The sequence below is a fragment of the Acutalibacter sp. 1XD8-36 genome (assembly GCF_009917525.1).
In the GTDB taxonomy this organism is placed as follows: domain Bacteria; phylum Bacillota; class Clostridia; order Oscillospirales; family Acutalibacteraceae; genus Acutalibacter.
Genome location: NZ_QZDU01000001.1, coordinates 505,256 through 562,136, shown reverse-complemented (window position 1 = coordinate 562,136; position 56,881 = coordinate 505,256). Strand labels below are relative to the sequence as shown.

Genomic DNA, 56,881 nt, shown 5'->3' with positions numbered 1-56,881 from the left:
AATACCGAAGAGAGCAGCCAGGCTGAGGAATCCTCTACTGCTGAGGAGAGCAGCGAGGGCGAGACTACGCCTACAAACCTGAAGGGCTCCGGCATCACCACCGAGGTGGGTACTGACCGCTCCGAGACCCTTATCGTCGAGTGCCAGAATAAGACTGACACTCCCGGCCAGTTCAACCCGTACATGAGCGGCACCGCCATGGGCTTCGGCATTCATCAGATGATAAGTGCCCACCTGTGGGAGATGAACACCGCCAAGGGCGAGCAGTACGGCGAGATTGCCGACGGCATGCCCGAGAGCAACGACGACTTCACCGAGTGGACCGTTAAAATCCGTCAGGGCATTAAGTGGTCCGACGGCGAGGACGTGACTGCTGACGACGTTGTGTTCACCTTCAACATGATTATGGACAACGACACCATCGGCAGCTCCGCCGCCACCAAGCTGTACATAAAGAGCGTTGAGAAGGTTGACGACTACACCGTCAAGTTCACCATGACCGAGTCCTTCCCCCGCTTTACACAGCGCTACGGTATCACCGTTTGGGGCACTGACTACCGCATTGTTCCCGAGCACATCTACTCTCAGCAGGCTGACGTCACTACCTTTAAGGACGAGAATCCTGTTTCCTGCGGCCCCTACACCGTGAAGGATTACGACCCGCTGGGCATGTGGGTGCTCTACGAGCTGCGCGAGGACTGGCAGGACAGCACTCTGGGCGTGGTCGGCAAGGCCGAGCACGGCTTCACCGGCAGCGAGAGCCCCGCTAAGTATGTCTGGTTCCGCGTCTTCAGCGACTCTACCACCAAGCAGATGGCTATGATTAGCAACGAGGTCGATATCCTCTGCGAGGTCACTCTTGAGGAGTTCGAGACCATGAACGCCTCTAACGACCAGATTAAGTGCTGGTACGACGAGTTCCCCTATGCCAACCCCGATGACCCGGGCGCGAAGGGCATAGTGTTCTCCCAGGGCAAGGGCGCTCCCTACAACAACAAGGATTTCCGCTGGGGCATCTGCCTGGCTCTGAACATCGACCAGATTTCCATGAACACCTTCTCCGGCGCTGGCCGTGCAGCCCCCATCCCGCTGCTGAACAACACCGAGTACCTGCAGGAGACCTACACCATCCCCATGCAGGATTGGCTGCTTGACTTCGAGCTGGACCTGGGCGATGGCACCACCATCAAGCCCTATGACACCGGCTATGCCAAGCGTATGGCTGACTCCCTGGGCATCACCGGTACCGACGAGGAGCTCATCACCATGTTCGGCGCAGGCTGGTGGAAGCAGGACAAGGAAGCTGCCGAGAAGCTGCTGAAGAAGGCCGGCCTCGAGAAGAAGGACGACGGCTGGTACTTTGATGGCAAGCCCTTCACCATCGAGCTGAGCTACCTTGCCGACGCTGAGTTCCAGGAGAGCCGCAGCGTGCAGGCTGTTTACAACCAGCTTCTCGAGTTTGGCCTCAACTGCAACATCGTCAGCAAGTCTCAGGCCACTTGGGACGTTGACGGCGGCCAGGGCAACTACGAAATCGCAGGTTACTGGCCTTCTACTGGTATCCTGAAGGACTTCTACACCGGCATTTCTGGCTGGGACCAGGCGTTCATCAAGCCTCTGGGCGAGACCGGTTCCGGTCAGGGCGCCCGCTGGAGCAACGACCGCGTTACTGAGATACTCCACGAGCTGGCTAACATTGACCCCAACAGCGATGAGAGCTATGAGCTGCATAAGGAGTTCCTGCAGATAGCTGTCGAGGAAATGCCCGACATCAACTTCCTCTCCGGCACTAAGTTCGTGCCCAGCAACAGCACCTACTGGGAGGGCTACCCCAACGCCGAGAACCCCTATGACGGTCCCTGGTGGTGGTGGAGCTGCTTCAAGTACATGCTGCCCCATATCAGCCCTGTTGCAGGCTAAGATTTAATAGGAAATTGAATACCCTGATATAAGTTTTATTAGATGAACGGAGGGCGGGGGACGCAAGCCGCGGCTTACGTCTCCTGCCTTTACGTTTTAATTACATGGATAAGGAAGTAATGTGAACAAATATTGAAGAAAGGAGCAGTACCATGCGCATAAGGGAGCTCCCTTGTGTAAATTTCGTGTTGCATGGCGAATAGCATGAAATTCAAAACATTCTTTTTGCAGCGCATACTGGCTTGGGCGCTGACAATATTGATTGGCGTGACCTTCATTTTCTTCATTCCCCGCATGTTCCCCTCTGACCCTGTTGAGAACATGATATCCCAGATGGAAACCCGCTCGGGCAATATGGCTCCTGAGGAGAAGGACGCGCTGCGCGCACAGCTGCGTATGCAGTTCGGTCTGGACGGCTCACTTTTAGAGCAGTACGGCTACTATCTGAGCCATGGCCTTCTGCGCTTCGACTTTGGCCCCTCACTGATGAGCTATCCCGAGAGCGTGGGCTCTATCATAGGGCGCAACCTGCCCTATACGCTCATGCTGTCTCTCACCTCAACTCTGCTGGCGTGGGTGATAGGCAACGTCATCGGCCTGTTAGCCGGATTCAGAAAAAACAAGCGCTCCTCAAAGATTCTTGAGGGCATAGCCATCTGTATCTACCCGATACCCTACTTCCTGGTGGCTCTGGTTTTGCAGATAGTCTTCGCCTTCGTGCTCAAGTGGTTCCCCCTGCAGGCGACCATACAGGCAAATGGCGGATTCGGCGCCTGGCTGGGCTCTGTTGTGCAGGCGTCCATCCTTCCCGCAGTCTCCATGCTGCTCCTGGGCACAGGCTGGTGGATTATCTCCATGAAGTCCCTGGCCGGCACAACCTCCGAGGAGGACTATGTGCGCTACGCCCGCTATAGGGGCCTTTCCGAGTTCACCATCGGCACCAGCTATGTGCTGCGCAACTCTATCCTGACCCAGGTGACCGCTCTTGCAATGAGCCTGGGCGGCGTCTTCGGCGGCTCCATCATGACCGAGATTATCTTCGGCTATCCCGGTGTGGGCACGCTGATACAGAAGGCTATACTGCAGTCCGACTATAATATGATACTTGGCTGTATCACTATTTCCATCGTAGCTATTTCCACCGCAACGCTGATCGTGGATCTTATCTACCCCTTCGTGGATCCGCGTATCCGCTACAGCTGATAAAAGGAGGGTGGCATTATGAAAAAGTTTTGGAAAGTCGCCAACTTCCGTCTTAAGACCGGTCTTATCGTCACCTTAATCTTTGTGATAATCGGCTTTGTGGTCTATTTCTTCCCACATAAGGACCCGTTTATCTCTAACTCCTACCCGAACAACCTGGGCGCTTCAGCAGAGCACCTTCTGGGGACCACCAGCCTTGGGCAGGACGTTGCCTGGCTCCTCGTTGAGGCCATACACAACTCCCTGATGATAGGCCTTATCGTCGCTACCATCGGCACGGTTGTGGGCGTTCTGGTAGGCCTGCTGGCAGGCTTTGCTGGCGGTGCGCTGGACCGCGTGCTTATGATAATCACCGATACCTTCGTGGTTATCCCTTCGCTGCCCATACTTATAATGATGACCTCTCTGATGAAGGGCAATTCAACGGTCGTCGTTATGGCGCTTGTCCTTGCCATGTTCGCCTGGGCCTGGCCCAGCCGTCAGATACGCTCCATGGCCCTTACCATCAAGGAGCGCGACTTCATCCACACTGCGCGGTTCTCCGGCGAGAGTACCATGCAGATAGTTGTCACTGAGATACTGCCTTTTGCCCTGAGCTGGTCCCTCTCTAACTTCATGAACGCTACTCTTTCCGCCATCGGCTCAGAGTCCAGCCTCGCGGTGCTGGGGCTTTCTCCCGGCAACCTGGTGTCACTGGGCAACATGATTCAGTGGGCGAGGAACTATAACGCGGTCCTTGCTCAGAGATGGCTGTGGATAGGCTCTCCTATTATCGCCACCGTGATACTGTTTATAGGCCTGTTCCTGCTGATAACGGGCTATAACGACTATCAATCCATGAAGAGAGGCAGGTAACGCATATGCTAAAAATTGAAAATCTGTCCACTTCTTATAAGACCATCGACGGCGATGTGCATGTTATCAACGACCTGGACTTCACCATCAACGACAACGAGATATTCGGTATTGCCGGCGAGTCCGGCTGCGGCAAGACCACCCTGCTGAACACACTCTACGACATTGTGGAGTTCCCCCTTGTCATCGACAAGGGCCGGGTAGTGCTGGAGGGTGAGAAGAACGGCAGTAAGTTCTCATACGAGTCCGGAGAGATTCGCAAGACCTGGTGGAACAATATCTCCTATGTGCCCCAGGCCGCCCAGAGCGTGCTGAATCCCATCGTCCGCCTGAAGAAGCAGTTTGTGGACTCCATCCCCAAGGAGGACCGGAAGAACGAGACCGAGGCCCAGACTCTGGAGCGCGTGGCAAGCTATCTTAAGGAGCTAAGCCTGTCTCCCGACGTGCTGGAGGCCTACCCCTTCCAGCTCTCCGGCGGCATGAGGCAGAGGGCCATTATAGCCCTTGCCACCTTCATGTCCCCCAATGTAGTGCTGGCCGACGAGCCCACCACCGCCCTGGACGTGGTGGTGCAGAAGGGCATACTTATGATGCTCATGCGCCTGCAGAAGCAGCTGAAGAACACGCTGATAATCGTGAGCCATGATATGGGCGTGCATTACCAGATAACCGACCGCATGGCTATCATGTACTCGGGCAGTGTCATAGAGCTGGGCAAGACCGAGGATATATTCAACGACCCCATCCACCCCTACACCACCATGCTGGTGGGCGCCCTGCCCAGAGTGGGCGAGGACATCCAGCGCGTGGGTATCCCGGGCCGTCCTCCGGCCCTGAAGAATCCCCCGCCGGGCTGCCGCTTCGCTCCCCGCTGCCCCCACGCCACGGACAAGTGCAGGCAAGAAGTGCCCAAGTTCCGGGAGATAAAGCCCGGACGCTTCGCCGCCTGCCATCTACTGAACGAGGAGGGGAAGATTGATGGCTAAGAAATTACTGGAAATAAACGGCGTCAGCAAGATTTTCCGCGTTGGCGGCATTCTGCGCGGCAAGAAGCTTGTGGCTGTTGACGACGTGACCCTGTCTATAGACAGCGATAAACCCGTGATACTCTCCGTTGTCGGTGAGTCCGGTTGCGGTAAGTCCACTCTCTGTAAGATGGTCCTGCGCTTGCATGACCCGGATATGGGCGAGATTATCCTTGACGGCAATAATTATGCTGACAAAAAGAGCTATGACCCCCATCAGTTCAAGTTGGACGTCCAGCCCATCTTCCAGAACCCCTACGAGTCTTTCTCCGCACGTAAGACTGTTGACACCTATCTGTACAACACGGCTCTGCGCCTTGGCATTGCCAAGAACAGGTCCGAGGCCGATAATCTGGTGGACGAGGCCCTGAAGAGCGTGGGTATGTCCCTGGAAGTGGTGAAGGGCAAGTACCCCACCCAGTTCTCCGGCGGCGAGCTCCAGCGTGTTTCCATCGCTCGGGCCCTTATCACCCGCCCGAAGCTGATAATTGCCGACGAGCCTGTGGCGGCTATAGACGCGTCCATGAAGATGAACATAGTAAACCTCTTCAAGGACCTGCGGGATAAGTATAAAATATCCTTCATCTATATCACCCACGACCTGTCTACGGCCTACTATGTGTCGGACTATATCGCCACACTGTACCGTGGCTGCCTCATAGAGTACGGCCCTGCGAAGGAGATAATGGACCAGCCTGCCCACCCCTACACTGAGCTGCTGATGAGCTCCGTGCCAAGGGTTGGCGATAAGTGGGACAAGGAGCTTGCCATGCCCGATATGGAGGGTAAGGAGTATTCCATTTCCTACTGTAAGTTTGCCCCGCGCTGTCCTTATGCCACGGACAAGTGCCGCCAGTCCCGCCCTGAGCCCACTAAGATGGGCGATGAGCGGATGGTGCTGTGCTATCACCCGCTGAATAGCAAAGAGGGTTAAAATCAGAGTACACCTAATATTCAAGCCTGCCATAAAGAGAGGGACCCGGGAGAAATCCCGGGTCCTTTTCTACACGTTTTTAGGCGAAAGCTGCCCAACTTGGCTTATTTTACGTCCAGCTTCATCACGAAACTTCCATCCTTTTTACAGGGCTCCCACTTATCCAGCCCATCGCCGTTGGGGTCGCCGGACTTCATGAATCCGCACCAGTAGTCGAGCATCCGGGCGGAGAGGGCGTAGTCCTCAGGAGTCCAGGGCCTCCAGCAGCGGGGGAGGGTGCCCATCATGTACCAGAGCTCGCTGGAATGCCATGCGCCCTTATCGTCTCCGGGCAGGTCCCGGGTGAAGTAATAGACATAGGCGGGGTTTCTCCCAAGCTCCTCCAGCTTGTGGCTGAAGCCGACGCAGCCCCTATAGAGCGGGTCGTCCATGGGGTCGTTCATATTCTCAGGAGTCATAATGTCATTTTTAGTGGAGCCTAGCATATAGGGGATATCCTTTATCCTGCCGCTGTCCACCAGTTCATAATAGCCGTCCGTGAGCAGTTTGCCGTCCAGGGTGGGGGTGAGGAAAAGCCCCTTCGCTATAGGCATAACTTTCTCAGTGAATGGGCCCATGGCGTCGTATATCTCCTTAGAGGACTTGGAGCGCATTTCTTCAAGGCTGTTCACGCCCAGCACCTGGGAGAAGACCTTCCCGTAGCTCTCCTGTTCAGAGAGTGGGATGTCCCGGTGCAGCCCGTTTCCATAGGAGCCGCCGCTCTGCATTATAGCTTTTGCAATCTTATTTTCAGTGATGGGAGAGGAGATAAGGGTCTGTACGCTCATGGCACCGGCGCTCTGCCCAAAGATGGTGATGTTACCGGGGTCGCCGCCAAAGGAAGCGATGTTCTCATGTACCCAGTCCAGCGCGGCAATCTGGTCCAGCATACCGTAGTTACCAGAAGTACCTGCCTCCTCTGTCAGCCAGGGATGGGCCAAAAAGCCGAATACATTACAGCGGTATTCCACGCTGACAAATATGACTCCCCTGCGGCAGAACTCAACTCCGTCAAACTCCTTCTCAAATGCCCAGCCGTGGAGGAAGGCCCCGCCGTGTATCCACAGGGCCACTGGGCAGTCCTTCGCGTCTTTCGGGGCCCAGATGTGCAGGTACAGGCAGTCCTCATCTGCCGGACGGTTAAAGACAGGGTCGTCGTAGAAGTCCTTGTCCCAGGGCGGCACAGACCCTTCGCCCTGCATGCATTTACTGTGGAAGTCCACCGCCTCATAGACGCTGTCAAAGGGCTCCGGCCTCTGGGGAGCCTTCCACCGCAGCTCATCCACCGGCGGCTTCGCATAGGGGATTCCCCGGAATTCCTCATACCAGCCCCGGTCCAGGCCGGATATTTTCCCATACTTTGTTTCGACCATTTGCGCTTCCTCCTTAGAACTCAGTTTCCTAAATTATACCATAAAAAGGGAGGGGTTTGCAAGAGTCAGACTTTCGGACGCTGCTGATTTTGCCTCCTCCTTTTATACTATGAAACTAATAAACAAACCCATCCGGCAGCCGGATAAATGCCCGGATATGCTCATCCCTCGCCCGCTCTACAAGCCCGGATATATTCTCGTCAAAAATATTCCCCTCTGCGGCCAGAATACTCTCCTCGCTGACCTTGAGAACTATGCCGATATGGTCGTGCTCGCGGTTAATAAAGACCCTGTCATAAATCACGATATCGCCGGCTTCCGGCACAAATCCGCTGCCGCGCCTATGGTACTCCACCCGGCTGTCACCCATGGCGAATTCCTCCCAGCTGCTGCAGCCTGCCAGGCTGCAGGTAACATATTTGTCCGGGCTATAGGGTATCTTAAAACCTGCCTCAATGCAGCAATAGTATACGAAAGCCGCGCACCACAGCCGGTCGGCCTCTTTAAGGCTCCACTTGGGGAAAAGACTTACTATAGGCTCAATATTTGGCTCCCTGCCCTCAAGATATCCGTGGAAGGGGAGAAGGGCTTTTTCCCTTGCAACCTGGGCGAGATACTGTCTTGTAGCTGTTTGCATAGGCTTATTTCACCCCCGCCCGCCGCATTAGCAGCCATGTCAGCCCCGAAAATACTACCGTGAGCAGCGTGCAGCTTATAATCATCCTGGGCAGGCTGGAAAAGAGGGCCCAGATAAGGCCTGTAAGGAAGGGTATTATTATGCCTGCTACGGATGGGTGCGCAGAGATATAGGAGGCTATGAGCACGACGGCTATGGGGGTGCCGGCCCAGAAGAGCACTTTGCCAATCTTGTTCAGGCGGTAGTTGAGCACTGTGAGCAGATAGCCGAGAGAGGAAACCGCTAGGAAGGAGAAGAAGCTGAATATTATATCAAAGACCGAGCCTTTGGGGGACATTCCGTCGTAGGAATAAATCATCTGGTACAGGGATTCCCCTGAAAAGACCGTGGGGAATAGGCGCCCCAGCCCTGTGAGCATTAGGGTATAGAGCTCGTCGCCCAGCGCCAAAACAGCGCAGACTGCTCCAAGGGTGCCCAGCCTTGCTATAAACTGGGTGCGCCTTGATACGCTGTGCTGGATGCTCAGGAAAAAGCTGTCCTTAAAGGCGCAGAGGGAGCATATAAAGGCAAATATTATAGTCACGGCGGTGACGCCGTTGGTGGTAACATGTACGTTGTCATCGGGGGTCATAAAGGGTATAAGTGCAAGGGACAGCAGGGCCATACTTATAAGCACTATATAATATATAATGACAGCCGGGATATGGTCCCGGAGCTGCAGCCGGAAGGACGGATAAATTTTCATTGGGTTACCTCTTTCTATGATTGCTTTAATGAGTTTAAGAATTGGTGAGCTGTATGAATAGCTTCTGCAGGTCCATGGGCCCAAACTCAAGGTCCATTGCGGACTGGGAATCCTTCTCAGGAACCCCAAGCACATATGCCGTGCGAAGCCCGCCCAGAGCGTCAATACCCAGCACATTTTTACCCTGGATATAGGTCTCAACTGCCGCGCTCCCACCTGAGACGGTGTACCCACCGGAAAGCAGTTCCTCCCGGGACTCCTGCCGCAGGACCTTGCCCTCCTTAATGATTATCACGTCCTCTATGAGGTTTGCCACCTCCTCAATAAGGTGGGTTGAGAGCACCACGGTGAAGGGCTTCTCGGTGTACTTTTCCAATAGGCGCCTATAAAACAGCTCCCTATGATTCGCGTCCAGGCCCAGCACGGGCTCGTCTAAAAGCACATATGGTACGTTTACGGACAGGGCCAGTATCAGCTTGAAGATGGACCTATAGCCGGTGGACAGCCCGGATATCTTTGCTTTAAGGCTGAGCCCGAATTCCTGGGCGAGCCCCTTGGCATAACTCTCGTCAAAACCCGGATAAAACATCCCGGCCCAGTGGAACGCCTTGTTTACCCGCATAAAGTCGGGGTGCAGGGTGGTCTCGCTCATTAGGAATATTTTGGACTGGGCGCTGTCGTTCTCTGTGCCGCGCTCATTGTCCACGGTAACTGTGCCGCTGTCGGGGAATATGCGCCCGGTGAGGATGTTCAGCAGCGTTGACTTCCCGGCGCCATTGCGTCCCAGCAGGCCGTATATCCGCTCCTCATGAAAGACGGCGCTGACCCCCTTTAAGGCCTGTACCTGCCCGAAGCTCTTTGTGATGTTAGCAAGTTCTATTGACATTTATTTACCTTCCTTTCCCGGCGCAGTCGTATTCCTGCGCCACCATGTCCAGCAGTTCCTGCCGGGCTATACCAAGCCGCGCGGCCTCAAGGACCATGGCAGCCACAAAGCGCTTGGAAAAATCCCCCTGGCGCTTCTTTTGCAGCAGGGCCCTCGCGCCCTTGGCCACAAACATACCCACGCCGCGCTTCTTATAGGCGACCCCCTGGTCTACCAAGAGATTTATACCCTTTAGCGCCGTGGCAGGGTTTATGGTGTACTGTACGGAGAGCTCGGTAATGGAGGGGAGCTGCTCTCCCTCTGTCAGCGCCCCGGAGAGCACTGCGTCCTCAAGACTTTCAGCTATCTGTAGAAAGATAGGCTTTTCTCCGCTTAGGTCAAGCTTTTGCATATTTGCCTCCTTCCTGGACTGGTTAGCTAGTTGAGTAACTAACTATGGTGGTAGTATAACACCCCCTGGCAGGTTTGTCAAGGGGTGTTATAGATATATTTCAAAAAATTTTGTCACCTAGAAGCAGATGCCGACACCCATGGCCCCGGGCCCGGTATGGCAGCCCACGCTTATGGGCAGGGGGTTATAGAGCACCTCATGGCCCGGGAACTCCTCAAGAAGGGCAGCTTTTAACATGTCAATCTCCTCCTGGGACAGGGCGGTGCCTGCGGCGCATACCCGCATGGACTCCGGGTCCAGAGAGGAGAAGCGGGTCTCGGCGTCCTTTTTCAGTGCCCGGACCATCAGCTCCAGGCTGTTCTTCCTGCCCCGGGATTTTGCGAATGCCTCCAGAACCCCGCCGCGTATGGAGAGCACCGGCTTTATCTGCATAACAGTCCCAAGCATTGCCGCCGCCGGGCTTATGCGCCCGCCTTTCTTCAGGTATTCTAGGGTGTCTACGGTGATGTAAATGCTGGCAAGATACGCCTCCCGCTCCAGCTGCTCCTTTATCCCGGCGGCTGAATGCCCCTCCTTGGCAAGGCTTACAGCCCGCAGCACAGACTCTCTCAGGGGCACGGATATCCTATGGTTGTCGGCTACCTGGACTTTGCCCTCGTAGGACGCCGCAAGCCCTATAGCCATCTCACAGGACTTACTAAGCCCGCTTGTCATTGGTATGTATACTATTTCGTCCCAGCCCTCTTTAAAGGCCAGATCCCACATTCCCAGCACCTCACCCGGCGAGGGCTGGGAGGTGCTCACCTCAGCGCCGGAGGACTGGGCGGCATAGAAGCCGGCCTCGTTGATGTTCTCGTCCTCATAATAGACGCTGCCATTTATTATCACCGGCATTGGCATTAGGTACAGCCCCAGCTCTCGGGCTTCCTTTTTGGTGATACCGCTGTTGGTATCGGTCATGACCGCTGTTTTCATAGTATCTCTCCTTTCAGGTAAGCTTACCACAGTTTAAACACACCTACAGCCCACTTTGCGGCCTTATAGCGCACTGTCTCCAGCTCCTTTGAGGCCTCCCGCAGCCGGTCGGGTATGGGGATACCCTGTGGGCAGTGGGCGGCGCATTTGCCGCAGGATATGCACTGGGAGGCGCTTGAGGGGTCCTTGCGCATGACCGTACACTGCAAATAATCCCTGCGCCCGGAGGCCTTGCCCTCTGAATACATGGCGTTATAGCAGCGGAAGGTGCCGGGGATGTCCACGCCCTTGGGGCAGGGCATACAGTAGCCGCAGCCTGTGCAGCCTATTTTCACCGAGCGGCGTATCTCCTCCTGGACCCGGCCCAGTAGCTCATGGTCGGAATCGGTCATGCAGCCGGCGCCGCAGCGCTCGGCAAGCCTGATGTTTTCCTCTACCATCTCAATAGAGTTCATCCCCGAGAGCACGCAGGTCACCTCCGGCTGGTCATACAGCCACTTAAAGGCGAGCTCTGCCGGGGTACGCCCCTCAGGGTCCCGCTCAAAGAGCTCCTTTGCGGACTTTGGCAACAGGTCAACAAGCCTGCCGCCCCGGAGCGGCTCCATTATTATCACCGGCAGCCCGCGCTCATGGGCAAAGCGCAGCCCCTCCACACCGGCCTGGGAGTGTTCGTCCATGTAGTTGTACTGTATCTGGCAGAAATCCCAGTCGTAGGCCTCCGCCAGCTTGCAGAACATGCCAGAGCTGCCGTGATACGAGAAGCCGATATTTCGTATCTGCCCGCTCTCAAGCTTCCCCTTTATCCAGCTGTCCAGCCCCATATCCAACAGCTTCTGCCAGGTGGCGGTATCGGTGAGCATGTGCATAAGGTAGTAGTCGATATGGTCCGTCCGAAGGCGCTTCAGCTCCTCCTGGAACAGCCGCTCGGCCCCCTGTACGGACTTCATCATATAGTGTGGGAGCTTGCTGGCGATATACACTCTGTCCCGACAGTTCAGGCGCTGTAAAAGCTCACCAACTGCAGCCTCGTTGCCGGGGTAAATATAGGCCGTGTCCAGATAGTTTACGCCCGCCTCTATAGCCGCCCCCAGCTCCTTCTCGGCCTTGTCCAGGTCCACGCTGCCGCCCTTCTTTGTGAAGCGCATACAGCCGTAGCCCAGAAGGGAGATATCATTGCCCTTTTTGTCCTTGCGGTACTGCATATTATGCCACCTTTCAATAGTAATATATATTCAAATAGAGCCCCCTGGAATGTCCGGGAGGCTCTTGGTTTTGATGCTGCTTACTTTGCCGCGTCTGTATCAAAGATTTCCTTCACCGAGGTGGCAAGCCCCGCAAGGCCCTGAATGCTGGAGGGCACTATAATCTTTGTAGCCCTGCCGTCAGCCGCCGCCTGGAAAGCCTCCAGGCTCTTGAGGGCTATGACCTGCTCGCTGGGATGGGCCTCGTTCATAAGCTTAATAGCGTCAGCCATGGCCCTCTGTACAGACAGGATAGCCTCGGCCTCGCCCTGGGCCTCCCGTATCTTGGTCTCCTTTACAGCCTCGGCCCTCAGCACCGCGGACTCCTTCTCGCCCTCGGCAATGAGTATGGCGCTGCGCTTCTCGCCCTCAGCGTCCAGTATCTTGGCGCGGCGCTCGCGCTCGGCCTTCATCTGCTTCTCCATGGAGTCCTGTATCTCCCTGGGAGGGATAATGTTTTTCAGCTCAACACGGTTTACCTTGATACCCCAGGGGTCGGTGGCCTCGTCGAGAATAACGCGTATCTTTGAGTTGATAACGTCCCTGGAGGTCAGGGTATGGTCCAGCTCCATCTCGCCGATGATGTTGCGAAGGGTGGTGGCGCTCAGATTCTCAATAGCGGAGATGGGATTTTCAACGCCATAGGCATAGAGCTTGGGGTCGGTTATCTGAAAATAGACCACCGTGTCTATCTGCATGGTGACGTTGTCCTTGGTGATAACAGGCTGGGGCGGGAAGTCAATGACCTGCTCCTTCAGGCTCACCCTTTTGGCAATGCGGTCGATAAAGGGTATGGTTATATGCAGGCCGGTGCCCCAGGCGGCGTGGAAGGCTCCCAGGCGCTCTATAACGTAGGCGTGGGCCTGGGGTACAATTTTGATGTTTGAAACTATGACAAGCAGGATAAACAGTATCAGCACCACCAGCACCACGACCCCGCCGATGGCCCCGAAGTTTGGCATAGCTGACAATAACGCGAATAAGCTCATGAATTAATCTCCTCTCAGGTTTTGCCCTTAGGCATTATAATATGGAACAGAACGGTGCTTACAGACCCGCCCGGGCGACGATTAGCTTGACGCCCTCAATGCGCACCACCATGACGGTCTCCCCGGCAGGTATCGTATCACCGCGCTCGCTGCGCGCCGCCCAGCTATTGCCCAGCACGGACACCCGCCCGGCCTCCCGCAGGTTGTTCACCTCTTCAGTGACCACAGCGGCGGCCCCGATGACTCTGTCCGCATTTGTGGACACGGGCCCGGGTTTTTGCAGGCGCTTTGCCAGAGGCCGCGTGATTACAATAGCGGCTGCCGAGCCCGCCACGAACAGGCCCACCTGTATATAGGCAGGTGCTCTCAAAAGGCTGGCGATAAGGGCAAGCAGCCCTCCCGGTACAAACCAAATGGACACCAGCGCCGGTACGGCAGCCTCAACAACAGCCGCCAGTATGGTGACCCCCAGCCAAACAAAGTCCATATAGCCCATATAGAGCCCCCTTTCCCGCAGAGAGCGGTTTCTATTTGTATTATACAATGGTATTTTCTAAAAAGCAAGCTATAATTGTAAGTTTTGACCGGGAACTAAAATTTTCTTTCCGCACTATGAAATTCCATGAAAATATGCTATAATAGTCGGACAGTGTAAACATGGGAGGAAGCATATGGACTACCGTTTGGATATCGGCATGTGGAACCAGGTGTTTGCCGTGCCCTGCGCCCTGGTGGACAAGCACTTGAAGCTGGCCGGGAAGGAGCAGCTTCAGGTCCTGCTCTACGCCCTGCGGCACGCAGGGGAGGGGTTTACTGTAGAAGGTATTTCCCGGGAGCTTGGCATGACAGATAATGAGGCCTTGGACAGCCTTGAGTACTGGTGCGACAGGGGGCTTCTCAGCCAGACGGGGAGGGAGCTGCTGCCGGTGCCCCAGGAGGAGAGAGCCGCTGTGCAGGCTCCTGAGCCTGAGATGGAGACAGTAAAAGAGGAGCCGGCAGAGGAAAAGCCGGGACTGCCGCCTAAAAAACGTATGCTTAGGCCCGACGGCGAGCACCTGACTGCAAGGCTTGCCGAGTCCGAGGGGGTGCGGTACCTTATGCAGGAGGCCGAGTCTGCCCTGGGGAAGACACTCTCCCCGGCTATGAGCTCGCTGCTGCTGACCATTACCGATGACTACGGCCTGCCGGTGGAGGTCACGGTCATGCTTTTGAACTACGCCAGGGAGGTGGGGCATATCGGCACGAGCTACATCGACTCTGTGGCAAGGGACTGGGCCGAGAGCAGTATCTTCTCCATTGAGGCAGCAGAGGAGAAGCTGCAGCAGCTCTCCAAGGCGCGGCTGGCCTGGAGCAAGGTTTCAGCCGTGGCGGGACTGCCGAAGCGTTCGCCTACCAAGTCAGAGGAGGAGAGGGCCTGCCGCTGGGTGTACGAGTGGGGGTTCAGACAGGAAATGCTGGAGGCGGCGTATGAGGCCTGTGCGGACCATACAGGAAAGTTCAGCGCGGCCTATATGGATAAGGTGCTGACGAAATGGCGCCAGCAGGGTATCACCGACCGCCAGGGGCTCCAGCAGCAGAAGCAGGCCGCCGCGGCTAAAAATAGCGACAGGGGCGGGGCCGAAAAGAGCTACGACATAAGCGAGCTGGAGAGGCTAAGCGGGCTGCGGCTGCCGGATAAGCTTTAAATCTGCGTATTACATAGGAGAATATCATGAGCTATGACAGTAATGTAAATCAGGCTGCAAAGGCCGAGCTGGAGCGGCGCAGGAAGCTTGCGGAGGAGACCGCCCGGCGCAATCTGGAGGGATTTCTGCAGGGCTGCCCAAGAGCGGGGGAGATACGCCGGGAGCTGGCCGCAAATGCTGCAGGGGCAGCCAGGGCCGTCCTATCCGGCGGGGATGTGCATAAAGCGCTGGAGCAGCGCAAGGAGCGGGGGATGGCCCTGCGAAGGGAGTATGAGGAGCTGCTGGGGGAGTGCGGGCTCACACGGCGGGACATAGAGCCCCAGTATACCTGTCCACGCTGTAAAGACACCGGATTTGCCGACGGTAAGCTCTGCGGCTGCTATAAGGCCCTGCGGCGCAACCTTGCATACAGAAATATGAGCGCGGAGCTGCCCCTAGACCAGTGCACCTTTGACGGCTTTTCCCTGGAGTATTACAGGAACGACCCGGCGGCCTATGGGCGTATGCAGAGCATTCTCCGGAGCTGCCGGGAATATGCTGAAAACTTCCGCGCAAACTCTCCAAACCTCCTGTTCTGGGGAGGCACAGGCCTCGGCAAGACCCACCTGTCCCTGGCTATAGCCAATTCAGCGCTGGATAAGGGCTTCGGGGTGGTGTACGGCTCGGCCCAAAGGTTTGCGGTGGCCCTGGAGCGGGAGCGCTTCGGGCGGGACAACAGTATTGAGGGGACCTCGGTAAACCTAAAGGAGTGCGATCTGCTTATCCTGGACGACTTGGGCACGGAGTTCTCCTCGGCCTACTCAAACGCCGCAATCTACGATGTGGTAAACGCCCGCCTCATGTCCGGGAGGCCAACAGTAATCAGCACAAACCTCGGACTCTCTGGGCTGGAGGAGCGGTACGGCGAGCGCTTCACCTCACGGATTGCCGGGAATTACGCGCTTTTGGGTTTCATGGGAAAAGACGTACGTGTGCAGAAGATACAGTCATAATATGCAGAAGGATGTCTCCATGTAAAAGCTCTCCGTTTTGGGGAGCTTTTTTGCAGAAAAAAGCCCGCCGCAATCAATAAGACTGCGGCGGACCTTGGCGGAGAAGATGGGATTTGAACCCATGCACCGGTTTCCCGACCTACTCCCTTAGCAGGGGAGCCCCTTCACCACTTGGGTACTTCTCCAAGGATGGTATTATATCTGTAAGCTGGCTTTTACCAGAACGGAGTTGTCAGATGGCGGAGAGGAAGAGATTCGAACTCTTGGTCCCTTGCGGGATCACTAGTTTTCAAGACTAGCTCCTTAAACCACTCGGACACCTCTCCAACTCGCTCGATTATAATACCATATTATTGCGGCTCTGTCAATGCTTTTCTGCAAAATTTTTGCTTTCCGCCGGCTTAGCTGTTTTCGCCGTGCCTCTTATAGTAAACGAAGGAGTAGACGATTGGTATACCTACGTCCGCTGTCAGCAGGATAAGTATGAGCCAGGTATTCATCCACAGCGCCAAAGCCAGTATGATAACCCCTGTTATGACCATGCTCCAGCCGGCCACCCGATGGGTATGGTGCCAGTTTTCCTGGCTTGCAAGGGTCCAGGAGGTCCTGATGCCGATGGTATAGTTATGCCTGAGCTTTGGCAGTATATTGCCCATAACTATATGCAGCACACCCAGCAGGGAAAAGCAGACCACGGCGATATTTATCTGCACATTTAGGGCTGTTGCATATATGCACATACATGTCACTATGGATGTTACCGGTAGTACCCACAGCAGTATGGAGATGACTTTCCAGCCGGTATTTTCCTTCCTTGGGTCGTGGAGCATGGCGACGGCACAGACAATTTGACAGGCTAAAAAGAATCCCGGCAATGCAAATACCGCAACGGGTCGGCCCGCCCAGTCGTCAACTACCCCACTGAAATTGAAATGTATAGGTACAAGCTCCGGCAGTTTATTCCAGAGAATGAGCCCGATAAGGCTTGGGAGCAGAGTTGCCAGTGACGTAATGATAATCTTTGCCTTATTTTGCTTCCACATATTCCGAATCTCCCTTCAGCTCCGTGAGCCACAGCATTATTTCCTCCAGCACGGAGGTGTTAAGCTCATAGTAGATATATTTTCCCTCGCGCTGGTCCCGGACAAGGCCTGCCTCTTTCAGCACGGACAGGTGCCTTGACACCGCCGCGCCGCTCACCGGGAAGCGGTCGCTTATCTCTCCGGCAGAGAGCCTGCCACCCTTAAGCATGGTGAGTATCTCCCTGCGTATAGGGTCCGTCAGGGCCCGGAGTGTTGCCTGCATGTTTCCCATCCAGTATCACCACTTTCTTATTTAACATTTAATTTATATGTTAAATATATTCTAGCATAGCTCTCTTAAAAAGTCAACACTTTTTTAAACCAAGTAAAAACCGGCCCGGAAAGCTCCGGACCGGCCTTTTTATATGCAGATATTTACTTGCTCAGGCCCTCGAACACCGCCACAGCGCAGGCAACGGTAGCGCCGACCATGGGGTTGTTGCCCATACCCATGAGGCCCATCATCTCAACGTGGGCAGGCACGGAGGAGGAGCCGGCGAACTGGGCGTCGCCGTGCATACGGCCCATGGAGTCGGTCAGGCCGTAGGAGGCGGGACCGGCTGCCATATTGTCCGGGTGCAGGGTACGCCCGGTGCCGCCGCCGGAGGCCACGGAGAAATACTTCTTGTCGTTCTCCAGGGCCCACTTCTTGTAGGTGCCGGCCACCAGGTGCTGGAAGCGGGTGGGGTTGGTGGAGTTGCCGGTGATGGAGACGTCAACGCCCTCGTGCTTCATGATGGCAACGCCCTCAAGCACGTCGTTGGCGCCGTAGCACTTAACCGCGGCGCGCTCGCCGTCGGAGAAGGGCCTGGTCTCCTCAATCTTCAGCTCGCCGGTAAAGAAGTCGTAATCTGTCTTTACATAGGTGAAGCCGTTGATACGGGAGATGATATAGGCCGCGTCCTTGCCCAGGCCGTTGAGGATTATGCGCAGGGGCTCCTTGCGGGCGCGGTTAGCGGTCTTGGCAATGCCGATAGCGCCCTCTGCGGCGGCAAAGGACTCATGGCCCGCCAGGAAAGCGAAGCACTTGGTCTCGTCGCGAAGGAGCATTGCGCCCAGGTTGCCGTGCCCAAGGCCAACATTGCGCTGCTCGGCCACGGAGCCGGGAATGCAGAAAGCCTCAAGGCCGATGCCGATAGCTTCAGCGGCTTCGGCGGCGGTCTTTACGTCCTTCTTTATGGCGACGGCGCAGCCCAGGGTATAGGCCCAGCCGGCGTTCTCAAATGCGATGGGCTGTACGCCCTTTACAATATCATAGGGGTCGAAGCCCTTAGAGTTACAGAGCTCACGGGCTTCCTCAAGGCTGCCCAGGCCGTACTCCGCGAGACATTTCTCAATTTTGGGCATCCTTCTCTCTTTGCCTTCAAACATGACTTCGTTAGCCATTTAGTTGTCCTCCTAATTAAGTATTGTCTCCCGATTATTCTTCTCTGGGGTCGATGTACTTGGCAGCGCCGTCGAAGCGGCCGTACTGGCCGATATTGTTCTTATAGGCCTCGTCAGGGGAGACGCCGTGACGGATATCCTCAAGCATCTTGCCCAGCTTCACGAACTGATAGCCGGTGACCTCGTTGTTCTCGTCCAGGGCCATCTTGATAACATAGCCCTCGGCCATCTCCATGTAGCGGACGCCCTTTGCGCCGGTGGAGAACATGGTGCCTACCTGAGAGCGCAGGCCCTTGCCCAAATCCTCAAGGCCAGCGCCGATGGGCAGGCCGTCCTCGGAGAAGGCGGTCTGGCTGCGGCCATAGGCCAGCTGCTTGAAGATTTCGCGCATTGCCACGTTGATAGCGTCGCAGACAAGGTCGGTGTTCAGGCACTCTAAGAGGGTCTTGCCGGGAAGGATTTCAGCCGCCATAGCAGCGGAGTGGGTCATGCCGGAGCAGCCCAGGGTCTCTACCAGGGCCTCCTGCACAATGCCCTCCTTCACGTTCAAGGTCAGCTTGCACGCGCCCTGCTGGGGGGCGCACCAGCCGATGCCGTGGGACAGGCCGGAGATATCCTTAATCTCATAAGCCTTGACCCATTTCCCCTCCTCAGGGATGGGGGCCGGCCCGTGATGGGGGCCTTTTGTCACGGTGCACATATTTTCCACTTCATGGGAATAGTTCATATTGGTACTCCTTTCGGTTTCATAATGTTTCGGACATAGGCGTTTTGCGAACGCTGCCCAAAATACCAATCTGCATTAATTATAATCAAAAACGAGAGAATATTCAAGACTTTTGGCAAAATTTTCCTCTAAAATCAGCGATTTGGCATATTACGGCATTATAAACTCCCGGACAGCCTTCTGTGCCTCGTCCGAGGCCATCAGGTCACCATGTATACTAACCTTTCCAAACTTTTTTGCGGCAAGAAACAGCACATCCGGCTCATAACCCTCTGGCACATGATAGCAAAAGGCGGTCGTGAAGTTATCCCTACCAGTGTTGCTCACCACGATAAACTTCTTTTTTACGGACAGGTACCTCTCCAGCAGCTCATGGTGGCGCTGGAAATAGCACTGGGAGCGCTCGTTAAAGATGAAGAAGTTGGCGCAGGGGTAGTCGCAGTAGTTTGGCACAACGAAGTATGTAAGGCTGCTGTTTGTGATTGCGTCAAAAATAGTGAATTCAGAGTCGCCAAAATATGGGCAGCTCTCCCGCTCCTTAAAACACTCGCATCTGCACCGCCCGCAGGGGGCCACCTCAAAAGTAGAGAAGTCAAAAACTTCTACCTCTCCCTTGCCGAGCCAGAAGTTTTCTATCTCCTCGGCTATGCTGGCACAATTTCCCCCGGACCGACCGCTGAATGAAATGACGCATATTTTCTCCATGGAATAATCCCTCCATTTCCCGAAGACAGCCCTGGAGTCTGAAATGCTCCGGGGCTGCTTTTAAGTTATTATCTCTCAGCCAGCAGCTTCTCTGCTGCCGCCAGCTTTATTGCTACGCACAGCAGCTCCATGGCCTCCCGCAGCTCATTCTGGGGCGGGAAGGACGGAGCTATGCGGATGTTGCTGTCCCTGGGGTCGTTGCCATAGGGGTAGGTTGCCCCGGCGTCGGTGAGGGTGACGCCGGCCTCCTTACAGAGTCCCACTACCCGCTTGGCACAGCCGTCCGGCACATCCAGGCACACAAAATACCCGCCTTTGGGCTCGCTCCACTTGGCAATTCCCAGGCTGCCCAGCTCGCGCTCCAGAGCGTCCAGCACGATACGGAACTTGGGACGGAGTATCTGGCGGTGGCCCTTCATCAGGCCGCGCACGCCGTCGGCGTCGTGCAGGAACAGCACATGCCTTAGCTGGTTCAGCTTGTCGGAGCCGATGGTCTGCACAGTGGTGCGCCCCTTGAGGCTCTGGATGGTCTTGGCGCTGGAGGCCAGTGCCGCCACGCCGGCGCCGGGGAAGGATATCTTTGAGGTGGAGGCAAAGATAATCACCTGGTCCTCGGTGCCCTCCTTAACGCACTCCTCGTATATATTCAGAAGCTCCACAGGCTCGTCGGTGAGGTCGTGGACACAGTAGGCGTTGTCCCACATGATTCTGAAGTCCGGGGCGGCGGGATGGAGCTTTGCAAAGCGCCGGACGGTCTCATCGGAATAGGTCACGCCGGTGGGATTGGAGTATTTGGGCACGCACCAGCAGCCCTTCACAGTGGGGTCCTTTACAAGCTCCTCTATCATGTCCATGTCAGGGCCGGTGGGGAGCATGGGCACGGGTATCATCTTTATGCCGAAATACTCAGTGACGGCAAAGTGCCTGTCATAGCCAGGGGAGGGGCAGAGGAACTTTACCTCGTCCTGCTTGCACCAGGGGGTATGCCCGCCGCAGCCGTGGGTATAGCCCTGGGAGATAGTGTCGAACATCATCTGAAGGCTGGAGTTATTACCCAAAATAATCTGGTCGGCTGGCACCCCCAGCAGCTCCGAGAAGATTTCCCGCATTTCCAAAAGGCCGTTCCAAACGCCGTAGTTGCGGCAGTCGTCGCCGTTGGAGTTTGCAAACTCGCTGCGGGCATGGAGGGCCTCAAGCACCCCAAGCGCCAGGTCAAGCTGCTCTACGCAGGGCACGCCCCGGGACATATTAAGGCTCAGACCTCTTGACTTTATCTCGCGGTACTCACAGAGGGATTGCTGCTCTATTGCCTCAAGCTCCTCTGTGCTCATATGCTTCATTTTCTTTGCGCTCATTACAGTTGCTTTCATTATAATTATCCTCCATGAATAATTCAGCAATATATGTTTTCATTTTTCTCCTTCAAACCCTATATATTCTAATACATTCCCTGTGAAAATGCAAGTTTATTTTTATAATCCTGCAAATTTTATGTTTTGCACCGATTTCTCACTTTACATTTCCATTTTATGTGCAACCTTATCCGCGCTTTTTTCCGTTTTGCCACTGGCATATGCGGGCGAATCATGGTATAATTATCTGCGTAATACTCAAGCATTATATATACGGAAGGACGGCTAAAATATGGGCGGCTTTTTTGGAGTTGCGGCAAAGGAAAATTGTATCTTCGACCTGTTTTTCGGCACGGACTACCATTCCCACCTGGGCACCCGCAGGGCAGGCATGGCGGTGTATGACAGGGAGAAGGGCTTTGACAGGTCCATCCACAATATCGAGAACTCACCGTTCCGCACGAAATTCGACAAAGAGGTATCGGAGATGCACGGCCAGCTGGGCATAGGCTGTATATCAGACTATGAGCCCCAGCCGCTGGTGGTGCGCTCCCACCACGGCACCTATGCCATTGTCACCGTGGGCAAGATAAACAATACAGACCAGCTTGTGAGTGAGATATTCTCAGGCGGGCACTCCCACTTTATGGAGATGAGCGGCGGCGACATAAATCAGACCGAGCTTGTGGCTGCCCTAATAAACCAGAAGGACAATATTATAGATGGTATACGCTACGCACAGGAGGCCGTTGACGGCTCCATGAGCCTTTTGCTGCTGACCTCCAAGGGAATACTTGCGGCGAGGGATAGGCTGGGGCGCACTCCTGTGTCCATAGGCATGAAGGAGGGGGCGCACTGCGTGTCCTTCGAGAGCTTTGCATATCTGAACCTTGGCTATAAGGAGGAGCGGGAGCTGGGCCCGGGGGAGATAGTTGCCGTATGCCCCGAGGCTGTGGAGACGCTGTCAAAACCCGGCAGTAATATGAAGATATGCACATTTTTGTGGGTATATTACGGCTACCCTACTTCCTCATACGAGGGGGTAAACGTAGAGGAGATGCGCTATAACTGCGGAGCCCTCCTTGCAAAGCGCGACAGCTTCCCCGACGCGCCGCCGGACAATGTGGCGGGTGTGCCCGACTCCGGTACGGCCCACGCGGTGGGCTATGCCAACGCCTCGGGCATACCCTTTTCAAGGCCATTCATCAAGTATACACCGACCTGGCCCAGGTCCTTTATGCCTACCATGCAGAGCCAGCGGAATCTCATAGCCCATATGAAGCTTATCCCTGTCCACGGCCTTATAAAGGACCGCAGCCTGCTGCTTATAGACGACTCCATTGTTAGGGGCACCCAGCTCAGGGAGACCACCGAGTTCCTATACAAGAGCGGCGCCCGGGAGGTCCACGTGCGCCCCGCCTGCCCGCCGCCGATGTTTGGCTGCAAATACCTGAACTTCTCCCGCTCGACGTCCATTGACGACCTTATCTCCCGCCGGGTCATAGCGGAGCTGGAGGGCAATAACCATCCGGATAATTTCAAAAAGTATGCCGACCCGGACACACAGGAGTACCAGAACATGGTGGATACCATATGCAAAAAGCTAAACTTTACCTCACTTCGGTATCACCGGCTGGATGATATGGTGGAGTCGGTGGGCCTGCCGAAGTGTAAGCTCTGCACCTATTGCTGGAATGGGGAGGAGTAAGTGCCGCTGTTCTTGGACAATAGGAGTGCTAAGGTCTATTGTCCAAGAACAGAGCAACGTATAGCAAACGAAACGAACAGTCTAGCGTATTATACATAAGTGGATGTGTAAGTACAAGGGGGTAGAAATAGTAGAAGGACATATGGTGGCAGATCATGTCCATCTGCTGTTAAGTATACCATTCGGTTGTGATTGCAGGAACATTGTGAATGAGTTGGCCCAATTTATTCATCTCAAGGGACTCATCTATCACACAGATTTCAAATGCGCAAATTTTTACCCACCGCCTAACAAGGTTATTGGCTCAATACTTAGATTTTTCCTGGTCAAGATAAATGCAAGAGTGGTAAAGATAAAAAGGACTAGAAGCGGTGTAGCATAATAAATGCGATTATGAATAGATACCGCTTCAGTATCTAATTCGAGAGTAGTCTCAAACTGTTCATTTTCTGCCCATAAGCTATACTCGCGACTAAAATAGGCTATATCTTCACGTTCTTCAGCAGGTATAGCGGATTCATCATTTTCATCGGCTGCGGTTGAAGACAGTGAAAAAGCAGAAGGTTTTTGCAGCTGGAATTCCATTACGGTGTGCATCACCGTCCAGCCTATTCCGCTTCCGGTGGCTACTGCCAGAAGCGCCAGCAGGAATATCCCGGACAGCGAAGAAATGTAACACTGCACTCGGGTCATGCCTAGGCTCCGCTCAATCGCAGTCCTTCTTTTTTCCCTTACCACAAAGAAATATAGTAACAGGATAATAACCACCACGATTGCTATGCATCCTACGCTTAGCAGCAGCATCGAGCTCAGCCGGGTGTTTAGCAGGCTGCTCATTATGTTTTCATATCCGTTGTCATGATATGTGATTTCCAGCTTAGAGGCTGCTGGCGCCGCAAAATGGAGGCTGGCATTGAATTCCGCAATTTTCCCATTAGGAATCTGAAAAGAGGCATTCAAGCCATTCATCGGTTCGTAATACGCAATACAGTCATCCCAGGTGGCCTCAACTGATTGCCGCGGAACAATTATTACATCATAGGTAAGCTCGTTATTTTCTTCACTCAACTGCTTATACGACCCAACAATTTCATATTCTTCTTCCCAAAAGGGTTCATATAAATCGCCATTGGCGTCGAGCGGAGTAAAGAAGTAGCCGCAATTAAAGTTCAGCGTCTTATATCCATTAGGTACATAGCCATAGAGTGCGCACCGTAAAGGCAGTCTGATTTTATCCCCAATTGACAGAATATTTCTAGACATAAGCGATTGCGGAAGCATACATACTTTTGCGCCGCCTGCAAATTCCTCCTGGGTAATTTCGCGTCCATCGTTAATATAGGCGTTCTTGCTATGAAAAGACGGCAGAACATTCAAACTGTTGGTTGGCAGCACCGGGAGGGCCGTAGTATTCTTTTCCCATTGGTGTGCTTCAACCCAATTCATCCAGATTTCTCCCCGGCCGCCGGGAAGCCAAAAATCCTTGGTTACTTCCTCTATCCGGGGGCGCCCGCCATCTGATATTTGGTGCCCCTGCGCGTCGTATTGGGTAGAGAACGGCCCAAAATAAGGTGAATACTCATCCTGTTGATTATAAGACAGGTTTGCGATATACCGCTTCCCAGGTTCCAATAAGGTTACAGGGCCTTGTTCCTGACGAATCGAGATAATATCGCCCGGCTCCAAATCCTTCTCCATCAGGTTGTTTATTGTATTTGAAGTACGGTCATAATCATTATAATATATCTTTTCAATTTTGACTGGTACAGAATTATTAGACATCTGTTCACTTTCCAGAGGGGAAAATTCCACGATATGGATGCTGTCGGCTGTATACTGAATATTGGTGGTATATAATTGAGGGTTATAGGCCAAAAGAAAGGGACGGGTCTCCGGCGGAACAATGTAGTCAGGTGAATCAAACTCCAGTATCTCCGCTTTGAGTATGCCATCGCCCGGTTCTGCATTTTGCGTTACTGTCGCAATGGTAGTAAATTGACTTTCCACAATGTCAATGCGCTGACCACACGCCACCATGCTAACAATAGCGAATATCAATAACGCGGTAGAACTGGCAAGCAGGGAAAAGAATAAAAACATCCTTCCAGGCTTTCGCAGCAGCTGTTTTACACTCATAATGAACATAATCATTCTCCTAAACACGCTTCACGCAACTATTACTCAGTCAGCTTTACCCAAAAGCGCCAATGTGTCAAAACGCATAAGCCCAGCTAATGCAAATACGGTTCCAATAGCAGCGCACAGCAGATAAACCAGCAGAATTCCCTGAGACTCCCTGAGGGAGGTATGTATAATTATAGTAAGAATCCCATTTGCCACAATCCCCCCTGCCAGCTGTGTCAGCATGGCGCTGAGGAACTGAACAACTGCAATCTGCCGTTTAGGTTCCCCCAAAGACCGGGCAATCGCAATATCCCGTCTGCTGCTTTTCATCACTAAGAACACCGTCAGCATGACCAGCAATACAATCAGCACGAAAAAAGGTATCCGGAATATCTTGTACAGCCTTAAATGCTCAAGTAATTCCTCTGCTGTTTTGATGAACATCTCATCCTCTACAGAGATGGCGTCACAAGCGTCACCCTCGCTGACGTGCATAAAGCCAAGAGGGGCCAGTTTGTTTTTGAAGCTTGCCAGCCTCAGGGGGTCATCCAAAACCACGGACAATGAACTATATACGAAAGGTTCGCCTGCTTGTTCTGTTTTGGCGCGCAGCCAAGCGGCTGGTACAATTATGTCAGGTGAATGCCCAATATTCGTTTCAGTATACGGATAAGTGCACACAATACGTAGGTTTTGCTCTCCGATAGGGATATACCGGACTCCAACCGGCGAATAGTGGACGGTGTATACCGGCAATGTCAATTCATTACCCAGAGTCACTTTCATTTGCTCAGCATACTTCTCTGAAATACCGCATAGGCCTTCTGTTCCTGTCAGGAAGCTGCGGTCAGCCTCCTCTGCAAAACTCACCGTCCCGGCAGAAACAGCAGGCACTGCAGAAAAATGATTTGCGGCAGTGATAGATGTATCGCCGCCAGCAAATTGCTCATCCGTTTGCACCGGCTCTCTAAGGGCACCGGCAGCGTTTGCTGTGCACAATACGTTATGGACATTCTGGGCCGTTAGTGCGTCGAACAGCTCCGCATCTATTGCAAGCCGGTTGTGTTTCGTACCATTTCGATTAACTACTCTGGCGGTAACCGGGATGTTCTCAGCCAAGCTGTCCAATGCTGCCTGACAAGTATGTAAGTTGATTAAATATACCTCTAAGCTTGTCAGAAAGACCATTGCAGCCAACAACAGCAGAACGGTACGGCCAGGCAAGCGGAAAAGTTGATATTTGATTCGAGTAAGAGTAAACATCAGAAAACACCCTTAAGATATGAAGTCAATCCAATTCAGCTCCAGCCAATAATGATGGGAAAGCATAAAATGCATTGTTCTTCTAAGAAAATTTAGTAAGCACTACAAAATCGCTCGTACATGGTATAACCACATGAAGCAGGCCCATCGTTTCTTCCTTTTTAATCCGTTGATTACATTTTACTCCATGAATTTTATTTTATCAATACTTTTTGTGTCTAAATAAAAAATTCACCTTGCCTGGTTATTTCAGTATCTTTATTGGTTCTAATCTTTTTACATGAAACTTATCTGAATATCCTTTAATAATGTGATATAAAGAATAACTATATTTATCTGTAATCTTAGATAATCGCAGCTCAGACGAAGATGTGCTGAACGGATATAATGGCAACAGTCGGTGACCTTGAGTTTCATGGTTGTTTTTGTGTCCCAACTTGGGACACATTAGCCGGAACCGTACAAATCATGCTGCACCTCTGCCTGATAAAACTGCCCGATGGTAGTGGGCGCGTTGTAAAGGCTTGTCAGCAGATAAGCGCGGATATTGTGGATTTTCTTCGTACTCTTACGCAGGCAGTCAAACATATACTGGATATGCGTTTCGTCCAGTTTCCTAAAGCGAGAAACTACCGCCTGGATTGAAACTTTTTCCCGCCCAATCTGTATAGTGGGCTGGGTAGAAGTCAAAACATCGGTAATCAGGTCCGTAACCCCTTCCACGTCCTCCCTGCCGTACTCCTCCGCAAGCTGGTCAAAACTAATATTTTCCATCACCTCCTCCCGGTAAGCCTGCCAATCCATCCCATCTGTCACCGGCTGGATAGATGGATTGGTATAGCTCCTTTCAGTCTGATTCTTGTAAGTATAATTACACTCCGGTTTTCCGAACTCTGCACTTCGGCTTTCCCGAAGTCTTGACTTCTGATTTTCCGAACTCTTGACTTCGGTTTTTCCGAAGTCTGGATTTCGGGCCGGGGGAGAGGGAGGATTTTCAACCTGTGGCGGGATATCCTTGCAGGTAAAACGCTTGACATATATCATGGCTGGCTTACCTTGCCCCTGCTTGACCCGCTGGATCAGGCCGATGCCTTTGCCAGTGTCCAGTTCAGCCAGCAGCTTGACCGCCTTATCGTTACCGCAGTTCAGGGCCTCCTTGATTTCATCTAAGGGGTAGTAGATGAACACCCGGTTTTCCTCGTCGTACCAGCCGTTCCGGGCGGAAAGGCCCATACGGTCAAGCATAAGGCCATAGAGCAGCTTGGCGTCGGTGGAGACGTGCTTGAACTCCGGGCCCACGATGAGCTGCCGGGGGATACGGTAAAAGCTGAACTGTTCCGATTCCCCGCCATAAAAATAGTCAAAGTCAAGGCGGTCTTTCATACGGCAAACTCCTTTCAAAAATTGATGATATCTAAAAATGGGCATGAAAAAAGGGGCGTTCATAAAGTTCTGAACGCCCCTAGTGGGAATGTGCTTGCATGGCCGGGATATGCTGGCCTACGAAACACATACGACATACAAGAAAAGGCTCGTTTCTTTTGAAACAAGCCTTTTCTCTCGTGTACCCTGTGGTGGAGATAAGCGGGATCGAACCGCTGACCTCTTGAATGCCATTCAAGCGCTCTCCCAGCTGAGCTATACCCCCGAGTTTTTCATCATATGATGATATTGTTTATCGGAGTACACTTTATTCAATTTTGGTCGATATAAGCGGAATAATGAAGATTTGGTGCTCTCAGTGGGGGCATACTTTTAACTTTTCGGGCTCCCAGCTGAGCTATACCCCCATATTCACTTATCTTAACTCGCGCTGTCCCTTAGCGCTTAATTATAATACCACATTCCTTTTCATTTTGCAACCCCTTTTTGCAAAAAAATTCAATTTATTTTTGAGATAAGTACGCAGAATCGATTGTCTACCAAAAGTAAAATAATGGGTTGACAATGCTAAGTTCATATGTTACAATGTGAAAAAAACAGGAGGTGGTAGGCTTGGATATAGCAGACAGAGTCTTGGGGATACTTCGGGAAAGCCAGCAGGATGTCTCCGGGGAGGCCATTGCCGCCAAGCTGGGGGTTAGCCGCAGCGGGGTGTGGAAGGCCGTGAAAAAGCTTCGTGAGGACGGCTATCAGGTTGAGGCCGGGACTAACAGGGGCTATAGGCTGGTGTCCGAGAGCGGGGTGTATGTCCCGGGAAATATCCGCCGGCTGCTTGGGCCGGGGATGGAGGATATCGAAATTGATTTGCGCGAGGAGGTAAGCTCCACAAACACCGTGCTCAAGGAGCTGGCGGAGCAGGGGAAGCCCGAAGGACTGGTGCTCATTGCCAAGCGGCAGTCCCGGGGAAAGGGGCGGCTTGGCAGGTCTTTTTACTCGCCGGAGGGTTCGGGGCTCTATATGAGCATACTGCTGCGCCCGGGGCTCGCCGCTGAGGACTCGCTTTCCATAACCACGGCGGCGGCAGTGGCGGTGGCTGGGGCTGTCAGTGCAGTCACCGGGCGGCAGGCCATGATAAAATGGGTCAATGACGTATACCTTGAGGGCAAAAAGATTTGCGGAATACTCACCGAGGCCGCCATTGACTTTGAGAACAATGGCCTGAACTATGCGGTGCTTGGAATTGGTGTGAACGTCCAGGAGCCTCCGGAAGGCTTCCCGCCTGAGATATCTGAGGTGGCGGGTGCGCTTTACAGGTACGACGCCCCTGTGGACACCCGCACGAGGCTGGCTGCAGAGATACTAAACTGGTTCTTTGGCTTCTACCGTGCCTTGCCGGAGCGGAGCTATATGGTGGAATACAAAAAGCTCTCCCTGCTCACCGGCCTGGATATAACATTCCAGCAGGGCCGGGAGTCCTGGGAGGGAAAAGTGCTGGGCATCGACGATGAAGCCCGGCTGATAGTGAGGCTGGCCTCGGGGGAGGAGAAGTCCTTCGGCGCAGGGGAGGTCAGCATAGTTAAAAAGGGGCTGCTTGAAAGCATCCAAAGCAAAAACATTTGAGAATACTATAAATCAAAAATTATTTAAATAAATTATATAGGAGTGAAGCAAAATGGAAAACAACAAAAACACTATACGCCGGGTAGTTATGACAGGCATGATGGCCGCGCTGCTGGCAGTGATGTCTCAAATGCAAATCCCGCTGCCAACCGGTGTACCGGTTACCCTGCAGACCTTTGCCGTGGCACTTTGCGGCTACCTGCTTGGGTCGGCAATGGGTACTCTGGCAGTTGGGGTGTACCTGGCCTTGGGCGCGGTAGGCGTGCCGGTTTTCGCGGGATTTAGCGGCGGTTTCGGTGCGTTTATCGGCATGACAGGCGGTTTCCTGTGGGGTTTTCTGCCGATGGCTTTCCTCTGTGGCCTGGGCGTCAGGGCAGGCAAAAAATACATAGCGCTGCTGCTGGGCACAGCCGGGTTAGCCGTGTGCCACCTGGCGGGTGTGTTCCAGTTCTGGCTGGTGAGCGGCATGAGCTTCCCGGTATCCTTCCTGACGGCCTCGGCGCCGTACATAATAAAGGACGTGGTATCGCTGGTGCTGGCATATTTCGCGGCTATTGGCATTGCCGCCAGCCTGAAAAAAGCGGGCCTTGGGGAAATAGCATGAAAGCGTTCAGAGGGCACCACATGTTCTGTGCAACCATGTTTTCAGGCAGCGGTTACGACCAGGCCTTCACAGAGAACATGACGCAGACAATAGAGTATATGCAGAAGGGCGGGCGCTTCCGGCTTGTGAAAGGTCACGACGATATATGCAGATACTGCCCAAACCGTGAGTCGGACGGCTGCTCCCTGGGCACAGAGAATGTGTCCAGGCGGGACAGGGCTGCATTGGAGGTCACCGGACTTTCCACAGGCCAGGATATGAGCTGGACAGAGCTGCGGGAACGCCTCAGCCGGGTGAGTGAGGCAGAGTTTCAGCACGTCTGCGGGGACTGCCGCTGGCAGGAGATGGGACTGTGCTCTTACGCCCTATTAAAGGAGCGCACTATGCCCTGATGTACCGGGCGGCCCTGGCTGCCCCCACCTTCCGCACGCTCCCGGAGCGCACCATAGCTCCCAGAGCCGCCTCAACGGTGGTGGGGCTCACATCCGGCAGCGCGGCGCAAATCTCGGCTTTGGAGATAGGAACCTCGCTCCCGAGTACCAGCGCTTCAATGGCCGCGCGCTTGGTACTGCGCCGGGGAGCCGCCGGAGCTTTTGGCTTGTCCTGCCCGCAGAGATAGAGCAGGGACAGGAACATCTCAATATAATACAGATACTCGCTGCCGTTCTGCTCCCAGTGAGATTTGGCACGGTCAAAGGCCCGCCGGTAGAAGTAGAGATATCTACATATCATTTCCTCCAGGGGGAAGTGTCTGCACATGGTATATCCGGACTGGCATAGCAGCCCCAGGGCCAACTCTATGGCGGCGTGCATGGAGCCCTCACCCTCAGGCAGGGAGCACAGCATGTCCAGCGCCACACAGGGGACCAGCAGCAGCGGCTCAGCACCGGATGCCCCATATGCTGCCAGAAGCTGTTCGGGCAGGGCGGCAGGAGGCTCTGACTTGACCTTCTGCCGGGGTTCCCGGGCTTCGCGCTCATATTTTTCCTGCATACCCTTCAGACAGGCGAGCAGTCCTTTCAGGTTTTCCGGCAGGGGGAAGTTCTCCAAAAACGAGTAGTCATATTTATGCATAGTCCCATCTCCTTTTGTGGAAATATCATAACAAAATAAACCTGCAAAAGCAAGGCTTTTCGGAAAATATCTGCATATTTCTTGTGGTAAATATGCAGATATTCCGGGCTTGCTTTTCTTTATGCCCTGGGGTATAATACAAGGGGAGGGATGGCCTATGGAACTTACCAGCCAGAAACGGGAACTGAAGCTGCACGGCACCTACGGCTTCCCTGTATACGTAGGGCGCAAGCCGATTTCGGCGTACCCTACCGGCTCATTTCCCTGGCACTGGCATGACGAGGTTGAGTTTACCCTTGCCGCCTCGGGTAGCATGGAGTACCGTGTCAACGACAGCCGCTACCAGCTTTCGGCAGGGCAGGGGCTTTTCTGCAACTCCGGGGCCCTCCACTCAGGCAGCGCCCTCCAGGAGGCTCGGGACTGTGACTACATATCTATAACGGTACATCCCCGGCTGCTCTCCGGCTTCGAGGGCAGTGTAATAGGCTCAAAATATGTGTCGCCGCTCCTTGAGAGCCAGGGGCTGCCATCGCTACTGCTGTCGCCGGATGTGCCCTGGCAGGCCGGCATACTTGAGTATCTGCATAAGATATACGAGCTCTGCGGCGGCAGGGAAAACGGATATGAAATGCTCGTACAGTCCTGCTTTATGCAGGTATGGGCAGAGCTATTTGCACATTGTCCCAGCCGGTCACAGAAGGGGCAGAATGAGGACCCGGAAAAGCTCCGGCGGCTTCGGGAAATACTTACATTTCTCCACGAGCATTATGCGGACAGGATAACTCTTGATGATATAGCCGCCCATGTAGGGCTGTGCAAAAGCGAGTGCTGCCGGTTTTTCAAGCGCCAGATGGGCACGCCGCTCTTTGACTATCTCTCAGACTATAGGGTGGGCAAGAGCCTTGCAAGCCTGAAGGCGGGCTCCTCGGTTGCCGAGGCTGCGGAGGCTTCGGGCTTTACAGACCCGTCATATTATGCAAAAGTATTCCGGGCCCACACGGGCCGTTCCCCCAGCCAGTACCGCAGGGAGGCAGGGGATATAGACCGCACAGACACATAAAACATCGGAAGGAGGCGGCCCATGGACCGGCAGACAACGTTTTTTGAAGGAAATCCGGCGGATACACCCCTTGCAACCCGTATGCGCCCCAGGGACTTGGATGAGTTCGCGGGACAGCGGCATTTACTGGGGGAGGGCAAGGTACTGCGCCTGCTTATCGACCGGGACCGGGTGCCCTCCATGGTATTCTGGGGCCCGCCGGGGGTTGGCAAGACCACCCTTGCCCGGATAATCGCCCGGCGCACCCAGTCAAATTTTATCAATTTCAGCGCCGTCACCAGCGGCATTAAAGAGATAAAAGAGGTCATGAACGAGGCCGACCGCACCAGGATGCTGGGAGAGCGCACCATACTTTTTGTGGACGAGATACACCGATTCAATAAGGCCCAGCAGGACGCTTTCCTGCCCTTTGTTGAGAAGGGGAGTATCGTGCTCATAGGGGCCACTACGGAAAATCCCTCGTTTGAGGTGAACTCCGCTCTGCTGTCCAGGTGCAAGGTGTTTGTGCTCCAGTCGCTCAGCACCGGGGACCTGGTCTCACTTCTGAGCCGCACCCTCACAGACCCCAGGGGCTTCGGCGGGCAGAATGTGCAGATAAGCGAGGATATGCTGGGGATGATAGCAGGATTTGCCAACGGCGACGCCCGCACTGCCCTGGGCACGCTGGAGATGGTGGTGCTCAACGCCCAGCGGCAGGAGGACAGGATAACCGTAACCCAGGAGATACTGGAGCAGTGCGTAAACAAAAAATCCTTATTATACGATAAAAACGGTGAGGAGCACTATAACCTTATCTCGGCCCTACACAAGTCTATGCGCAACAGCGACCCACAGGCGGCGGTGTACTGGCTGGCCCGGATGCTGGAGGCAGGAGAGGATCCGCTGTACGTGGCCCGGCGGCTGATACGCTTTGCCAGCGAGGATATCGGCCTTGCGGACAGCCGCGCTTTGGAGATAGCTGTGGCGGCGTACCAGGCCAGCCATTTTATCGGCCTGCCGGAGTGCAATGTGAATCTGACCCATGCGGTGATATATATGTCCCTGGCACCAAAATCCAACGCCGCGGAAGCCGCATATATGTCCGCCGCCGCCGACGCCCAGAAAATGCTGGCGGAGCCGGTGCCGCTCATTATCCGCAACGCTCCCACACGCCTGATGAAGGACCTGGACTACGGCAAGGGCTACCAGTACGCCCACGACTACGCGGAAAAGCTCACCACCATGCAGTGTTTGCCGGACTCCTTAAAGGACCGCAGGTACTACGAGCCCACGAACCAGGGGAGCGAGGCCAGATTCGGGGAGAGGCTTAGGCAGATAGAGGAGTGGAAGCGCAGGCACAGGGAGCAGGAGGATGGGGAGAAGAAATGAAAGTTATCTGCATATCCGCGTCAAATATCCTTCACAGCGGGGGGAGCAGTGTCTCGATGGAGATATGCGGCAGAGTCGATGATATATTAAGCAGCCGGGGAGTCAACTGCGATATAATTGACCTGCGGCTGTATTATGGTATGTCGCCGTGTATAGGCTGTGGGCGCTGTTATTCTACAAGGCGCTGTGCCCATGACGAGGCCTTTAACGGACTTTATGAGAAGTTAATAAGCGCGGCACGGAGCGGTTTTTGTTTCGCCGCACTATGCGCCAATTCCAGCAAGGCTCTGTATGCTCCTGGAGAAGTTGGAGGAGATAACCTTCCTGCACTGGTGGAAGGACAACGGATACCGCTCTGAGGTGTACGGCAAGCCGGCGGCTATTATATCCCATGGCGGCGCCTCGGACTGGGCGCTGAAAAGCTATAAGGCGATGGTGAACGATACTATTGCAAACGCGCTGGACACTATCCAGTTTAAAACTGTGGTCTATGACGAGGAGTGGGGCACAGGCATATCCCTGCCTGTAGCAGAGGTGACAGAGGATGGCGGCATTTTCCCGGTGCAGAGCTATGACTGGCAGGCGGCAGAGGACAGGCTCAAAGAGTATATGGAAAAGTTTTTTGTAGCCTGCGGCGGCAAATGCGGGAAAGAGTATTGACAAATAGGGAAACTCGTGATATAGTATATCGCAGAAAACAGAATAAATCCTTATCAAGAGCGGCGGAGGGACAGGCCCTGTGATGCCCGGCAACCTGTAGTGGAAACTGCAAGGTGCTAATTCCTGCGGAAGGGAGTTATCCGGTGATAACTCTACCGAAAGATGAGGCGTGGTATGGACCCTCGTTTTTCGAGAGTCCTATTTTATTTGCCAAGAAGGGTTTATCCTGCCGATACAATTACCGAAAGGGGAAATACCAAATGAAACTGTTTACTTCAGAATCCGTGACCGAGGGCCATCCCGACAAGGTGTGCGACCAGATTTCCGACGCTGTTTTAGACGCTATAATCGGCCAGGACCCCAACGCCCATGTGGCCTGTGAGACCACCGCCACCACCGGTGTTATCCATGTTATGGGGGAGATATCCACCAGCTGTTACGTTGATATCGCGAATATCGTCCGGGACGTAGTTAAGGAGATAGGATATGACAACCCCGAGTGCGGCTTCGACGGCAATACCTGCGGCGTGCTCACCTCAATAGATGCCCAGTCAGCAGACATCGCCATGGGCGTAAACGAGTCCCAGGAGGCTAAAAACGGCGAGACCGACGAGAACAGCCTTATCGGCGCCGGGGACCAGGGCATGATGTTCGGCTATGCCTGCAACGAGACCCCGGAGTATATGCCCGCCCCCATCTCCTTCTCCCATAAGCTGGCAAAGCAGCTGACGGCGGTGCGCAAGGACGGCACGCTCAAATACCTGCGTCCCGACGGCAAGACCCAGGTGACCGTGGAGTATGGCGAGGATGACTCTGTTAAGCGCATTGAGGCCATTGTAGTCTCCACCCAGCATGACCCGGACGTGAAGCTGGAGAAGCTGAAGAGGGACGTTATAAAGTACGTTATCAAGCCCATCATCCCCTCTGAGCTGGTCGACAAGGACACAAAGATATATATAAATCCCACCGGGCGCTTTGTTATAGGCGGCCCCGTCGGGGACAGCGGCCTTACCGGGCGCAAGATAATCGTTGACACCTACGGCGGCTGCGGGCGTCACGGCGGCGGCTGCTTCTCCGGCAAGGACCCCACCAAGGTGGACCGCTCGGCAGCTTACGCCGCCCGCTGGGTTGCAAAGAACATAGTAGCCGCTGGCCTTGCAAGAAAAGCTGAGGTCGAGCTGGCCTACGCTATCGGCGTTGCCCGCCCTGTGTCTATAATGGTGGACACCTTCGGCACCGGCACTGTCTCTGACGAGGCGCTGGCAGAGGCCGTGCAGAAGGTATTTGACCTGAGGCCCACCGCCATCATCAAGGAGCTGGACCTGCGCCGACCCATCTACCGGAAGCTTGCCGCCTATGGGCATATGGGCCGTGAGGACCTGGGCGTTACCTGGGAGCAGACAAACCGTACCGAAGCATTGCGCGAGGCTGTTGAGAACGCGTAAAATTTATGAGCATAGGGGACCGGGACCTTCCGGCCCCCTTATTTTTTTCTCCGTGGAGACGATAATAAACTTATAAGGAGAAAAGGGGGCTCGGACAATGGAGGAAATCAGAAGCGTCCGCAGGAATCAGATAAGGGCGGCGTTAAAGTACCAGCAGCCGGCGAAGGCGGAGAAACAGGACGGCGCTGCGCCCGGCACTGTTTCGTCAAAGCAGGCCGCACCAAGCGCCGCCGTGTCCCTGGACTTGAAACAGCTGATGGGCCGCATAAACCAGACGGAGTCGAGGGCGCAGAAGGCCCGCCAAGTGCTGCAGACCAACGAGGCCACCCTTGCAGAGGTGAAGGACAGCCTGGACCGGATGGAGGAGCTGGCTAAGGAGGCTGAGTCCCAGCCGGAGAATAAAGCCTTACAGGAGGAGCTTTCAAAGCTGCGCCAGGAGCTCATGCGCATATTGGGCAGCGGCACTATGGGGGCAAACCTCTTTACTGCAGAGAGGGGCCGGAATGTCCTCTCTCAGCTTCCCGCCTGGCTCCTGTGGGGCCTGGCAGACGCCCCGGACCCCGGGGAGCTTCTGGAGGCCCTGGGCTTGGACCCAACCGCCAGCGGCAGCGAGATAATGGCTGCCCTCAGCAAGCTCACCCTGGATGACCCGGCGGCGGGGTATCTGGCGGCGGTCTATCTGGGCTCAGTTATAGCAAACGGCGGCACTGACAAGCTGGACGCTGCACAGGCGGCGGAGGGCCTTCTGCGTCTATTAAAGGCTATAGAGGGGGGTCAGACCCCGGATGAGGCGGTGTCTGACCTTACTGATGGGCTTTTTGACAGCCTTGAGGATTTCCAGAGGCAGTTCATAGACGGCCTTGCGCCCGGCATGAGGTCACTTTTCTCAGGTATGTTTCTGGGCGCTATGCCTGACCTTATGGACTTGCTCTCAAACGGTAGCGGCGGGGAGCTGGAGCTGCTGTTAAAGCTGCTGGCGGCGCTGGAGGGCCTGGACGATATGTTGCTCCCCGGGCTGGGGGAGGGCATAGGCCAGAACCCGGAAGCGGACGGCAAGACAGCGCCCCAGCCATCCCCGGAGCCCCGGGACATGGGCACTGTCACAGCCGAGAGCCGCGACCCGTCGAGCGTGACCCATGACAGCACATCAAATACCATAACCATTAGGGGAGAGGAAACCGTAGTCCTGCGCGGGCAGGAGCGGCAGGCCCCTGAGATGGAGCTTACCGGCAGGGGTGAGACCCAACTGCACAGTGTGAGCACCACCAAAGTGACGGTTGACAGCGCCCAGGCCCAGCTGCGTACCCAGGGCGGGACGGAGGTACACCAGCTTAGCTTTAAAGAGAAAGCAGTGCTAACCCTGTCGGGCAGCGGGCTGACCCGCATAGGGGACATAAAGGGCGGGCCGGACAATGTGCTGCACCTGAAGGAGGGGGCGTTCATGCTGGAGCGGCAGACCGCGGAGCTGACGGTGCGGCTGGTGGTAGACGGCGCGGTAATACTGAACGCCCCAAAAGAGAGCCGGGTGTTTGGCGCCGGAGGGGAGGAGCTTGAGCCATACGACCTTCAGTGGAAGGAAATGTTCCCCCAGTGGAACGCAGTTGAGTCCATAGTGATAGACGGGCGGCACGCCCAGGTGGCCCTTATGAGGAGCACACAGCCGGACATTGCAAGGCTCTGGCTGATGAAGGGAGACCCCTCACAGGGCTACCCGGCCCACCTGATAGCCCTGGAGGGCCGGGACCGGGCCGGGGAGCTTAGGACCAGATACGTATATCTTCAGTGGAGCAGAATGCAGAGAAAGTTCGTCCCGGTGTCAATGTTCCCTAACCCATTTACTGTAACTGGAGGGGAGGAGGACATAGACTGGCGCTACGAGGAGGACAGCCGGACGCTCCGGGTGCTTACCGGAAAGGTGGACGGTCTGTCCGGCGGCATGGGCACCGACGCTGGCGACAGGCCCTTCAGCGGGCGGCTGGCCTTTGCAGACGGTATCGGCGCAGTGGAGCTAACCTTAGACGGCGTTATGTGCATGGTGCCCTCAGGCCGGGCGTGCAGCCTTGGAAGGGGCAACAGGGTTACCCTGATGCTCAAGCGCGGCACAGAGAACCTCTTTGAGAGCGGCTCGGGCTGTGCGGGAATATCCCTGGGCGACGGCACGGCCCTCTATATCGACCAGCCCAATTTCCCCGGTGAGCCCGACGGAATTCTTACAGCAAAGGGCGGCGCCGCCAGTCCCGGCATTGGCAGGGACAGCGGACTCGGGCGGGGACAGACGGCCCCCATAATAATCCGCGGCGGCAGGGTAAAGGCCATAGAGGGCAGAAAGTCTGCCGCAGAGAAGGAGAGCTCCGGCAGCGGCTTAGCCGGGCTGAGGGTATCTGCCAGGGCACTGCGCCTGGACGCCATGGATATCTCCACCAAGGAGGCGGCAAGGGACGCGGTGAAGCAGCTCTCGGCAGGGAAACGCTGGGTAAACCGGCTGCAGGACGCATATAGGGCGGTGTACGGCAAGCTGGAGCAGAGCCTTACTGGCCTTGGCAGTGTGCGGCAGTATACAAAGGTGGTACGGGACGGCAGCGAGGCGGACACCCTTATGTGGGATATGCGCCAGGAGCTTCTGCAATCCACTGCCGGTCCCCACGGCCAGTGGGACATGGACGACCTGGGCCAGCTTCTGGATGCCATGGAGGATATGATAAACAGATAGAAAAGAGCAGGCCCGGGATATGCCCCAGGCCTGCCTTAAGTTTTTCTACTTAAAGTTAAATAGCAAAATCCCCGTCCCGGAAGATATCTACCTCCCGGCCGTCCTCAGTAGTGCCGACAATGCGCATGTCAGGGGTGCCTATCATAAAGTCAACGTGTATTGTGGAGTCGTTGAACTCCTCCCGCTGGCCTCCAAGCCCCCGGCCTAAAGCCAGATGGCAGCTGGCGTTCTCGTCTATAAGCGTGGTGTAGTACACCAGTCCGCTCATGCTGATAGGGGAGTGGTACTCCACAAGGGCGGCTTCTCCCAGATACCCGGCGTTCTCGTCGGTGTTAATAAGGGCCTCGAGCATTTCCTTGCCCTCGCCGGCCAGGACTTCTACAACCTTGCCGTTTTCAAAACGAAAGCCAAAGTTTTCTATGCTCTTGCCGCCCAGCAGCAGCGGGCGTGAGGCATAGACAACGCCGTTTGTCCCGAACTTATCGGGGGTGGTGAATATCTCCTCAGAGGGGATGTTGGCGTTGAAGACCACCTGCGGCTGGCTGCCGTCATAGCCGAACTTGGACCAGGGGGTGAGCCCCACAGTCAGGTCCGTGCCGTTGGAGGCGGTATAGTGGAGCTTCGTGAGCTTCAGGGCGTCCACGGCCCGGCCCCTTTCTGCGTTCCTGCGGCCCTTCTCCTCCCAGGTCTTCACAACGTCGTTATCTTCGTCAATATAGCAGAGCTTCAGCAGTATCTCCCAGAGCTCATTCAGCGCCTCATCCCCGGTCTTGTCCAGTATATACTCGGCCCACTGGACGGTGGGAATCATGGCTATCAGCCACTGGCAGTGCTTCTCCCGGCTGGCTTTGCGCATGATATTCCTGACTGTGTCCACATGGGAGAATATAGCGTTGGAGTTCGTTTCGCTCACATCCTCCATGAGCTTGGGGTTTACCCCCTCCAGCCGAACGTAGCAGGCGCCGCCGTCCAGATATCCCTGGTGCATGGCGTACTCCCAGTCCTCCACCCGGCGCATATCACTGTCGGGGCGGTACTTTGCGGCGACCTTCATGTTGGGCAGGTCCAGGTAGTGGACGACAACATTGCCCGCCCCCAGCTTATAGCACTCCTCGGCGAAGATAGAGGTAAACTCCCAGCCCTCCACCGCGGCCTCCACCAGCACGGTCTGGCCCTTCTGCACGTTCAGCCCGACTCTTGCCAGGGTATACGCGTACTTGCGCTTCATCTTTTCCAGGTCCATTAAAAAATCCTCCTTTGGATTTGTGTAGATATATTATAGCGCGGCCCGGACAGGATGTAAAGCCCGGAAGTTGACACGCTGTGGCTATTGTGCTATAATTGCCCACATACCCTTTATTAGAGAAAAGGAGAAACCTATGTCATATAAAAGAATACTGACTATACAGGATATCTCATGCGTGGGCCAGTGCTCCCTGACAGTGGCCCTGCCCATTCTGTCGGCCTCAGGGCTGGAGACCTGCATTTTGCCCTCGGCGGTGCTGTCCACCCATACCGGCGGCTTCAAGGGCTATACCTTCCGCGACCTCACCGACGATATCCCCGGCATAGCGGACCATTGGGAGAGCGAGGGCATTAAATTCGACGCCGTATACTCCGGCTACCTTGGCAGCGCCCGGCAGATAGCGTATGTGAAGGATATAACAAAGCGGCTGGCCTCAGAGGGCGGCGTGAGCATAGTAGACCCTGCAATGGCTGATAACGGCAGGCTCTATGTGGGCTTCGACCAGGACTTTGTGGAGGCCATGAAGAGCCTTGTGTTCTCGGCTGATATAATCCTGCCCAACATCACAGAGGCCTGTATGCTCACCGGCACAGAGTACCGGGAATCCTATGACAGGGCATATATTGACGGCCTCCTCGAAAGCCTTGAGAGCGCAGGTGCCTCTACCGTTATACTCACAGGAGTGAGCTTTGCCCCCGGGTCCACTGGGGTGCTGGTGGACGAGAAGGGCGTGCGCTCCTACTACGAGCACAGGAAAATAGCCAAGGGCTGCCACGGCACCGGGGACATATTCGCCTCGGCCTTTGTAGGTGCCATGATGGGCGGCAGGCCCCTTATCGACTCGGCGAAGATAGCCGCAGACTACACGGTGCTCTGTATCGAGGGCACCCAGGGGGACTCCGGGCACTGGTACGGGGTGAAGTTCGAGCAGGGACTGCCGGACTATATACGGATGCTGGGCCTGTGAAGCGGGACTTGGAGCCCTTTGAAAAGGCCGAGCGGAGCATTGTAAAAAAATACCGCCGGGAGCTGTGGGGGCCATTCATTGCGGCTTTAAAACGCTACCGGCTTATAGAGAGCGGAGACAGGATAGCCGTGTGCATATCCGGCGGCAAGGATTCCATGCTGCTGGCAAAGCTCATGCAGCTTTTGGTACGTGTCAGCGATGTGCCCTTCCAGCTGAAATTCATTGTGATGGACCCGGGCTATAACCGGCCTAACCGCCAGAGAATGGAGGAGAACGCGGAGCTTCTGCATATTCCGGCGGTTATATTTGAGACGGACATCTTTGATGTGGCCAATAAAACTGAGAAAAACCCCTGTTATCTCTGTGCCCGAATGCGCCGGGGTTATCTGTACCGTTATGCCCAGGACATGGGCTGCAATAAGATAGCCCTTGGGCACCACTTTAATGACGTGGTGGAGACAACGCTGCTGGGCATGTTCTACGGAGGGCAGCTCCAGGCTATGATGCCAAAGCTGCACAGCAAAAATTTTCCCGGCATGGAGCTGATACGCCCCATGTACTGTATCCGCGAAGAGGATATATTGGCCTGGAAGCGCTATAATAATCTGGAGTTTATACAGTGTGCCTGCCGCTTTACTGAGAACACCGCAAGCGGCATAGGGGAGTCCAAGCGGCAGGAGATAAAGGGGCTTTTGGCGCGGCTCAGGCAGCAGGACCCGGACATAGAGAAGCGTATTTTCAACAGCATACACTCCGTCTGCCTGGACACCTTCCCGGGCTATAAGCTGGGCGGGGAGGAGCACAGCTTTCTGGAAAGCTACAGCGAAAAGTAAAGGGACGCCTGAGGGCGTCCCTTTTTATGTTTTCATATTAAGTTATCAGCTTTACCTCTCCGTCAATGAGCGTGGCGATACTGTGCCGGGTCTCGTTCTCAAGCTTCAGCTGGGAGGAGCCTATCTCCACAAGGGTGCCGGGATGGGCCACCCGGAAGGTGAGCCTCCCGGCGGGACGGTGCTCAAGACCGTCCTGAAGCTCATCCAGGCTCTTCTGGTGCTGGTTCAGCTTCAGCCGGTTTACCGATATCTGCATACGCATTTTCGACATGCGGCTGAGCTTTGTGGGGCTGGAGGGCTGGCGCTCGGTCTCCTCCAGGCGCTTCTCCATCTCCTCAATCTCCTGGGTGAGCAGGTCCTTCTCATAGCTCTCGCAGGGCAGACCGCCGAGTACAACAGTGGTGCGCACCTCGGTCTTTGAGCCCACTATATTGGCGTCGACTTCCCTTCCGGCCCAGACCCTGCCGCCGATAATGGCGCCCCGCCCGCTCTGCACGTACACACCGGCGTCACTGTAGACCTCACAGCTGATTATGCACTCCGAGTGCAGATTCTCCTTGGCGTGCACAATACAGTTCTCAAGGTACTTTGCAAAAATATCCCTATGGGCGCGTATGACCGCCTGGTTATTCCCCTGCACGCCCTTTGCAAGTATAAGGTCGCCTCCGGCCTCAATAGTGCTGGATTCCACAACGCCGTCCACTTTAATATTGCCCATGGCCCGCACGGTAAAGCCGCTGCAGACGTCGCCGGCAATATGCACATCACCCAGGAAGTTCACGCTGCCCGAGGAGTAGTCCACGTTCCCGGCAATTTCCAACAGGGGATTCACCTGAAAGGCCCTGCCTGAGAACTCCAGCCCGCCGTCTCTTGTGGCGATAAGGGAGGTGCCGTCCTCGTTCAGCGCCGTATTCCTGCCCATAGGCGCCACGGCGGGTATGCCGTCCCTGGTGGGCAGCTCCTTGTCGGTGACCGTGCGCCCGGCAACCCCCGGCGTGGGCGGGCTTATATGGCAGATAGCCGCGCCCTTCTCCACGTTCTGCGTGGTGCCCATGGCGGTAAAGTCCACCCGGTTCATATCGTCAACAGGCAGCTCCTTGCGGGTCTCCCGGGGATACAGGTCAATGACCGCCCCATCCTTGCCGGGCACGGCGGCCTTGCCCCGGGCCACTAGGTGCATACGGAAATAGGGGGCCTCCATAGCCGGTATGCCCTCAACAACCTCCATATCCACGCCAAATGCAACTCCGGCGGCTCCCAGGGCGTTCATGATTATTCCCTTTGTGACACCCTCGCCGTTGCCTGAGGGCGGGTAGGCCAGCAGCCAGGCGCTGAGCTTGTCCCCGGCGACAAAGACCATCGCCTGGGCGTCCAGGTCCGGGGGCGGGGGAGGCTCCTGGTCCTGGGGTCCTTCGGTCATACCCTGCTCAGTATCTGCTATAGGGGCGGTTGGGGCCGGCAGGACAGGGGGAGTCATAGCCGAGAGCCTTGAAGCCGCAGAGGATGAGACAGCCATCAGCAGCTTTGTAAGCTCGGTCATAGAGGTCTTTGGGTCGAAAACCTGGGGCTCCGCCGTCTTAAAGCTCAGCTCGGGCCGGGGGAGCCAGCCGCCCTGGTCCCGGCAGACCCGCCAGAGCTCGAAGATAACGTGGTCCACCGGCAGGCTGAGCAGATAGGGGTCCACAGGCTCGGGCTTAGGGGCCTCCTTTGCCGGGCGCTGTTCCTCAGCAAGCTTCAGGGGCCTGTCGCCGTGGCCGGGTCTTGGGCGGGGATTTGACAGATTTTTCTCCGGAGATTTTTTCCTGCGCCGGATTTTGAACAGCTTTGAGCCAAAAAGCTTTGAAAGGAAAGAAATGGGGGCAGCCATAGAAGTGCCTCGCTTTCTGAAAAAAAGTTTCAAGATAATGTGCTATCTATATTATATTCGTTCAAGGGTGTTTTGACAAGGAAAACTTTGTGATACTGGCAAGAAATTTTCGCCAAAGAGAGAGTATGTTCAGCAAGCCGCCAATCGTTGCTACGTAGCTTGACTAGGCACGTTCACCGGTGCTATACTACATATGGTACTTTATCTTAAAGGAGAAACGAGGGATTACCTATGACATATCAGCAAGCGGTAGAAAAGATAGACTCAAGGCTGCTTTTCGGCATGAAGCCAGGGCTCGAGCGTATGCGCGCGCTGATGGAGGAGCTTGGCAGCCCCCATGAGAAGGTGAAATTCGTGCACGTCTGCGGCACCAACGGCAAGGGCTCAGTATGCACCCTGGTCTCAAGCGTCCTGAGGGAGAGCGGCTATAGGACGGGCCTTAATATCTCACCATATGTGCTGAACTTTAGGGAGCGCTTTCAGATAGACGGGGAGATGATAACTGAAGAGGAGCTCATAGGGGAGGTTGAGGAAATCTGGCCCGCCGTTGAGCGCCTGGATGCCCGGGATATAGTCGTCTCCGAGTTTGAGTTGGTGACTGCGATAGCCCTGCACTGGTTTGCCCTGAAGGGCTGCGATATAGCTGTTCTTGAAGTTGGGATGGGAGGGCTGCACGACGCCACCAACGTCATCCCCCCCCCCGAGGCGGCGGCGGTCATGTCAATCTCCCTGGACCATACCGCCTGGCTCGGGGACACGGTGGAGCAGATAGCCCTGGAGAAGTCCGGTATCATAAAGCAGGGGGGGCACGTGGTGCTCTACCCAGAGCAGCAGCCGGAGGTGTGGGACGTGATACAGGGGGTCTGCACCGGGCGCGGCGCTGAGCTCCATATACCTGACATGGACCGGGTAACCGTATGCTCAGAGGATATAGACGGCACCGGCTTTGAGGCGGAGGGTCTAAAGCTGCACACGCCGTTCTTGGGCGGGCACCAGGTGAAGAACGCTGCCGTGGCCCTGGAGCTTATAAAGATACTGCGCGGGCGCGGCTTTGATATCTCCGACGAGAAACTGGCAGAGGGGTTTAGGAAGGCATTTATCCCCGCACGGATGGAGGTGCTGTCGCGCAAGCCTCTATGCCTGCTGGACGGCGGGCATAACCCCGGCTGTGCCCTGGTGCTGAAGGACGCACTTGAGCGCTATGTGCCGGGCCGGAAAGTCGCCATAATCGGCATGATGTCCGACAAGGACAGCGCTGCCGCCCTTGAGACGGTGGGCCCAATGTTCAGCAAAATTATTACCGTGAGGCCCGACAACCCACGCTCTCTCAGCGCCGGGGATTTAGCCGGCATAGCCTCGCGCTTCTGCCCGGAGGCTGTGCCGGCGGAAAGCTTCCCTGAGGCCCTGGACATGGCCCTGGAGGACATTGGAGAGGACGGTGCGCTGATAGCCTGCGGTTCGTTCTATATGGCAGGGGAGCTGAGGCCTCTGCTGCTGGAAAAATTTACCGATAGGTGACAGGCTTTAACAAAAAGCGCGGTGCGCTCCGTGTAGAATATGCTTGAAAAGCCCCTGGGAAAACCCGCTTTTCCCAGGGGCTTTTGGCATATAAGCGGGTGAAACAGGCCAAGCTTTTGAGAGAAAGGAAGTATAAATATGAATGTTCAGATAAGCTATAAGGAGGGCGTGATGACCGCTAAGCTCTCCGGCGAAATAGACCATCACAGCGCCCGGGAAATGCGGGAGGCCATAGATGACACCGCCCAGAAGCTGAAGCCCTACTGCCTGCGCCTGGACTTTACCAACGTGCCCTTTATGGACAGTTCAGGAGTGGGGCTGATACTGGGCCGGGTGCGCATGTGCGGCTTCTGGCGGGGGAGGGTAGTCCTCTGCGGCCTGTCGCAGAATCTGAATAAAATGGTTGAGCTTTCCGGCATAGCCAGCGTTGCCGCCATAGAGAGGAGGGCGAGCTGATGAAGCCGGTAAACCAGACACAGATAAGCTTTAGCTCAAACTCTGTAAACGAGGGCTACGCCCGGGCGGCGGTGGCGGCATTTCTAGCTCAGCTGGACCCGACGGTGGCTGACTTATCTGACATACGCACGGCGGTATCCGAGGCCGTCACCAACGCCATAGTCCACGGCTATAAGGACAAGCTGGGGACTGTGTACATAAGCGTTAAGATATTCGAGGACGGGCGGGCCCAGGTACGTGTGCGTGATAAGGGCTGCGGTATCCCGGACGTGAAGCAGGCCATGGAGCCCCTTTTCACCACCGGCGGCGAGGAGCGTGCGGGGCTTGGCTTTGCTGTAATGCAGAGCTTCTGCGACAGCGTGCGGGTGAGCTCAACCGTGGGCAGGGGCACCAGCGTGACCCTGACAAAGCACTTTACACCCAGATGCTGAAGGAGGATAACCCCCTGGTAACCGAGAACATGGGGCTTGTGCACCTGTGTGCCAGGCGCTTCATGGGCCGGGGGATAGACTATGAGGACATGGTGCAGGCCGGGTGCCTGGGGCTTGTGAAGGCTGCGGGAAACTTCGACCCGGGCCGGGGCCTGCGCTTCTCAACCTATGCCGTGCCGGTGATACTGGGGGAGATACGGCGGCTCTTTCGCGACGGCGGTGCAATGCGGGTGTCAAGGGGCCTTAGAGAACTGGCTCAGCAGGCGCAAAGAGTCTCGGACCGGCTGGACGACGAGCTGGGGCGTGCACCTACGGTTGGCGAGATAGCCCGGGAGCTGGACGTGACCCCGCAGCGGGCAGCGCTGGCGCTGGGGGCGCTGCGCAGGCCCCTGTCCCTGACAGGCGGGGAGGAAGGGGAGCAGCTGGAGATACCTGTGGAGGCGCCCGAGGAGCAGACGGCCGAGCGGCTGACGCTCTATGCAATAATCGAAGGCATGGAGGGGCGTGACAGGGAGCTCATAAGGTGCCGGTACTTTAGGGGTATGACCCAGGCGAAGACAGCCCAGGAGCTGGGGATGACACAGGTGCAGGTGAGCCGCCGGGAGAAGAAGCTGCTGGAGTATATGCGGCGGGAGTTCGGTGAAGGATAAAAACTAGACTAATTTAGTATATTTTCCCTTTTTAGGTCTTGCATATTCCGTCAGGAAATAGTATAATAACTAAGAGAAAGGCTGAACCGGCCGGAATATGGAGGAAAATGAAAATGGCATCTATAACCAAAGACACTATCATCGGAGAGATTTTAGACCTTGACGAGACCACGGCCCCCTTCTTCCTTGAGATGGGGATGCACTGCCTGGGCTGTCCTTCCGCACGCGGGGAGACCCTGGAGCAGGCCTGCGCCGTCCACGGCGTAGACGCTGAGGAGCTTGTGAGCAAGATAAACGCCCACCTGAGCAAGTAAGCCCGTAACCTACGAAAGTGAGCCGCGCGGCGAGGGGAGACCTTTAGCTGGGCGGCGGCTTCGTTTATTGGAGAGCATATGACAAATAGGGAAATATTCTCCCTTGGCCCAAGGCTTGCACTATGCGCCAGGCTCCTGCGCCCCGGGAGGACAGTGGCGGATATCGGCACGGACCACGGCTACCTCCCCATCTGGCTTATAAAAACCGGCGCGGTGCAAAAGGCCATAGCCAGCGATATAAATCCCGGCCCCCTGGACGCTGCCAGAAGGCATGGCGAGATTTACGGCGTGGGGGACAGGCTGCGGCTGGTACTGGGCGACGGCCTTTGCGGTATCGGCCCGGAGGACGCGGAGGACATAGTTATAGCCGGGATGGGCGGCGAGCTTATCCTGCATATAATCAGCAGCGCCGCCTGGCTGAAGGGCCCGGGCAAGCGCCTGGTTTTGCAGCCGATGAGCGCCGTGGACAAGCTGCGCGCAGGCCTGTGGCAGATGGGTTTTGCTATAATTGAGGAGCTGGCGGCCCAGGAGAGCGGCAAGGTGTATTCGGCGTTTTCGGTGGAGTATAGGGGGGCGCTTGGGGATATGGACAGCATTTACCCCTATATGGGCAGACTAAAGCCGGGCACGGCGGAGGTATCAGCGTATGCAGGCAAAGTCCTGCGAGGCCTTGGAAATTCACTGCTTGGCGCTGAGCATAACGGCCTTCGGGATGAGGCCGGGAGACTTCGGGGGATAATCGAGGGGATAGAGAGGGAATACCTTAGACAAGGAGAAGCACATGGCTAGAATTTGCGATATATACGATATTATAAACTGCGCGGCGCCCTTTGACAGCCAGCTGGCCTTTGACAACTCCGGCCTGCTGGTGGGCGACAGGGCCACTGTGGTCACCCGGGCGCTGCTATGCCTTGACATCACCTGGGAGGTTATTGACGAAGCGGCGGGCATGAATGCCAACCTGATAATCAGCCACCACCCGGTGATATTTGACCCCATAAGGTCCATGAGCAGCCAGGACCCGGCCTACCTGCTGGCAAAGAACGGCATAGCGGCCCTCTGCTGCCACACCAACCTGGACCTCTCACCGGTATGCGGGGTGAACGCGGCCCTGGCAAACAGGCTGGGGCTTAGGAACATCCGGCCCGAGGAGGTATTTGGGGAGGACTGCGTGCTGTACTCCGGCGAGCTGGAGCAGCCCATGGCCCCAGAGGAATTTGCCCTGCATGTGAAGGGACGGCTCTCTGTGGGTGCGGTGCAGCTCATTCCCGGGGATGGCATGGTGAAGCGTGTCTTCATGTGCAGCGGCGCGGGTGGGGATGACTACCCATCACATGCCGCCATGCGCGGGGGCGACGCCTACATTACCGGGGAGATGAAGCACCACGTTGCCCTAGAGGCCAGAAAAACCGGGCTTACCTGTGTTGTAGCCGGGCATTATGAGACCGAGCGGGTCTTTGCAGAGTACCTGGCGGCGTACCTTAAAAAGCGTGTGCCGGATACCGGCTTTATAGTTAGCAAAGCGGAGAGTGCGCCGTTCAGGACGGTATAGGGGAGATGGCCGTATGATAATAATTGAACCGGCGAAGCTTCAGGATTTGCAGGATATTTCCGGGCTATATGAAGCGCTTAACACTGATATGTCCCTCATTCAGCCAGAGATGTTCCGGCCTGCCGGGGAAGACGGCAGTTTTATCCACTCGGTGATTGAGGGCGGCGACGGCGATATCCTTGTGGCAAGAGAGGGCGGCAGAGCGATTGGGCTTGCTCTTGTGCAGGATAAGAACACTCCGCCGTACCCCGCCTTTATCCCGCGGCGGTATACATATCTGATGGACCTGGTGGTTGCCCCCGAACACCGTGGACGCGGCATTGGCAGGGCGCTGCTGGGAGCGGTAAAGGACTGGGCCGAAAGCCGGGATGCCGAATTTATCGAGCTGGGCGTTCTGGCCCAGAATGAAGACGCAATCAGGCTGTATGAAAGCCTGGGATTTAAGGATTCAAGGAAAATCATGCAGCTTGATTTATAGATATAATCGACAGAAAGGAACAAAAAATGGCACTAGACGGCGCGTTTCTACGCCACATAAAAAACGAACTTGAAAACAGGCTACTGGGGGCACGTGTGGATAAGGTTCACCAGCCAAACCGTGAGGAGCTTGTTGTCTCATTCCGCAGCCGGGAGGGCGCGGAGAAGGTGCTGTTCTCAGCCAGGGCCAACAGCGCCCGGGTGCACCTGACCGGCATACCTCTTGAAAACCCAGCCCAGCCGCCCATGCTCTGTATGCTCCTGCGAAAAAGGCTGCTTGGGGCAAAGCTCCGCGGCATACGCCAGCCGGAGCTGGAGCGCCTTCTGCATTTTGACTTTGACTGCATAGACGAGCTGGGCGACAGGGTTGTGCTGACCCTTACAATGGAGATAATGGGCCGCTACAGCAATATTATTTTAACCGGCCCGGACGGGAAAATCATCGACGCCCTAAAGCGTGTTGACGCCTCGATGACCTCCCAGCGCCTGGTCTTGCCCGGGCTGACATATCACCTGCCCCCGCCCCAGAACAAGCTCTGTATGCTAACGGCCTCCCCGCAGGAGCTGAGTACAGCGCTGAAAAACCTGCCCCGGGACATGGAGCTCTCAAAGGGGCTGCTCAGCGTGCTCCAGGGAGTGTCCCCGGTGGTCTGCCGGGAGCTGGCCCATAGGGTGGGCCGGGGCCGGGAGTTGACGGTCATGACAATGGATGAGGAGCAGGCGTTTCGGCTAAGCTTCTTCTACCAGAAGCTGCGGGAGACTGTAGAGGACATGAGCGGCGAGCCCCATATGGCGGTAAACCTGCAGAAAAAGCCTATGGACTTCTCCTTCACGGATATACAGCAGTATGGAACTTCTGCCGTAATACGCAAGGGGGAGAGCATCTCGGGAATGCTGGACAGCTTCTATCAGGAGAAGGACCAGCAGGAGCGTATGCGTGTGCGCGAGCAGGACCTGCTGCGCCTGTTGGGGAACCACTCGGAGCGGCTCTCAAGGAAGATAAACGCCCAGAAAGCCGAGCTGGACCAGTGTGCTCAAAGGGACAGCCTGCGCATAATGGGGGACCTCCTCAGCGCCAGCCTATACAGCATGGAAAAGGGCATGGAGTCCGTGGAGCTGCCCAATTTCTATGAGGAGGGCCAGCCCATGGTGAAGATAAAACTGGACCCCTCCCTGACCCCCAACCAAAATGCCCAGAAATACTATAAGGAGTACCGCAAGCGCAAGACCGCCGAGGAGAAGCTTACCGAGCAGATAGAGCTTGCGGGCCGGGAGCTCACCTACTTAGAGTCGGTGCTGGACGCGCTGGCGCGGGCCGAGACTGAGCGGGACCTGATGGAGATTCGGGCCGAGCTCAAGGAGCAGGGCTACCTGAAGGCAGGCCGCGGCAAAAAGGAACGCCCGCCGGCAGTCAGCGCCCCCATGAGCTTTACAAGCTCCGACGGCTTCACAATCCTTGTGGGCAGGAACAACCGCCAGAACGACAGGCTCACCATGAAGCTGGCAAATAATAACGACATCTGGTTTCATACAAAAAATATCCCCGGCTCCCACACGGTGCTGGTGACAGAGGGCCGCGAGCCCACCAATACCGCCATGGAGGAGGCGGCTGTGCTTGCCGCCCGCCACAGCAGGGCAAAGGGCTCGTCCCAGGTGCCGGTGGACTATACCCAGGTGCGCAATGTCAGCAAGCCCCAGGGGGCCAGGCCGGGCATGGTGATATATGTGAATTATAAAACTGTGTTTGTGGACCCGGGGGAGTAGGGGACATGCAAAAGCGGGATTACCTCAATAGAATTATTTACAATATGTTCCGTAACCTATTGACATTGCCCGCAAAATAGGCTAATATATATAATTAGCATGATAGAGGCGCGGATGACAAGAGTACGGCTGCTGTATTTCCCGGGCATGGGAGGCAGACGGAAAGGGGATTCCGCCGAGGCTGGGAGGCCTATGCCTGGGCTCCCTTGCCGGGCTGTGGGAGAAAATCTCACAGACTGTCGCCCTTTTTTGGGGCGGAGCGCTGTCTATGACCCTTTGTTAGTATATTATTGGAGTCATGGCAGGGTATGTCATGACTCTTTTTGTATTGAGTGAGGGAAGAACATGAAGAAATCAAGCATTATCAAAGGGGCGCTGCTTGCGGTCATTCTGCTGGCAGTGGTCCTAATCCCGCTGTTTATTGGCAGCGGGGAGCCGGCTGCTGAGGGCGGCGGGTTTTACGGCACAGGATGGGCACTGCTGCCGCCGGTAGTGGCAATAGCCCTGGCGCTTATCACCAAGGAGGTGTACTCCTCCCTGTTTGTGGGAATACTCATGGGAGGCCTTTTGTACTCCGGCTATAACTTTGAGGGCACAGTGCTCCATGTGTTCCAGGGCGGCATAATCAGCGTGCTGTCGGACGGCTACAATATCGGCATTCTGGTGTTCCTGGTGATACTCGGGGCTATGGTCTCACTGATGAACAGGGCTGGAGGCTCGGCGGCCTTCGGGCGCTGGGCGGCCCGGCACATCAAGACCAGGGTGGGTGCGCAGCTTGCCACCGTGGCCCTTGGCGTGCTCATATTTATCGACGACTATTTCAACTGCCTGACTGTGGGCTCGGTCATGAGGCCGGTGACCGATAAGCATAAGATTTCCCGGGTGAAGCTGGCATACCTTATCGACGCTACAGCGGCCCCGGTGTGTATCATAGCTCCAATCTCCTCCTGGGCGGCGGCTGTCGCCAGCTATGTTGAAGACGGCAGCGGGCTGAACCTGTTTATAAAGGCGATACCCTTCAACTTCTATGCGATACTCACAATCGTTATGATGGTGGGCATGGCCATTATGAAGACAGAGTTTGGCTCAATGGCTAAGTTTGAGGAGAATGCCATTGAGAAGGGTGATATCTTCGGCGGCAAAAACCCATACGCCAATACTGCCGAAGAGAGTGAGGAGCAGAAGGGTATCGTGCTGGACCTGGTGCTGCCCATTGTAGTGCTCATTGTCTCCTGTGTTATCGGCATGATTTATTCCGGCGACTTCTTTAACGGCGCTTCCTTCGTTGAGGCCTTCTCCAACTCCGACGCCTCTGTGGGCCTGATGCTTGGCTCAGTGTTCGCCTTGGCCTTTACCATCATCTACTACTGCTTGCGCAGGACCATGACCTTCCGCCAGACCATGGAGTGCCTGCCCGAGGGCTTCAGGGCGATGGTGCCCGCAATACTTATCCTGACCTTTGCCTGGTCCCTCAAGGCCATGACCGACTCTCTGGGAGCCAAGGCTTTCGTTGAGGGTGTGGTGAAGGGCTCGGCCCAGGGCTTCCAGTCATTCCTGCCGGCGGTTGTGTTCCTTATCGGCTGCTTCCTGGCCTTTGCCACAGGCACCAGCTGGGGCACCTTCGGCATACTTATCCCCATCACCCTGAGCGTATTCCCGCTCACTGACCCTCTGGGCGTGGTATGTGTCTCCGCGTGCATGGCAGGGGCTGTGTGCGGCGACCACTGCTCTCCCATCTCCGACACCACCATCATGGCTTCAGCCGGTGCCCAATGCGACCACGTGGCCCATGTGTCTACCCAGCTGCCCTATGCGGTAGTGGCGGCGGCAGTAAGCTTTGTGTCCTATATTATCGCGGGATTTGTGCCCAACGCGCTGATTGTCCTGCCTATAGCAATCGTGCTTATGATAGGGACGCTCTTTGCAATCAAGATGGTGAACAATAGAAAAACGGCATAAATCAAAATAACGCACAACAGGAAAATGTCCCGGGAGGCTTTCACCTCCGGGACATTTTATATGACTATACTTTAAAACTTACTTATACAGCGGGCCATACTGTGCACAGGCCCTGTAGTCGGCGGCCTCCATATCCTCTGTGCCAAAGGCTGCCCAGGCATGGGGACGGAATACCCGCACGGCCTCAACATTGTGCATATTCACCGGGATGCGCAGCATAGAGGCAAGGGTAATCAGCTCGGCCCCCACATGTCCGTAAACAGTGACTCCGTGGTTGGCTCCCCAGTTGGCCATGACGCTGTACACGTCGGTAAATGCCCCTATTCCAGTGAGCCGGGGCACAAACCATGTAGTGGGCCAGCTTGGGTCCGTGCGCTTGTCAATGACGTTGTGTATCTCGTCGGGCAGGTCGGCGGTCCAGCCCTCGGCAAGCTGGAGCACAGGGCCAATGCCGTCCAGTACATTCACACGCAGCATTGTAACAGGCATTTCCTCGTGGCAGCGGAAGTGGCTTGAGAACCCGCCGCCTCTGAAATATTCGTAGTTGGCCCGGCACCAGTCAGTGGCCCCGAGACAAGCGCTTATGTCCTCCCCTGTCATATCCCAGAAGGGCTTCATGCAGCCCTCTCCCTGGGAATTTTTCGCCGCGCCGGAGCCGTCCAGGGCGGTTGCGCCGGAGTTGATAAGATGGATAAAGCCGTTCTCCGCTACACCGGCAGGCTTATGCCCAGTGACCCTCTCACAGGCCTCGGGGCTCCAGTAAGTGCGCACATCGTGGAAGCAGGGGGCGGTATTGGTGATAAGGGTGCCAAGCAGCATAGCCACGCCATTCAGCGTGTCGTTTTCCGTGGCAAAGGGTGTGGGGGCCTTGGGGCCGTTCCAGTCGAATGTGGAGGCCATTATAGCCTCGGTGAAGTCCGCGTTGGGCAGCCAGTCGGTCCACTGGCGCTGGCCCTGGAAGCCGCCTGCAACGGCGTTCTTGCCAAGAGCTTCCTCGTGCCAGCCCAGTTCGTTAAGTTTGGGATTGCCGAAGAGTATATCCCGGACGATTATAGACATCTTGGCGATGAACTCCCAGTCTTTATCGGCGGGGACGACCTTGGACTTAGTTATAATATCCGGCAGGTTCTTGCCTTCGTTCAGGTCAAAGCCCTGGGGACAGTTTTTCTTTATCCAGCCAAGGGCCTTTGCATACTCCTCATGGTCGTATATCTCAAGGGTAATGCGGCGCAGGATTTCGGTCATATCCACCCACTCGGGACGGATGCCAAAATATTTCTGGAACATATCCGCATTGCAGTAACTTCCTGCGATACCCATTGCCACGCCGCCCAGGTTGACATAGGATTTATTCTTCATCCAGCCCACAGCCACAGCGCCCCTGGCGAATTTCAGTATCTTTTCAGCTACGTCGGCCGGGATGGAGCCGTCCTCCAGGTCCTGCACATCGTGGCCGTAGATGGAGAAGGCCGGCAGGCCCTTTTGGGCGTGGGCAGCCATGACGGCGGCAAGGTACACCGCTCCCGGGCGCTCGGTGCCATTAAAGCCCCATACCGCCTTGATGGTCTGGGGGTCCATATCAAAGGTCTCTGAGCCGTAGCACCAGCAGGGGGTGACGCTGAGGGTAGCCACCACGTTCTGGGTGGAGAACTGTTCGGCGCATTTAGCGGCCTCAGCCCCGCCGCCAATGGTCGTGCCGGAGACAACACACTGCACAGGGGTGCCGTCAGGGTATCTCAGGCTGGAGCTGATAAGCTCCGCCGCCGCCTTCGCCATACCCATGGTCTGGGCCTCCAGGCTCTCGCGCACGCCTCCCCAGCGGCCGTCAATTACAGGCCTGATGCCGATTTTTGGATAATTCATGACTGTACCTCCATAATAAATTTTTCTGGACCATTTGAGCAGCGCTCACTTTTTATGTAGGAGCTCATCGCCGGGATTAAACTGCTTATACCCCGGGTGCCGCCCGGTAACTCGGTAGTAGCCCCTAAGGTCAATGAGCTTCTGAATGTTTTCACGGCTGATATCATAGCTGCCACCGAGTATCACCGCATTGATGGTTATCTTTGCCCAGAGCTCCAGGCTCTCCATGCGGTAGAAGGCTGTGAGCACGTCGCTGCCCACGGCTAAGGCCCCATGGTTTTCAAGAAGCATTACGTCGTGCTCCTCAAGATACGGCTCAATAGCGTCGGGCACCTCGCTGGTGGAGGGTGTGCCGTAGGGGGTCAGCGGTACTGCTCCCATCACCGCCACATCCTCTATCATATTGTACATATCCATGGCCTTATGGGCCACGGCAAATCCGGTAGCCCCCGGCGGGTGGGCGTGTATGACACTCTGGACATCCGGTCGCCTGTCATAACAGCGCAGGTGCATTTTTATCTCGCTGGAGGGGCGGTAGCCCTCACCGACCTCTAAAATATTGCCCTGGCTGTCCAAAAGGACCAGCTTGTCCGGGGTGATGAAGGACTTGCTGATACCTGTGGGCGTGGCAATAATCCTGCTGTCCGGCAGGCGAGCGCTGACGTTTCCGTCGTTTGCCGCGACCCAGCCAAGCTGCCACATTTTGTGGCAGATATCGCATATCTGTTCCTTGATAGCCTGATAATCCTCCATATGAAGCTCCTCTCCGTTGACAGCATATTTATTCCATGCTATACTATTTGTATTATAGTATTTTTCAAACTTTGTTTCTTGGACAAAAACGCCTGTAAAATAGGAGTATATTCACTTTTTTGAAATCATCATGAATTACAGCAGCCTATACGAGAACAAGCCGCGGGGGACCCCTGATTTTCCTATGGAGCTATACCATGTAGACCGCTCCTCCCCGCGCTACCAAATGCCCCTGCACTGGCACCTGGAATATGAGCTGATACTTATAAAAAGCGGCAGCTTCACCCTCACTATGGACGGGCGCACTATGCCGATGGGGCCAGGTGACTGCGCCTGGATAGGGGAGGGGGTGGTCCATGGCGGCGCGCCCATGGACTGTGTATATGGGTGCGTGGTGGCTGATTTGAGCTCCCTGCTCCATAACACCCCAATCTGCGCCAGAAACGCCCAGGAATTTCTCGCAGATGAAACAGGGTTTAGCGGCATATTCCCAAGGGAAAGCCCCCAAGCCCAGCTTGCCGCCCAGCTCTTTGAGTCCCTGGAAAGCTGCGGGCGGGGTTATGAGTGGACAGCTATGGGAATCTTATGGCAGATGATGGGGAGCCTGCTCAGGATAAAGGAGCCTGCAGAGGCCGTTATCAAAAACCGGAAGCGTATACTTCAGCTAAAGAACGTGCTGACGTTTATCCGCGATAATTATGACCAGCCGGTTACATTAAACGAGCTTGCCAGGGTAGCCGGGATGAACCCGAAATATTTCTGCCGGGCCTTCGCCCAAATGACTGGCAGGACGCCTATAGAGTACCTGAACTACTTCCGGGTGGAGCAGGCGGGGGAGCGACTTGCCCTCACGGACGAGGCGGTGACGGATATTGCGCTGAGCTGCGGGTTTAATGATATGAGCTATTTTTCCCGCACATTCTCCCGGTTTAAGGGTATGGCGCCCCTGGCCTACAGGAAAAAGCAGGCCGTGGGAGATGAGGGGCCGCCTACCTCCTGTGACGCCGAAACTCTCCTGGCGTCACACCGGTCTGCTCAGTGAACACCCGGTAAAAATATGTTCTGTTCACAAACCCCAGCTCGCTGACAACGTCAGATACGCTCATGTCAGTCTCCGACAGCAGGCGCTTGGCCTCCTGCACACAGATACGCTGGCCCAGCTGGGATATGCTCAGTCCCAGCTGTTTCTTTACTATGCGGTTGAGGTAGTCGCCGTTATAGTGCAGGAGCTTTGAGAGCTCCTGTCTTCCCGCGCGGCCTTTATGCTCCTCCATATAGCGCAGGAGCCTTGCGAGGATGAACTCCTCGGAGCCTGAGTCTATGCGTATCCTTGAAAGATGATAGTTACCCGGGTCCTCAAGCTCTCCGAACAGGCGCAGGAGCAGGGCCTGTATCCTAAAGGCGTAGCCGGTGTCCCCCGCCGCCAGCTCGGCGGCTATCTGGTCCAGGAGGACCGACGCTGCGGGGGGACTGCCGGCCTGCTTCAAGCTGGCAGTCCCGGCAAAATCCAAGTATTCCCGCTTGAACTCCGTGCATGTGCTTTTATTCTCCTGGATAAAGCTTTTTATGGCCCCGGGAGCGTACTGCTCCACCTCGGCGTGGAGTGGTATCGGAGCAAAGAGGTTTTCAAGGAACTCCTGCCTGAGGTTTAGGAACACAAGGGTGCAGCCGCTCTCATAGCCCTCCCTATGAGACACGTTGGGGTTGAGGAAGCAGGCGTCCCCGGCCTGATAGCGGAATACACCGTTTTCAAGGTGCTGTACGAACTCGCCGTCCAGCACGTAGACAATTTCATAGCTTGAATGGCGGTGCAGGCTCTCGGGCGGATGAGGGGAGTATTGGCCCAGGCCAAAGCCGCCCATAAAGCCGAAGTGTGTGCTCCTGCCGCCGGAGATAGCCATGTATGACATTACAAAGGGAGCGTTTGGAGCGGAACCTTTCCCGCCGGGCCTGAGCTCTGTCATAAGCCTGCCCTCCTTAACTTGAGTATTATTATAAAATTATATACTCTACAAGACTATGAGTCAAGCCTTTAAGTCTGGATAGGATATAGTTTTTGCCATAGGCAAG

At 55.5% G+C, this 56,881-nt stretch carries 54 protein-coding genes, 3 tRNA genes and 2 riboswitches (1 of these 59 only partly in view); of the genes, 30 read left to right on the top strand and 27 right to left on the bottom strand.

The features are described from left to right. From D5270_RS03075 to D5270_RS03055, 5 genes are all read left to right on the top strand, one after another. A protein-coding gene (locus D5270_RS03075; protein ID WP_166542692.1) for an ABC transporter substrate-binding protein crosses the window boundary here: on the top strand, positions 1-1,920 show its 3' portion. The gene continues 111 nt to the left of window position 1, outside the view; only the last 1,920 of its 2,031 coding nucleotides appear in the window; its start codon lies beyond the left edge, outside the window; it ends in the stop codon at positions 1,918-1,920. Between the two features lie 204 nt (positions 1,921-2,124). Continuing rightward, complete coding sequence (locus D5270_RS03070; protein ID WP_166542691.1) at positions 2,125-3,123, top strand: ABC transporter permease; 999 nt, start codon at positions 2,125-2,127, stop codon at positions 3,121-3,123. An 18-nt stretch (positions 3,124-3,141) separates the two neighbouring features. After that, the gene (locus D5270_RS03065; RefSeq protein ID WP_166542690.1) at positions 3,142-3,978 is read left to right on the top strand and encodes an ABC transporter permease; all 837 of its coding nucleotides are present in this window, start codon (positions 3,142-3,144) and stop codon (positions 3,976-3,978) included. 5 nt (positions 3,979-3,983) lie between these two features. Next, positions 3,984-4,964 carry an ABC transporter ATP-binding protein gene (locus D5270_RS03060; protein ID WP_166542689.1) on the top strand — a complete coding sequence of 327 codons (981 nt, stop codon included), beginning with the start codon at positions 3,984-3,986 and terminating at the stop codon, positions 4,962-4,964. Next, on the top strand, positions 4,957-5,937 hold the full coding sequence (locus tag D5270_RS03055; protein WP_161473585.1) for an ABC transporter ATP-binding protein: 981 nt from the start codon (positions 4,957-4,959) through the stop codon (positions 5,935-5,937). The genes D5270_RS03060 and D5270_RS03055 overlap by 8 nt, the downstream gene beginning before the upstream one ends. 104 nt (positions 5,938-6,041) lie before the next feature. Here D5270_RS03055 and D5270_RS03050 read toward each other — a convergent pair whose 3' ends face one another. From D5270_RS03050 to D5270_RS03010, 9 genes are all read right to left on the bottom strand, one after another. Next, positions 6,042-7,349 (bottom strand): carboxylesterase/lipase family protein, encoded by a 1,308-nt coding sequence (locus tag D5270_RS03050; protein ID WP_166542688.1) that lies wholly within the window; start codon positions 7,347-7,349, stop codon positions 6,042-6,044. A gap of 115 nt (positions 7,350-7,464) precedes the next feature. Continuing rightward, positions 7,465-7,986: a CHAP domain-containing protein gene (locus D5270_RS03045; RefSeq protein ID WP_166542687.1), complete on the bottom strand. Its 522-nt coding sequence runs from the start codon at positions 7,984-7,986 to the stop codon at positions 7,465-7,467. 4 nt (positions 7,987-7,990) lie between these two features. Further along, positions 7,991-8,731 carry a hypothetical protein gene (locus D5270_RS03040; RefSeq protein ID WP_166542686.1) on the bottom strand — a complete coding sequence of 247 codons (741 nt, stop codon included), beginning with the start codon at positions 8,729-8,731 and terminating at the stop codon, positions 7,991-7,993. Between the two features lie 34 nt (positions 8,732-8,765). Further along, complete coding sequence (locus D5270_RS03035) at positions 8,766-9,617, bottom strand: ATP-binding cassette domain-containing protein (protein ID WP_166542685.1); 852 nt, start codon at positions 9,615-9,617, stop codon at positions 8,766-8,768. Between the two features lie 4 nt (positions 9,618-9,621). Next, a complete protein-coding gene (locus D5270_RS03030) occupies positions 9,622-10,008 on the bottom strand; it encodes a GntR family transcriptional regulator (protein ID WP_166542684.1) in 387 nt (128 codons plus the stop codon). Positions 10,009-10,125: 117 nt separating this feature from the next. Continuing rightward, the gene (locus tag D5270_RS03025) at positions 10,126-10,983 is read right to left on the bottom strand and encodes a DegV family protein (RefSeq protein WP_166542683.1); all 858 of its coding nucleotides are present in this window, start codon (positions 10,981-10,983) and stop codon (positions 10,126-10,128) included. A gap of 23 nt (positions 10,984-11,006) precedes the next feature. Then, complete coding sequence (locus tag D5270_RS03020; RefSeq protein WP_166542682.1) at positions 11,007-12,185, bottom strand: aldo/keto reductase; 1,179 nt, start codon at positions 12,183-12,185, stop codon at positions 11,007-11,009. Positions 12,186-12,265: 80 nt separating this feature from the next. Then, positions 12,266-13,186 carry an SPFH domain-containing protein gene (locus D5270_RS03015; protein ID WP_166542774.1) on the bottom strand — a complete coding sequence of 307 codons (921 nt, stop codon included), beginning with the start codon at positions 13,184-13,186 and terminating at the stop codon, positions 12,266-12,268. 85 nt (positions 13,187-13,271) lie between these two features. Then, positions 13,272-13,700: an NfeD family protein gene (locus D5270_RS03010; RefSeq protein ID WP_243150060.1), complete on the bottom strand. Its 429-nt coding sequence runs from the start codon at positions 13,698-13,700 to the stop codon at positions 13,272-13,274. Between the two features lie 184 nt (positions 13,701-13,884). On the opposite strand from D5270_RS03010, the gene D5270_RS03005 reads away from it, so the two are divergent. Both D5270_RS03005 and D5270_RS03000 read left to right on the top strand, forming a co-directional pair. Continuing rightward, positions 13,885-14,898, top strand: a complete 1,014-nt coding sequence (locus tag D5270_RS03005) for a DnaD domain-containing protein (RefSeq protein WP_166542680.1) — start codon at positions 13,885-13,887, stop codon at positions 14,896-14,898. A gap of 26 nt (positions 14,899-14,924) precedes the next feature. Beyond that, on the top strand, positions 14,925-15,890 hold the full coding sequence (locus D5270_RS03000; RefSeq protein ID WP_166542679.1) for an ATP-binding protein: 966 nt from the start codon (positions 14,925-14,927) through the stop codon (positions 15,888-15,890). A 95-nt stretch (positions 15,891-15,985) separates the two neighbouring features. On the opposite strand, the gene D5270_RS02995 is transcribed toward D5270_RS03000, so the two are convergent. From D5270_RS02995 to D5270_RS02960, 8 genes are all read right to left on the bottom strand, one after another. Beyond that, positions 15,986-16,075: transfer RNA gene (locus tag D5270_RS02995), tRNA-Ser, on the bottom strand. 52 nt (positions 16,076-16,127) lie between these two features. Further along, a tRNA-Ser gene (locus D5270_RS02990) sits at positions 16,128-16,216 on the bottom strand. Between the two features lie 75 nt (positions 16,217-16,291). Then, positions 16,292-16,933, bottom strand: a complete 642-nt coding sequence (locus tag D5270_RS02985) for an SdpI family protein (RefSeq protein WP_166542678.1) — start codon at positions 16,931-16,933, stop codon at positions 16,292-16,294. Then, positions 16,917-17,195 carry an autorepressor SdpR family transcription factor gene (locus tag D5270_RS02980; protein ID WP_442858586.1) on the bottom strand — a complete coding sequence of 93 codons (279 nt, stop codon included), beginning with the start codon at positions 17,193-17,195 and terminating at the stop codon, positions 16,917-16,919. The genes D5270_RS02985 and D5270_RS02980 overlap by 17 nt, the downstream gene beginning before the upstream one ends. 152 nt (positions 17,196-17,347) lie before the next feature. Then, positions 17,348-18,358, bottom strand: a complete 1,011-nt coding sequence (locus D5270_RS02975; protein ID WP_166542676.1) for a GGGtGRT protein — start codon at positions 18,356-18,358, stop codon at positions 17,348-17,350. A gap of 34 nt (positions 18,359-18,392) precedes the next feature. Beyond that, entirely contained in the window at positions 18,393-19,085 is a 693-nt protein-coding gene (locus tag D5270_RS02970) for an iron-sulfur cluster assembly scaffold protein (protein ID WP_161473571.1), read from the bottom strand. Between the two features lie 150 nt (positions 19,086-19,235). Further along, positions 19,236-19,790 carry a hypothetical protein gene (locus tag D5270_RS02965; protein WP_166542675.1) on the bottom strand — a complete coding sequence of 185 codons (555 nt, stop codon included), beginning with the start codon at positions 19,788-19,790 and terminating at the stop codon, positions 19,236-19,238. Between the two features lie 68 nt (positions 19,791-19,858). Further along, positions 19,859-21,145, bottom strand: a complete 1,287-nt coding sequence (locus D5270_RS02960; RefSeq protein WP_243150059.1) for an aminotransferase class I/II-fold pyridoxal phosphate-dependent enzyme — start codon at positions 21,143-21,145, stop codon at positions 19,859-19,861. A gap of 289 nt (positions 21,146-21,434) precedes the next feature. Here D5270_RS02960 and D5270_RS02955 point away from each other — a divergent pair, with 289 nt between their 5' ends. Next, positions 21,435-22,850: an amidophosphoribosyltransferase gene (locus tag D5270_RS02955; protein WP_166542674.1), complete on the top strand. Its 1,416-nt coding sequence runs from the start codon at positions 21,435-21,437 to the stop codon at positions 22,848-22,850. A 103-nt stretch (positions 22,851-22,953) separates the two neighbouring features. Then, positions 22,954-23,232 (top strand): transposase, encoded by a 279-nt coding sequence (locus D5270_RS16690; RefSeq protein ID WP_279286458.1) that lies wholly within the window; start codon positions 22,954-22,956, stop codon positions 23,230-23,232. On the opposite strand, the gene D5270_RS02945 is transcribed toward D5270_RS16690, so the two are convergent. From D5270_RS02945 to D5270_RS02930, 4 genes are all read right to left on the bottom strand, one after another. After that, on the bottom strand, positions 23,127-24,995 hold the full coding sequence (locus D5270_RS02945) for an FtsX-like permease family protein (protein ID WP_166542673.1): 1,869 nt from the start codon (positions 24,993-24,995) through the stop codon (positions 23,127-23,129). The genes D5270_RS16690 and D5270_RS02945 overlap by 106 nt on opposite strands. A 36-nt stretch (positions 24,996-25,031) precedes the next feature. Continuing rightward, positions 25,032-26,237 carry a hypothetical protein gene (locus tag D5270_RS02940; protein ID WP_166542672.1) on the bottom strand — a complete coding sequence of 402 codons (1,206 nt, stop codon included), beginning with the start codon at positions 26,235-26,237 and terminating at the stop codon, positions 25,032-25,034. A 447-nt stretch (positions 26,238-26,684) separates the two neighbouring features. Next, positions 26,685-27,620, bottom strand: a complete 936-nt coding sequence (locus D5270_RS02935; protein WP_166542671.1) for a replication initiator protein A — start codon at positions 27,618-27,620, stop codon at positions 26,685-26,687. A gap of 189 nt (positions 27,621-27,809) precedes the next feature. After that, positions 27,810-27,885: transfer RNA gene (locus tag D5270_RS02930), tRNA-Ala, on the bottom strand. 347 nt (positions 27,886-28,232) lie between these two features. Here D5270_RS02930 and D5270_RS02925 point away from each other — a divergent pair. From D5270_RS02925 to D5270_RS02915, 3 genes are read left to right on the top strand one after another with little or no spacing between them, the layout of a single operon-like run. After that, entirely contained in the window at positions 28,233-29,240 is a 1,008-nt protein-coding gene (locus D5270_RS02925) for a biotin--[acetyl-CoA-carboxylase] ligase (RefSeq protein WP_166542670.1), read from the top strand. Between the two features lie 52 nt (positions 29,241-29,292). After that, the gene (locus D5270_RS02920) at positions 29,293-29,844 is read left to right on the top strand and encodes a biotin transporter BioY (protein WP_166542669.1); all 552 of its coding nucleotides are present in this window, start codon (positions 29,293-29,295) and stop codon (positions 29,842-29,844) included. Positions 29,845-29,864: 20 nt separating this feature from the next. Further along, positions 29,865-30,236, top strand: coding sequence for a DUF1284 domain-containing protein (locus D5270_RS02915; RefSeq protein WP_166542668.1), 372 nt, complete (start codon positions 29,865-29,867; stop codon positions 30,234-30,236). Here the strand turns inward: D5270_RS02915 and D5270_RS02910 are convergent. Continuing rightward, positions 30,226-30,918: a hypothetical protein gene (locus D5270_RS02910; RefSeq protein WP_166542667.1), complete on the bottom strand. Its 693-nt coding sequence runs from the start codon at positions 30,916-30,918 to the stop codon at positions 30,226-30,228. The genes D5270_RS02915 and D5270_RS02910 overlap by 11 nt on opposite strands. A 157-nt stretch (positions 30,919-31,075) precedes the next feature. Between D5270_RS02910 and D5270_RS02905 the strand changes: the two genes are divergently transcribed. The 5 genes from D5270_RS02905 to D5270_RS02885 all read left to right on the top strand — a co-directional run bounded on the left by D5270_RS02905 (position 31,076) and on the right by D5270_RS02885 (position 38,161). Next, positions 31,076-31,978 carry a helix-turn-helix transcriptional regulator gene (locus tag D5270_RS02905; protein WP_166542666.1) on the top strand — a complete coding sequence of 301 codons (903 nt, stop codon included), beginning with the start codon at positions 31,076-31,078 and terminating at the stop codon, positions 31,976-31,978. A 21-nt stretch (positions 31,979-31,999) separates the two neighbouring features. Continuing rightward, positions 32,000-33,346, top strand: a complete 1,347-nt coding sequence (locus tag D5270_RS02900) for a replication-associated recombination protein A (RefSeq protein ID WP_166542665.1) — start codon at positions 32,000-32,002, stop codon at positions 33,344-33,346. Between the two features lie 291 nt (positions 33,347-33,637). Then, positions 33,638-34,006, top strand: coding sequence for a hypothetical protein (locus tag D5270_RS02895; RefSeq protein WP_166542664.1), 369 nt, complete (start codon positions 33,638-33,640; stop codon positions 34,004-34,006). Positions 34,007-34,053: 47 nt separating this feature from the next. Further along, positions 34,054-34,175, top strand: a riboswitch (SAM riboswitch). A 91-nt stretch (positions 34,176-34,266) separates the two neighbouring features. Next, on the top strand, positions 34,267-35,451 hold the full coding sequence (gene metK, locus D5270_RS02890) for a methionine adenosyltransferase (RefSeq protein WP_166542663.1): 1,185 nt from the start codon (positions 34,267-34,269) through the stop codon (positions 35,449-35,451). Positions 35,452-35,548: 97 nt separating this feature from the next. Further along, complete coding sequence (locus D5270_RS02885) at positions 35,549-38,161, top strand: flagellin (RefSeq protein ID WP_166542662.1); 2,613 nt, start codon at positions 35,549-35,551, stop codon at positions 38,159-38,161. Positions 38,162-38,216: 55 nt separating this feature from the next. On the opposite strand, the gene D5270_RS02880 is transcribed toward D5270_RS02885, so the two are convergent. Further along, complete coding sequence (locus D5270_RS02880) at positions 38,217-39,404, bottom strand: aminopeptidase (protein ID WP_166542661.1); 1,188 nt, start codon at positions 39,402-39,404, stop codon at positions 38,217-38,219. 136 nt (positions 39,405-39,540) lie between these two features. Between D5270_RS02880 and D5270_RS02875 the strand changes: the two genes are divergently transcribed. Both D5270_RS02875 and D5270_RS02870 read left to right on the top strand, forming a co-directional pair. After that, a complete protein-coding gene (locus tag D5270_RS02875; RefSeq protein ID WP_166542660.1) occupies positions 39,541-40,374 on the top strand; it encodes a pyridoxamine kinase in 834 nt (277 codons plus the stop codon). Then, on the top strand, positions 40,371-41,207 hold the full coding sequence (locus D5270_RS02870) for a tRNA 2-thiocytidine biosynthesis TtcA family protein (protein WP_166542659.1): 837 nt from the start codon (positions 40,371-40,373) through the stop codon (positions 41,205-41,207). The genes D5270_RS02875 and D5270_RS02870 overlap by 4 nt, the downstream gene beginning before the upstream one ends. Positions 41,208-41,244: 37 nt before the next feature. Here D5270_RS02870 and D5270_RS02865 read toward each other — a convergent pair whose 3' ends face one another. After that, entirely contained in the window at positions 41,245-43,074 is a 1,830-nt protein-coding gene (locus D5270_RS02865; RefSeq protein ID WP_166542658.1) for a DUF342 domain-containing protein, read from the bottom strand. 231 nt (positions 43,075-43,305) lie between these two features. Between D5270_RS02865 and D5270_RS02860 the strand changes: the two genes are divergently transcribed. The 10 genes from D5270_RS02860 (at position 43,306) to D5270_RS02815 (ending at position 52,195) form a co-directional block, all read left to right on the top strand. Continuing rightward, a complete protein-coding gene (locus tag D5270_RS02860; protein WP_166542657.1) occupies positions 43,306-44,592 on the top strand; it encodes a bifunctional folylpolyglutamate synthase/dihydrofolate synthase in 1,287 nt (428 codons plus the stop codon). A 138-nt stretch (positions 44,593-44,730) separates the two neighbouring features. Further along, positions 44,731-45,048, top strand: a complete 318-nt coding sequence (locus D5270_RS02855; RefSeq protein ID WP_166542656.1) for an anti-sigma factor antagonist — start codon at positions 44,731-44,733, stop codon at positions 45,046-45,048. Continuing rightward, complete coding sequence (gene spoIIAB, locus D5270_RS02850) at positions 45,048-45,479, top strand: anti-sigma F factor (protein ID WP_166542655.1); 432 nt, start codon at positions 45,048-45,050, stop codon at positions 45,477-45,479. Before D5270_RS02855 ends, spoIIAB begins: the two co-directional genes overlap by 1 nt. Next, positions 45,473-46,129 carry a sigma-70 family RNA polymerase sigma factor gene (locus tag D5270_RS02845; RefSeq protein WP_166542654.1) on the top strand — a complete coding sequence of 219 codons (657 nt, stop codon included), beginning with the start codon at positions 45,473-45,475 and terminating at the stop codon, positions 46,127-46,129. Before spoIIAB ends, D5270_RS02845 begins: the two co-directional genes overlap by 7 nt. Before the next feature lie 113 nt (positions 46,130-46,242). Continuing rightward, positions 46,243-46,443, top strand: a complete 201-nt coding sequence (locus tag D5270_RS02840) for a DUF1858 domain-containing protein (protein ID WP_161473714.1) — start codon at positions 46,243-46,245, stop codon at positions 46,441-46,443. 78 nt (positions 46,444-46,521) lie between these two features. Next, positions 46,522-47,232, top strand: coding sequence for a class I SAM-dependent methyltransferase (locus D5270_RS02835; RefSeq protein WP_166542653.1), 711 nt, complete (start codon positions 46,522-46,524; stop codon positions 47,230-47,232). Next, complete coding sequence (locus tag D5270_RS02830; protein WP_166542652.1) at positions 47,225-47,995, top strand: Nif3-like dinuclear metal center hexameric protein; 771 nt, start codon at positions 47,225-47,227, stop codon at positions 47,993-47,995. The genes D5270_RS02835 and D5270_RS02830 overlap by 8 nt, the downstream gene beginning before the upstream one ends. 13 nt (positions 47,996-48,008) lie before the next feature. Then, positions 48,009-48,473, top strand: coding sequence for a GNAT family N-acetyltransferase (locus tag D5270_RS02825; RefSeq protein ID WP_166542651.1), 465 nt, complete (start codon positions 48,009-48,011; stop codon positions 48,471-48,473). A gap of 26 nt (positions 48,474-48,499) precedes the next feature. Beyond that, positions 48,500-50,236 carry an Rqc2 family fibronectin-binding protein gene (locus D5270_RS02820; protein WP_166542650.1) on the top strand — a complete coding sequence of 579 codons (1,737 nt, stop codon included), beginning with the start codon at positions 48,500-48,502 and terminating at the stop codon, positions 50,234-50,236. 95 nt (positions 50,237-50,331) lie between these two features. Further along, positions 50,332-50,509: riboswitch (Lysine riboswitch) on the top strand. Between the two features lie 72 nt (positions 50,510-50,581). Then, entirely contained in the window at positions 50,582-52,195 is a 1,614-nt protein-coding gene (locus D5270_RS02815) for a Na+/H+ antiporter NhaC family protein (RefSeq protein ID WP_166542649.1), read from the top strand. A 78-nt stretch (positions 52,196-52,273) separates the two neighbouring features. Here D5270_RS02815 and D5270_RS02810 read toward each other — a convergent pair whose 3' ends face one another. After that, positions 52,274-54,058: an L-fucose isomerase gene (locus D5270_RS02810; RefSeq protein ID WP_166542648.1), complete on the bottom strand. Its 1,785-nt coding sequence runs from the start codon at positions 54,056-54,058 to the stop codon at positions 52,274-52,276. 45 nt (positions 54,059-54,103) lie between these two features. After that, positions 54,104-54,811, bottom strand: a complete 708-nt coding sequence (locus tag D5270_RS02805) for a class II aldolase/adducin family protein (RefSeq protein WP_166542647.1) — start codon at positions 54,809-54,811, stop codon at positions 54,104-54,106. Positions 54,812-54,941: 130 nt separating this feature from the next. Here D5270_RS02805 and D5270_RS02800 point away from each other — a divergent pair, with 130 nt between their 5' ends. Then, positions 54,942-55,853: an AraC family transcriptional regulator gene (locus D5270_RS02800; protein WP_166542646.1), complete on the top strand. Its 912-nt coding sequence runs from the start codon at positions 54,942-54,944 to the stop codon at positions 55,851-55,853. On the opposite strand, the gene D5270_RS02795 is transcribed toward D5270_RS02800, so the two are convergent. Beyond that, positions 55,801-56,775 carry an AraC family transcriptional regulator gene (locus tag D5270_RS02795; protein ID WP_166542645.1) on the bottom strand — a complete coding sequence of 325 codons (975 nt, stop codon included), beginning with the start codon at positions 56,773-56,775 and terminating at the stop codon, positions 55,801-55,803. The two genes, D5270_RS02800 and D5270_RS02795, sit on opposite strands and share 53 nt — an antisense overlap. Positions 56,776-56,881: the final 106 nt, after the last annotated feature.

Coding starts and splice junctions, on each gene's coding strand:
- D5270_RS02865 (WP_166542658.1), bottom strand. CDS start 43,074: ATGGCTGCCCCCATTTCTTTCCTTTCAAAGCTTTTTGGCTCAAAGCTG.
- D5270_RS02955 (WP_166542674.1), top strand. CDS start 21,435: ATGGGCGGCTTTTTTGGAGTTGCGGCAAAGGAAAATTGTATCTTCGAC.
- D5270_RS03005 (WP_166542680.1), top strand. CDS start 13,885: ATGGACTACCGTTTGGATATCGGCATGTGGAACCAGGTGTTTGCCGTG.
- D5270_RS02980 (WP_442858586.1), bottom strand. CDS start 17,195: ATGCAGGCAACACTCCGGGCCCTGACGGACCCTATACGCAGGGAGATA.
- D5270_RS02805 (WP_166542647.1), bottom strand. CDS start 54,811: ATGGAGGATTATCAGGCTATCAAGGAACAGATATGCGATATCTGCCAC.
- D5270_RS02860 (WP_166542657.1), top strand. CDS start 43,306: ATGACATATCAGCAAGCGGTAGAAAAGATAGACTCAAGGCTGCTTTTC.
- D5270_RS02810 (WP_166542648.1), bottom strand. CDS start 54,058: ATGAATTATCCAAAAATCGGCATCAGGCCTGTAATTGACGGCCGCTGG.
- D5270_RS02880 (WP_166542661.1), bottom strand. CDS start 39,404: ATGGACCTGGAAAAGATGAAGCGCAAGTACGCGTATACCCTGGCAAGA.
- D5270_RS02825 (WP_166542651.1), top strand. CDS start 48,009: ATGATAATAATTGAACCGGCGAAGCTTCAGGATTTGCAGGATATTTCC.
- D5270_RS02975 (WP_166542676.1), bottom strand. CDS start 18,358: ATGGCTAACGAAGTCATGTTTGAAGGCAAAGAGAGAAGGATGCCCAAA.
- D5270_RS02820 (WP_166542650.1), top strand. CDS start 48,500: ATGGCACTAGACGGCGCGTTTCTACGCCACATAAAAAACGAACTTGAA.
- D5270_RS02815 (WP_166542649.1), top strand. CDS start 50,582: ATGAAGAAATCAAGCATTATCAAAGGGGCGCTGCTTGCGGTCATTCTG.
- D5270_RS02800 (WP_166542646.1), top strand. CDS start 54,942: ATGAATTACAGCAGCCTATACGAGAACAAGCCGCGGGGGACCCCTGAT.
- D5270_RS03060 (WP_166542689.1), top strand. CDS start 3,984: ATGCTAAAAATTGAAAATCTGTCCACTTCTTATAAGACCATCGACGGC.
- D5270_RS02920 (WP_166542669.1), top strand. CDS start 29,293: ATGGAAAACAACAAAAACACTATACGCCGGGTAGTTATGACAGGCATG.
- D5270_RS02855 (WP_166542656.1), top strand. CDS start 44,731: ATGAATGTTCAGATAAGCTATAAGGAGGGCGTGATGACCGCTAAGCTC.
- spoIIAB (WP_166542655.1), top strand. CDS start 45,048: ATGAAGCCGGTAAACCAGACACAGATAAGCTTTAGCTCAAACTCTGTA.
- D5270_RS03065 (WP_166542690.1), top strand. CDS start 3,142: ATGAAAAAGTTTTGGAAAGTCGCCAACTTCCGTCTTAAGACCGGTCTT.
- D5270_RS02965 (WP_166542675.1), bottom strand. CDS start 19,790: ATGGAGAAAATATGCGTCATTTCATTCAGCGGTCGGTCCGGGGGAAAT.
- D5270_RS03025 (WP_166542683.1), bottom strand. CDS start 10,983: ATGAAAACAGCGGTCATGACCGATACCAACAGCGGTATCACCAAAAAG.
- D5270_RS03055 (WP_161473585.1), top strand. CDS start 4,957: ATGGCTAAGAAATTACTGGAAATAAACGGCGTCAGCAAGATTTTCCGC.
- D5270_RS02840 (WP_161473714.1), top strand. CDS start 46,243: ATGGCATCTATAACCAAAGACACTATCATCGGAGAGATTTTAGACCTT.
- D5270_RS02905 (WP_166542666.1), top strand. CDS start 31,076: ATGGAACTTACCAGCCAGAAACGGGAACTGAAGCTGCACGGCACCTAC.
- D5270_RS02900 (WP_166542665.1), top strand. CDS start 32,000: ATGGACCGGCAGACAACGTTTTTTGAAGGAAATCCGGCGGATACACCC.
- D5270_RS16690 (WP_279286458.1), top strand. CDS start 22,954: ATGTGTAAGTACAAGGGGGTAGAAATAGTAGAAGGACATATGGTGGCA.
- D5270_RS03050 (WP_166542688.1), bottom strand. CDS start 7,349: ATGGTCGAAACAAAGTATGGGAAAATATCCGGCCTGGACCGGGGCTGG.
- D5270_RS02895 (WP_166542664.1), top strand. CDS start 33,638: ATGCTCCTGGAGAAGTTGGAGGAGATAACCTTCCTGCACTGGTGGAAG.
- D5270_RS02795 (WP_166542645.1), bottom strand. CDS start 56,775: ATGACAGAGCTCAGGCCCGGCGGGAAAGGTTCCGCTCCAAACGCTCCC.
- D5270_RS02960 (WP_243150059.1), bottom strand. CDS start 21,145: ATGAGCGCAAAGAAAATGAAGCATATGAGCACAGAGGAGCTTGAGGCA.
- D5270_RS03045 (WP_166542687.1), bottom strand. CDS start 7,986: ATGCAAACAGCTACAAGACAGTATCTCGCCCAGGTTGCAAGGGAAAAA.
- D5270_RS03070 (WP_166542691.1), top strand. CDS start 2,125: ATGAAATTCAAAACATTCTTTTTGCAGCGCATACTGGCTTGGGCGCTG.
- D5270_RS02935 (WP_166542671.1), bottom strand. CDS start 27,620: ATGAAAGACCGCCTTGACTTTGACTATTTTTATGGCGGGGAATCGGAA.
- D5270_RS02845 (WP_166542654.1), top strand. CDS start 45,473: ATGCTGAAGGAGGATAACCCCCTGGTAACCGAGAACATGGGGCTTGTG.
- D5270_RS02940 (WP_166542672.1), bottom strand. CDS start 26,237: ATGTTTACTCTTACTCGAATCAAATATCAACTTTTCCGCTTGCCTGGC.
- D5270_RS02830 (WP_166542652.1), top strand. CDS start 47,225: ATGGCTAGAATTTGCGATATATACGATATTATAAACTGCGCGGCGCCC.
- D5270_RS03030 (WP_166542684.1), bottom strand. CDS start 10,008: ATGCAAAAGCTTGACCTAAGCGGAGAAAAGCCTATCTTTCTACAGATA.
- D5270_RS02910 (WP_166542667.1), bottom strand. CDS start 30,918: ATGCATAAATATGACTACTCGTTTTTGGAGAACTTCCCCCTGCCGGAA.
- D5270_RS02945 (WP_166542673.1), bottom strand. CDS start 24,995: ATGTTCATTATGAGTGTAAAACAGCTGCTGCGAAAGCCTGGAAGGATG.
- D5270_RS02835 (WP_166542653.1), top strand. CDS start 46,522: ATGACAAATAGGGAAATATTCTCCCTTGGCCCAAGGCTTGCACTATGC.
- D5270_RS02915 (WP_166542668.1), top strand. CDS start 29,865: ATGTTCTGTGCAACCATGTTTTCAGGCAGCGGTTACGACCAGGCCTTC.
- D5270_RS03040 (WP_166542686.1), bottom strand. CDS start 8,731: ATGAAAATTTATCCGTCCTTCCGGCTGCAGCTCCGGGACCATATCCCG.
- D5270_RS02875 (WP_166542660.1), top strand. CDS start 39,541: ATGTCATATAAAAGAATACTGACTATACAGGATATCTCATGCGTGGGC.
- D5270_RS03000 (WP_166542679.1), top strand. CDS start 14,925: ATGAGCTATGACAGTAATGTAAATCAGGCTGCAAAGGCCGAGCTGGAG.
- D5270_RS03020 (WP_166542682.1), bottom strand. CDS start 12,185: ATGCAGTACCGCAAGGACAAAAAGGGCAATGATATCTCCCTTCTGGGC.
- D5270_RS03015 (WP_166542774.1), bottom strand. CDS start 13,186: ATGCCAAACTTCGGGGCCATCGGCGGGGTCGTGGTGCTGGTGGTGCTG.
- D5270_RS02970 (WP_161473571.1), bottom strand. CDS start 19,085: ATGAACTATTCCCATGAAGTGGAAAATATGTGCACCGTGACAAAAGGC.
- D5270_RS02885 (WP_166542662.1), top strand. CDS start 35,549: ATGGAGGAAATCAGAAGCGTCCGCAGGAATCAGATAAGGGCGGCGTTA.
- D5270_RS02985 (WP_166542678.1), bottom strand. CDS start 16,933: ATGTGGAAGCAAAATAAGGCAAAGATTATCATTACGTCACTGGCAACT.
- D5270_RS03010 (WP_243150060.1), bottom strand. CDS start 13,700: ATGGACTTTGTTTGGCTGGGGGTCACCATACTGGCGGCTGTTGTTGAG.
- D5270_RS03035 (WP_166542685.1), bottom strand. CDS start 9,617: ATGTCAATAGAACTTGCTAACATCACAAAGAGCTTCGGGCAGGTACAG.
- metK (WP_166542663.1), top strand. CDS start 34,267: ATGAAACTGTTTACTTCAGAATCCGTGACCGAGGGCCATCCCGACAAG.